This window comes from Methylobacterium sp. 001424705 (assembly GCF_059816145.1).
Genome location: NZ_JCBANU010000032.1, coordinates 1 through 51,588, shown reverse-complemented (window position 1 = coordinate 51,588; position 51,588 = coordinate 1). Strand labels below are relative to the sequence as shown.

Genomic DNA, 51,588 nt, shown 5'->3' with positions numbered 1-51,588 from the left:
CCCCCCAGCCGGAGCCAGAGCCCGCCCCGGCGGCCCCCGCCGCCGCGCCGAAGAAGCCCGTGGCCCAGGCGCCGAAGCCGGCCAAGCCGGCGGACAAGGTGGCGGCCGACAAGGCGGCTGCGGCCAAGGCCGCCAGGGCGGAGCCCAAGACCACCGATCCGAAGGCCGTCGATCCGAAGGCTGGCGCCAAGGTCGCGGCCGTGGGCGCGCCCGCAGCGGCCGCCGTCGCGGTCGAGGCGGACGACGCCACCGTGATCGCGCAGGCCAACGCCTACTTCAACGGCATGACCACGCTCACCGGCAGCTTCGTCCAGATCGGCCCGGACGGGCGCCGCATCGGCGGCAAGCTGACGCTGGCCAAGCCCGGCCGCCTGCGCTTCGACTACGACCAGCCCTCCCCTCTCGAGATCGTGGCCGACGGGACCTCGGTGGCGGTCAAGGACCGCAAGCTCGGCACCCAGGACCTCTACTTCATCTCGCAGACGCCCCTGAAATTCCTGCTGCGCGACAAGATCGACCTCGCCCGCGATCTCTCCGTCACCGACGTGGCCAACGATCCGGGCGGCCTGCGCATCGCCCTGGAGGACCGCTCGACGCTGGGCGGCACCTCGAAGATCCAGCTCTTCTTCGACCCCGAGGTGAAGACCCTCAGCCAGTGGCGGATCACCGATCCGCAGGGCTACCAGACCACGGTGCAGCTCGCGAACCTGCAGAAGGGGCGCCCCGTGGAGGGGAACCTGTTCTTCATCAATTACGGGCGCGCCGAGGACAAGGCGGCCGAGCGCCAGATCCGGGCGCAGTAGCGGGGGGATCACCCGGCCGCGCTTGTCGGGCCGGGGCCGATGCGGCTAAGCGTCGGGCTCGCATCGTACGAGCCGAGCCCATGCACGACATCCGCGCCATCCGCGACAATCCGGACGCCTTCGACGAGGCCCTGCGCCGCCGCGGGCTGGCGCCGCTCGCCGCCGAGCTGATCGCCCTGGACGACGCGCGCAAGTCCGCGGTCTCGGCCGCGCAAGGCAACCAGGAGCGCCGCAACGCGCTTGCCAAGGAGATCGGCGGCGCCAAGAAGGCCAAGGACGAGGCCCGGGCGCAGGCGCTCATGGCCGAGGTCGCCCATCTGAAGGACGAGGCTCCGGCGCTGGAAGCCGCGCAGGCGGAGGCGGCGACGACCCTCGACGCGCGCCTCGCCGCGATCCCGAACCGCCCGAACCCGGAGGTGCCCGAGGGCGCCGACGAGCACGGCAACGTCGAGTACCGGCGCTTCGCGGCGCACCGGCCCCAGCTCGCCACCGGAAAGCAGCATTTCGAGATCGGCGAGGCCTCGGGCCTGATGGATTTCGAGGCCGCGTCCCGGATGTCCGGCGCCCGCTTCGTGGTGCTCAAGGGCCAGCTCGCCCGCCTAGAGCGGGCGCTCGGGCAGTTCATGCTCGATCTGCATACCGGCGAGCACGGCTACACCGAGGTGGCGCCGCCCATCCTGGTGCGCGACGAGGCGATGTTCGGCACGGCGCAGCTGCCGAAGTTCCGGGACGACCAGTTCCAGGCGGGCGAGCACTGGCTCATCCCCACGGCGGAAGTCCCCCTCACCAACCTCGTGCGCGAGAGCATCCTGCGCGAGGAAGAGCTTCCCCTGCGCTTCACCGCCCTCACCCCGTGCTTCCGGGCCGAGGCCGGCTCGGCGGGGCGGGACACCCGCGGCATGCTGCGCCAGCACCAGTTCAACAAGGTCGAGCTCGTCTCGATCACCCATCCGGAGCAGTCGGCCGCGGAGCACGAGCGCATGCTGGGCTCGGCCGAGGCGGTCTTGAAGAAGCTCGACCTGCCCTACCGGATCATGACGCTGTGTACCGGCGACATGGGCTTCGCCTCCCAGAAGACCTACGACATCGAGGTCTGGATGCCGGGCCAGGAGACGTTCCGCGAGATCTCGTCCTGCTCGGTCTGCGGCGACTTCCAGGCGCGGCGGATGAACGCGCGCGTCCGCGCCCGGGATGGCAAGGCGGTGAATTTCGTCCACACCCTCAACGGGTCCGGCGTGGCCGTGGGCCGCGCGCTCATCGCCGTCATGGAGAACTACCAGAACCCGGATGGCAGCGTCACGGTGCCGTCGGTGCTGAAGGCCTATATGGGCGGGATCGACCGGATCGAGGGGTTCAAGAGCTGATGCGCATTCTCGTCACCAACGACGACGGCATCCACGCGCCGGGGCTCGAGACCCTGGAGGGGATCGCCCGGGCCCTCTCGGACGACGTCTGGGTGGTGGCGCCGGAGACCGACCAGTCCGGCGTCTCGCATTCCCTCTCGCTGAACGACCCCCTGCGTCTGCGCCAGGTCGCCGAGAAGCGCTTCGCCGTGAAGGGCACGCCGTCCGACTGCGTGATCATGGGCGTGCGCCACATCCTCAAGGACCACGGGCCCGACCTGGTGCTCTCGGGCGTCAATCGCGGCCAGAACGTCGCCGAGGACGTGACCTATTCGGGCACCATCGCGGCGGCCATGGAGGGGACGATCCTCAACGTGAAATCGATCGCGCTGAGCCAGGCCTACGGGGCCGGCGGGCGCGGCGCCATCAAGTGGCACTGCGCCGCCGAGCACGGCCCCGGGGTCGTCCGCAAGATCCTCGACATCGGCATCGAGCCCGGCATCGTCGTCAACGTGAACTTCCCCGATTGCGAGCCCGGGGAGGTCCTGGGCACGGCGGTGACGGCGCAGGGCTTCCGCAACCAGGCCCTGCTCCAGATCGATGCGCGCCAGGACGGGCGCGGCAATCCCTATTTCTGGCTCGCCTTCGCCAAGGCGACGTTCCAGCCCGGCCACGGCACCGACCTCAAGGCCATCGCGGAGAAGCGCATCTCGGTCACGCCGCTGCGCCTCGACCTCACCGACGAGCCGAGCCTGACGCGCTTCGCGCAGGGTTTTTCGGAGGTTTAGCAATCGTTTTGCTCAGCCCGACGCGGCCCTCCTCCCCCTTGTGGGGAGGCGTGGGAGGTGGGGGTGGCTGGGTGACCCGCGACCGACTGAGGCCAGCGGAGCGACCCCCACCCCTGCCCCCTCCCCGCACGGGGGAGGGGAACGCGTTCCATTCGAATCCGAGCCGCAACTCTGAGCAGCCGCGCCCGGGACAAGCCGTCCCCCCTGCGGCACACACCCAGAGACAATGGGCCTTCTTCGAGAGTCAGCCATGATGCACGAGGGCTCGATCGAGGATGCCGCCTTCGTCATGGCCCTGCGGGGCCGCGGCGTGCGCGACACCGACACCCTGCGGGCGATGGAGCGGGTGCCGCGCGAGCGCTTCGCCCCGGCCCGGCACCGCGACCTCGCCCGGCGCGACCTCGCCCTGCCCCTGGCCTGCGGCCAGACCATGACGGCGCCGACCACGGTGGCGGCGATGCTGAAGGCCCTGGGCCTGCGCCCGGGCGCCCGCATCCTCGAGATCGGCACCGGCTCGGGCTACGTCACCGCCCTGCTGCTGCGGCTGGGCGCCGCCCATGTCCGCAGCCTCGAGCGCTACGCCACCCTGGCGGACGAGGCCCGCGACAACCTCGTGCCGGAGGACCGGCCGCTCGCCACGATCACCGTCGGGGACGGGCTGCACCCGGCGACCCTGCGGGGGGCGGAGCCCTTCGACCGCATCCTCCTCAACGGGACGGTGCCGGCGATTCCCGGGCACTTCGGCGACCTGCTCGGCCCCGGCGGCCGCCTCGTCGCCCCGGTCGGCCGGCCCGAGGCGGCGGGCCTCGTCACCTGGACGCGGGGACCGGACGGCGCCCTGGACGTGCGCCCCGGCGCGGCCGTCCGGCTGGCGCCGCTCACCTCCGGGCGCGCCGGCGTCCTGTAGCGCGAAAGGTTCCGGCGGAGCCCCGTCCGTGCCGCGAACGTGGTGAATCGGAACGGTTGCTTAACCTGAATCGGGTTTGAATGACGTCATCAAGTTGCGTCAGGCAAACAGGTGCGTCGATGCGGGTTCGCGGGACTGGTCGAGGGTTGAGGACGCTGTCGCGTTTCGCGCTCATCGGCGTGATTGGAGGCGGTGCGGCCGCCTGTTCTTCGGATGCGTCCCGGTTGGGCGATCCCTTCGGCAATCCATTTGCCTCGAACCTGTCGAGCGAGCCCGCCGCGACGGGCAGCCTGCCCGACGGCGAGATCGCCCCGGCGCCGGTGGTGCGCACCAGCCGCATCCAGTCCCAGGCCCTCGGGGCCCCGGGCGCGGCTTCCTCGCCGGCGGCCATGTCGCCCCGCCCGATGGCGGCGGCCCCCGCCCCGGCCCGGCCCCAGACCACGCGTCTCGCCTCCACCGAGCCGGTCTCGGGCGGCATGACGGGTTCGGCGGTCTCGGGCATGAATCCCGATGCGGCCCGCATGAGCACCCGCGCGGTGCCCGCCGCGCCGGCCCCGAAGGTGATCGACCGGGCCGCCGAGAAGCGTGCCGCCGACGCCCGCCGCGAGGCGGAGGCCCGCGAGGCCGCCGAGGCCAAGGTCGAGGCCAAGCGCCAGGCCGAGGCCGCCAAGCTCGCTGAAGCCCGCAAGGTCGTGGAGGCTGCGAAGGCCTCCGAGACCCGCAAGGCCTCGGAGAAGGCGGCGGCCGCCGCCAAGCTCGCCGAGACCAAGGCGGCCGAGGCCCGCAAGGCCCATCCCCGTCCCGGTCAGGCCGTCGCCAAAGCCGAGGACAAGGCGGTCCGCAAGATCGAGATCAAGGAAGCCAAGGCCGAGGTGAAGGCCGAGGCGAAGGCGGACGCGGCCAAGGACGCGGCCAAGAAGGCCGAGGCGGCCCGCAAGACGGCCGAGGCCGAGGCGGCCAAGCTGGCCAAGGCCGACGCCGCCAAGGAGGCCGCCCGCAAGGTCGCCGAGGCGAAGGCCGCGGAGGCCGCCGCCAAGGAGGCCGCCAAGGCGCCCGTGAAGGTCGCCGCGGTCGAGGCGCCCAAGGCCGAGCCGGCCAGCACCGGGTCGGTCGCCGCCTCCGAGCAGTCCTTCCGCTGGCCCGCCAAGGGCCGGGTGATCTCGGGCTACGGCACCTCCGGCAACGAGGGCATCAACATCTCGGTGCCCGAGGGCACCGCGGTGAAGGCGGCCGAGGACGGCACCGTGGCCTATGCGGGCTCCGACGTGAAGGGCTACGGCAAGCTCGTCCTGGTGCGCCACTCCAACGGTTACGTCTCGGCCTACGCCCATAACGGCGAGCTCGACGTGCGCCCCGGCGAGAAGGTCAAGCGCGGCCAGACCATCGCGAAGTCCGGCGCCTCCGGCAACGTGACCTCGCCCCAGCTCCACTTCGAGATCCGCAAGGGCGCGACCCCGGTCGACCCGATGCCCCACCTCGCCAGCAACTGATCGTCGGGCGCTCGCGCCGAAACACGAAACGGCGGTCCCTCGGGACCGCCGTTTCGCGTTTGGGGGTCCGGTCGGCGACGGCCTCAGCGGCCGGTGCGCACCCGGGTCCAGCTCCGGGTGACGAAGCGCTGGGTGCGGTCGTCCCAGGCGGTGTTGCTGGCGAGGCGCTGCATCGTCGCCTCGTCCGGGTAGATGCCGGGATTGGCCAGGATCTCGGGCTTGACGAACTTCCGGGCCGCCGCGTTGCCGCTGGCGTAGGAGACGAAGTTGGTGTTGGCCGCCGCCACCTCGGGCCGCATCAGGTAGTCGAGGAAGCGGTGGGCCTCGGCGGGATGGGGGGCGTCCTTCGGGATCGCGAGGGCGTCGAACCACATCAGCGCGCCCTCGCGGGGGATGACATAGCCGATCTCGACCCCGTTCTTGGCCTCCTCGGCCCGCTTGCGCGCCTGCATGATGTCGCCGGAATAGCCGACCGCCAGGCAGAGGTCGCCGTTGGCCAGCCCGTTGATGTATTCCGAGGAGTGGAACTTGCGCACCGAGCCGCGGACCTTGAACAGGGCGTCGGTGACCTGGGTGATGTCGTCCCAGCGCTTGGAATCCGGCTTGAAGCCATAGAACGGCAGCAGGCTCGGGATCAGGTCCTCGGGGGAATCGAGCAGCATCACCCCGCAATCCTTGAGCTTGGCCATCAGGCCCGGATTGAGGACGAGGCCCCAGCTGTTGAGGGGCTGGTTCGCCCCCAGGCGCTCGCGCACCTGGGCGAGGTTCACGCCGATGCCGGTGGTGCCCCACATGTAGTCCACGGCGTAGGTGTTGCCGGGGTCGTAGGTGGCGAGCCGCGCGGCGATCTCGGGCCAGGCATGGACGAGGTTGGGAATCCGGGCCTTGTCGAGGGGCTGGAACACGCCCGCCCGGATCAGCCGCTGCAGGAACGGCCCGGAAGGGGCCACCACGTCGTAGCCCGAGCGCCCGGCCAGCAGCTTGGTCTCGAGGATCTCGTTGTTGTCGTAGGTGTCGTACACGACCTTGATCCCGGTCTCCCGGGTGAAGGCGTCGAGCACCTTCGGGTCGATGTAGTCCGACCAGTTGTAGATGTTGACCACGCGCTCGCCCTGCGGCGCGGGCGTCTGCGCCCGGGCCCCCGGCAGGCCGGGCGCCAGGGCGGCGAGCGCCCCGGCGACCAGCCCCCCGGACAGGAGCGCGCGGCGGGTGCCGGCTCGGCTCATGCCTGTCCTTTCGCGGCCACGACCACGATCTCGACAAGGTATTCGGGGGCGGCGAGCTTGGCCTCCACCGTGGCGCGGGCCGGCGGGTTGTCCTTCGCCACCCAGGCGTCCCAGGCGGCGTTCATCTCCGCGAAGGTGGCGATGTCGGCCAGGTAGATGGTGGCGGTGAGGATGCGGCTCTTGTCGGTGCCGGCGGCCGCCAGCAGGCGGTCGATCTCGCCCAGGATCTCCTGGGTCTGCGCGGTGACGCCGGCGCCCACCACCGTGCCGGCCACCTGGCCCGCGAGGAAGACCATGTCGCCGTAGGTGACGGCCTGGCTCATGCGGGGACCGGATTCGAAGCGCTGGATCGTCATGGCGGGGATACGTGCCTCTCGCGTGTCGGCCGCGGGATGCCGCGGGGCACCCCTGGAATGCCCCCTTGGCATCCCGGCTCGGGGCAAGCGTTGTGCCGCGTCGGGGACCCGAACGTAAAGGCCCCCCGCGCCCGGCGCGCGCGGCGAACCGGCCGCGCCGGATCGGCGTTTCCGTCCACGTGACAAAGTCCCGTCGTGCGGCGCAACTCATCCCGCGGGTGCGGCGTTCTCACCCCATGCGCCAAGGCCAAGGCTCGAAAGCCGGCCCCTGCCGCCAGTGACGTCCGACCCAGAGGGTTCGGCCAAGTTCGAGGATCAGCTCATGGGTATCATCTGGACCATCATCATCGGCTTTCTGGCCGGTGTCATCGCCAAGTTCATCATGCCGGGCAGCAACGAGCCCGGCGGCTTCATCCTGACCACGATCCTCGGCATCGTCGGCGCCTTCGTCGCCACCTTCCTCGGCCAGGCGCTGGGCTGGTACGGTCCGAACCAGGGCGCGGGCCTGATCGGCGCCGTCGTCGGCGCCATCGTCGTGCTGGCGATCTACGGCTTCATCCAGGGCCGCCGCTCGACCACCACGCTGTAAGGCCAGCGACGTCCGAAGCCCGAAACGAGATGGGGCGCCTCACCGAGGCGCCCCTTTTTCGTGTCCGGTCGCGATCCGCCCGATGCCGTGGGCACCGGGCGCGGGGCCTGTCAGGCCTCGGTGGCGGCCTTGACGGCGCAGTGGCCGGTGGCGCCGCGGATGGCGAGGCCGGCGCCGACCACGAGGGCCGCGAGGCTGAGCCACTTGTTCGGGCGCGGCTGCGCGGCGGCGGCGGCGATGCCGAGGCCGAGCACCACCGAGACGGCGCGCTCGGTGGTGGTGAGGTTCGGGGTGCCGCTGAAGATGTCGTGGATCATCGCATTGGCCATGCTGGCGTCTCCTGTGCTGCGTCGCGGGGCGAACGCGGCGGGGGAACGGGCGTTCCACCGCCGGCGTGCGGGGCGGCACGAGGTCGTCGCCGGGGCCGGTCCCAGCCACGCCCCAGCTAGCGGGCGTTGGGCAGCCGCACGGTCACCCCGGGCCTCGCCGCCGGGGCGTCCGGGCCGGCCGGCGGCGCCCCGCCCCAGCGGGTCGCCTCGATGCGCACCGAGCCCCAGCCGGTGGCGACCGTGATCGACAGCGGCAGCAGCAGCGCCCCGTCGAGGATCGGGGCGAAGCGCACCCGCATGTCGTCGTTGGCGGCCATGCGGCGGACGTTGCTCCCGCCGGAGCGGTGCCCGGAGATCGGCACCCAGCGGACCCGGCAGTCGAGGGCGGGGCCGCGATAGGCGCCCTCCGTCACCGTGGCGAGGCTGCCCCGCGACAGCACGAGGTCGGCCCGGCTCGCCCCGTCGAAGACCGGGATGCGCCGGTCGCACAAGCCGGGGTCCAGGGGAGCGGTCCCGAGGGGAATCGTCAGCATGGTCAGGGGGTCGACCACGCCGACCCTGTCCTCCGGCGCCACCGGGACCCGGTCGTCGCGCGGGGTCGGGGGCGGCGCGACGCTGGCGCTGCGCACGCGCCCGCCGGCGAGGTCGAGTTCCACCGCGATCGGCTTGCCGCCGTAGCGGCTGTCGATCCGGAAGGTGGCGGTGACCGCGCCGGCGCGATTCGTCGACCCCGCGACGGTGGCCTTGCCGGCCCCGTCGAAGAAGAAGCCGGCGAGGCCGCGCAGGCCCGCCTCGAGCTCGAGGGCGTAGCGGGCGTCCGCCCGCTCGACCGCGAGGCTCGCCTCGCCCGCCGGCAGGTTCAGGAAGCTCAGGCCGTAGGCGGCCGTGAAGCGGCGTGCGGGCGCCTCCCCCGCGGCCTGCGCGCCGGCCCCGCCGGCCACCAGCAGGGCGACCGCCACGGCAAGGGAGGGCGGGGTCAGGGTCCGGATCTGTCTGTGCCTGCGCGCGGACACGGCCATCGCCTCATCGCGCCTCGGACGGCGCCCAGCCTGTCATATCGGCGTCGGGCGCCCGTGGTATGCGCGCTTCGGCACCTCGCGCGCGGGCGCATCCCGTGCGGCCCACCCCGCCCCTCGCGTGCCGCCAGGACACGACCCCGTTGGACCGACCCGCCCGATACGCCCTCTACTTCACGCCCGCCCCCGGCTCGGCCCTGGACGCCTTCGGCGAGGCGATCCTCGGTCCCGGCCCGGCGCCCGGCCCGGAGGCGCTCCGGGCGATCCTGGCCGCCCACACCGCCGAGCCGCGCACCTACGGCTTCCACGCCACCCTGAAGGCGCCGATGCGCCTCGCCCCCGGCGCCACCGAGACCGATCTCCTCGCGGCGGCCGAGGCCCTGGCCGCGCACCGGAGCCCCCTGCCCGTCGGCCCCCTGCGGGTCGCCGCCCTCGGGGCCTTCGCCGCCCTGGTGCCGGTTGCCCCCCCGGCCGCCCTCGGCCTCCTCGCCGCCGAGTGCGTCGCGGCCCTCGATCCCCTGCGCGCGCCCCTCACGCCCGCCGAGCGGGCCCGCCGCCGCCCCGAGCGCCTCGATCCCCGCGGCCGGGCGCTGCTGGAGCGCTGGGGCTATCCGCACGTCTTCGAGGCCTTCCGCTTCCACATGACGCTCACCGGCCCCCTCGGGCCGGAGGACGGGGCGACCGCCCTGCCCCTGCTGGCCGCCGCCGCCGCGGGCCTGCCCGACCTGACGGTCGATGCGGTGAGCGTGGTCGTCCAGGACGGCGCGGGCCCGTTCCGCCTCCTGCGCCGCCTCCCCTTCCCCGCCTGACAGGATCGCCCGATGGTCTCCGATCGCCTCGGCCTCGAACCGGCCGTCCACCCGACCGCCGAGCTCTCGGCGTGCCGCCTCGGGCGCTACACCGAGGTCGGCGCGCGCACGCGCCTCAGCGAGACGCATCTCGACGATTACACGTACATCGTCGAGGACGGGCAGGCGAACCACACCACCATCGGCAAGTTCTGCTCCATCGCCTCCCACGTGCGGATCAACCCCGGCAACCACCCGATGGAGCGGGCCTCGCAATCCCACTTCACCTACCGGGCCGGCGCCTACTGGCCGGGGGAGGAGCGGGACGAGCCCGCCTTCTTCGCCCGGCGCCGGGCCCGGCCCGTCCGCATCGGCCACGACGTCTGGATCGGCCACGGCGCCGTCATCCTGGCCGGGCGCACCATCGGCACCGGGGCGGTGGTGGGCGCCGGCACGATCGTGACGCGGGATGTCGCGCCCTACACCGTCGTGGTCGGCAATCCGGGCCGGGTCGTGCGCCGCCGCTTCCCCGAGGCGATCGCCGAGCGCCTGCTGGCCCTGGCCTGGTGGGATTGGGACCACGCCCGCCTGCGCCGCGCCCTGCCGGACTTCCGCGCCCTGTCGATCGACGCGTTCCTGGAGCGCTACGAAGCAGAGGCCTGAGACTTCCGGCTCTCGATTAGCCGAACAACTGTCATGATCCTGTCGTGCCCCGCGGGTTTACCGGCGTTCATCGTGAAGCGCCGGATACCCGCATGCTGATCCTCGAAGATCTGACGCGCCGTTACGGCGACCGCCGCGCCGTGGAGCGCGTCTCCCTCGCCATCCCCCGCGGCCGCTTCGTCGGCGTGATCGGGCGCTCGGGCGCCGGCAAGTCGACCCTGCTGCGGATGATCAACCGCCTCGCCGAGCCGACGGGCGGCCGCATCCTGTTCGACGGCCTCGACGTCACGGCCCTGCGCGGGCGGGACCTGCGGCGCTGGCGGGCGCGCTGCGCCATGATCTTCCAGCAGTTCCACCTCGTCGGCCGCCTCGACGTGCTCAGCAACGTCCTGATGGGCCGGCTCTCGGAGGTGCCCCGGCACCGCGCGCTGCTCAAGCTCTGGTCCGAGCGCGAGCGCGCCCTGGCCCTGGCCGCCCTCGACGGCTTCGGCATGGGCGACTTCGCCGGGCACCGGGCCGACCAGCTCTCCGGCGGCCAGCAGCAGCGCGTCGCCATCGCGCGGGCGATGATGCAGGCCCCCGACCTGATCCTGGCCGACGAGCCCGTGGCCTCCCTCGACCCGCGCAACACCCGCATCGTCATGGACGCCCTGGCCGAGGCCAACCGGCGCCACGGCATCACGGTCCTGTGCAACCTGCACTCCCTGGATCTGGCCCGCACCTATTGCGACCGCCTCGTCGGCCTCGCCGACGGCCGCCTCGTGTTCGACGGCGCCCCCGCCGACCTCACCGAGGACGTCGCCCGCCAGCTCTACGGGCTGGAGGCGGGCGAGGTCATGGACGCGCCCGCGCGCCGAGCGCCCTACCCCGCCGCCCTCGTCGCCTGAGTCCTGAAACCCTCCATCCGGGAGTTTCCCATGCTGACCCGCCGATCCCTCGCCGGAGCCCTCGCGCTCGCCCTCCTCGCCGCGCCCGCCGCCGCCCAGGACTGGAGTGCGGCCTATCCGGAGCTGACCCTGGCGGTGATCCCGGCCGAGAACGCGTCGGGCACCACCGATCGCTACGCGCCGATGACCGCCTACCTGTCGAAGGCCCTCGGGGTGCCGGTCAAGCTGCGCATCGCCAACGACTACGCCGCCGTGATCGAGAGCCAGCGCGCCGGCAACGCCCAGCTCGCCTTCTACGGCCCCGCCTCCTTCGCCCGCGCGGTGATGACCGGCGTCAAGGTCGAGCCCATCGTCAACCAGCGCCACAACACCGGCGCCTCGGGCTACTATTCGGTGGTCTACGTGCGCGCCGACAGCCCCTACAAGACGATCGAGGACCTCAAGGGCAAGAACCTGGCCCTGGTCGACCCGAACTCCACCTCCGGCAACCAGGCGCCGCGCTTCTTCCTGAACAAGGCCGGCTACCCGGTCGACACGGTCTTCGGCAAGACCGTCTATGCCGGCAGCCACGAGAACGCGGTCCTCGCCCTGGTGCAGGGCACCGTGGACGCGGCGGCCAACCTCTACAACACCGACACCGACACCATGGTCACCCGCATGGCCGCCAAGGGCATGCTGAAGAAGCCCGACGGCACGCCGATGAGCCAGGCCGATTTCCGCGTGGTGTTCAAGTCCGACTTCCTGCCCGAGGGCCCCTTCGCCATGCTGTCGAGCCTGCCCGACGCCCTCAAGGCGAAGATCCGCGAGGCCCTGGTGGCGATGCCCACGGCCGACAAGGCGGCCTTCGACCGGCTCTCGGACGGCAAGGACCAGGGCCTCACCCCCGTGACCCTGAAGGACTACCAGCCGATCATCGAGATGCTGAAGTTCAACGACGACCAGCGCCGCAAATCTTGACCGGACCCGTCACGAGCCGTGGGCGCGGGGGCGCGCCGGGGACGACCGATGCCTGAGCGGATCGCGCCCCTGCCCCCGGACCGGGCCGCCGCCCTGGCGGGGGCCTACGACGCCGTCGTCGCCGCGACCCGGCGCCGGACCTGGGCGGGCTTCGCCGGGCTCGTCGTCCTCACCGGGCTCGCCGCCTGCGCCGCGGAGGTGCGCCCCTGGGTGCTGGCGACCCATCTCGGCCGCTTCACCGACTACATCGTCCAGATCCTGCCACCCCTGACCTGGGCGAACCTGCCGGGGGACCTGGCCGAATGGTACTGGGGCGGGCCGAAATGGCTGGGGCTCCTGGGGGAGACCCTGCTGATGGCCTATCTCGGCACCCTCCTGGGGGCGATCGGCGGCGTCCTCCTGTGCTTCTCCGCCGCCGCCAACGTGACGGGCAGCCGGACGGCCTGCATCCTGGTGCGGCGCGGGCTCGAATTCTGCCGCACCGTGCCCGAGATCGTGTTCGCGCTGCTCTTCGTCATCGCCTTCGGCCTCGGGCCGATGGTGGGCGTGCTGGCCCTGGCGATCCACAGCACGGGGGCGCTCGGCAAGCTGTTCTCGGAGGTCGTCGAGAACATCGACATGCGGCCGGTGGAGAGCCTTACCGCCGCCGGGGCCGGGCGGATCGAGACCCTGCGCTTCGCCGTGCTGCCGCAGGTGCTGTCGAACTTCGTCTCCTACGGGCTGCTGCGCTTCGAGATCAACGTGCGGGGTGCCGGCGTCATGGGCTTCGTCGGCGCCGGCGGCATCGGACAGGAGCTCCTCGTGGCGATCCGCAACTTCTACTACGCCGACGTCAGCGCCATCCTGGTCCTGATCATCCTCACCGTGATGGCGATCGACCTCGGCACCGAGCGCCTGCGCCACGGGCTGCTCGGGGGCCTGCGATGACCGGCCCCGACCCGACCCCGGCCGAGATCGCCGCCCTGCGCCGGCGCTTTCCCGACAGCTTCCGGCCGGCCTGGCGGGGGCGCCTCCTGGCGGTCCTGGCGCTGGCCGGCCTCGCCGCCCTGGCGGCCTACGCCCTGGTGCGTCTCGATGTCTCCGGCGCGCGCCTGCTGGCCGGTCTCGGCCGCCTCGGCGAGTTCAGCCTGCTGATGTGGCCGCCCGAGACCGGCGGCCGGGCCATCGCCTTCCTCCAGGCGCTGGCCGAGACCCTCGGCATCGCCTTCATCGGTACGCTGACGGCCGCGCTCGTGGCCTTTCCGGTGGCGTTCCTGGCCGCCCGCACCGTGGTGCCGAACCCCTTCGTGCACTTCACCGTCCGGCGCGGCCTCGACGTGATGCGCTCCGTCGACGTGCTGATCTGGGCCCTGATCTGGATCAACGTCGTCGGGCTCGGCCCCTTCGCCGGGGCGCTCGCCATCGCGTGCGCGGATGTCGGGGCGCTGGGCAAGCTGTTCTCCGAGGCGGTGGAGACCGCCGACGCCAAGGCCGGCGAGGGCGTCTCCGCCTCCGGCGGCACCGCGCTGCACCGCATCCGCTTCGGGCTGATCCCGGCGGTGCTGCCGGTGCTCGGCAGCCAGGTGCTGTACTTCTTCGAATCGAACACCCGCTCGGCCACCATCATCGGCATCGTCGGCGCGGGCGGCATCGGCCAGTATCTCAGCGAGCTGATCCGCGTCCTCGAACTGCGCCAGGTCGCCTTCCTGATCCTGATGATCCTGGTGACCGTGGCCCTCATCGACGCCGTCTCGGGACGCCTGCGCCGGGCCCTGATCGGCGGGGCCGCGCGCTAGGCGGTCGGTCCCGCGGCGAGATGGGGCGGATCGGGTCTGACGCGGCCCGGATCGTCCGCCCCGGGCCGGCCGGTCGCCGCATGGGGGATCGAGCCGCCGGGCGAACGTCCGAGGCATCGGCGCATCTCGCCGAGGGCGGGCGCCGTCGGGGACGTCCTGCCGGAAAGCTCCCGGGTCGGGACGTCATCGCAGGGGGCGGGCTGTCCCGCGCATCCCGGGCCTTCCCGGGTCCGTGGTGGTGCGTCTCGTCTTCGCGGCACGCAGTGGAAATCCCGCCCGGCCGCGTTCGCCGGGAGCGGGCCTGCGCGATGACTTGAGGTGGATCAAGGCGGATCGTTCGAAACCGGCCGAGGCTGAGGGCGGCTCAATCGGGAGACGAACGATGTCCCAGGCCGTTCCTTCGCCGCTCTCTGCCATCCGCGACATCCTCGTCGGGACCGCCATCGAATCCGACCGCCCGGAGGCCTCCGCCGCCATCGGCTACGGGCTGACCCTCGCGAGAGCCGCGGGCGCCCACCTGACGGTCCAGTCGGCCTCGTGGCGGCTGACCGGCGACGATGCCTGGCTCGGCGCGTTCGACCTCGACGGCGTGGCCGCCATCGACCGGCGCCTCGATGCGCTGGCTCGCTCCGTCGCGGACCGCGTGGCCGGGGATGCGGCGCAGGCGGGCGTGATCTGCACGGTCGAGACGCCGAGCCTGCCCTTCCCGGAGATCGTGGGCCGGCTCGCGAGGCAGGCGCGCCTGCACGACCTGACGGTCCTCGACGCGGGCTCCCGGACCTACGACATCGACCGCGAGATCGTCGAGAAGGCCCTGTTCATCAGCGGACGCCCCGTCATCGCCGTGCCGCCGGGCATCGAGGCCTTCTCCGCTCAGCGGATCGTCGTGGCCTGGGACGGCAGCGCGCAGGCGGCGCGGGCGGCCAACGACGCGCTGCCGTTCCTGCGCGCGGCCGAGGTGGTGGAGATCGTCTGCGTCGCCGACCCGGAGGACCTCCATGCCGCCGTGCCGGGCGCCGAGTTCGCCCCCCATCTGGCGCGCCACGGCGTGGCCGTCACGGTCGTCGACCTGCCGGTGGCGGACGGCATCGCGGAGACGCTGTGCGACCGGGCGCGGATGCTCGGGGCCGACCTGATCGTGGCCGGCGCCTACCGGCATTCCCCCATCCGGGAGTTCTTCTTCGGCGGCGTCACCCGGGCGCTCCTTCGGGGCAGCCCGGCGGCGCTGTTCCTGGCCCATTGAGATTCCTGGCCCATTGAGGAGGGCTTCCATGACGATTCCGAGACGACACGTCGGCGGTCGGACCCCGGGACGGGGGGCGCGGGCGAGCGATCCGCCCCGGCCCGGCCCGCGCCGCGCGGGGGAACCGGCATCCCCGGTCCGGCCCGCGCCGCCCGCCGCACCGGCGGTCGCCGGGGATGCCTGCCGAGATCCGTGCCGAACTCCTCGCCCGGATGATTGGATGCGCCCGATGGACGAGGACGACCGGCGCGCGCGGGACGCCGCCTGGGGCTTCGTCGAGTGAGTTCGGGACGTCGTCGGCCCGCCCGCATCCCATCCTCTGCCCGGGGACAATCGGTCCCCGGGCCGGGACATCCTGGCTCGTCCCGCGCGCCCCGGCCTTGATCCCGCCCGGCCGTCACGATCCGGGTCCTGCCGGGGGGGCGGATCGGCCGCCACGGCGTCCACCGGCAGGCCGGCGACGAGCGCCCGGTCTCGGGTTTCGGGGTTCGGGCGCCTGGCGCGCCTACTTCGCCGTGGGGAGGGTCGGCGGGCCCAGATGCTGGAGGTAGTCGATCTTGCCGAGGCCCACCCCGGCGCTGCGGAGGATGCCGTAGGCGGTGGTGACGTGGAAGAAGAAGTTCGGAAGCGCGAAGCCGGTGAGATACGCCTGCCCGCTGAAGCGGTATCCCATGCCGTTCGGGAATTTCAGCTCCACCTCGCGCTCGGCGCTCAAGGCGGCCGGATCGACGCCCTCGACGAAGGCGATCGTCCTGGCACAGCGCGCCTGGAGTTCGGCGAAGGTCGTCTCGACGTCGGGCATCGCGGGCGCCTCGATCCCGGCGAGCCGGGCCACCGCGTTCTTCGCGCTGTCGGAGGCCATCTGATACTGGGCCGGCAGGGGCTTCATGTCCGGCGCCAGCCGCCGGCCGATCAACGCGGCCTCCGGCTGTTCCGATGCCGCCTTGTCGAGCCACGCGCTCATGCTGCGCAGGGCGTTGACGAAGATCGGGACGCTGACGTCGCGGATGGGGATGCTCATTCGGGGGACGTAGGGCACCTGTCGCCCCGGATGCGGTGAGACCGCGCACATGGCGCGCGGGACCGTCACTTCCGCAGCGGCACGCCCTTCGTGGTGAAGCGCGGCGCGCCCGGATGGCGCGCAGGCTGCGGCTGGCCCCGCCCCTTGCCCGCCCCGGAGCCCGTTCCCGACGGCTGCGAGACCGGAACCAGCTGGTCCGGCCGCGGCCCGATGAGATCCGCCCGGCCCATCGCCCGCAGCGCCTCGCGCAGCAGGGGCCAGTTCTCGGGGTCGTGATAGCGTAGGAACGCCTTGTGCAGCCGGCGCTGCCGCAGCCCCTTGATCGCGTCGACCGGTTCGCTGCCGCCGCGCCGCACGCCCTGCAGGGGGTTGATCTCGGTGTGGTACATGGTCGTCGCCGTCGCCATGGGCGAGGGCAGGAAGGTCTGGACCTGATCGGCGCGGTAGTCGTTCTTCTTGAGCCAGAGGGCGAGGTTGAGCATGTCCGCGTCGGTCGTGCCCGGATGGGCCGCGATGAAGTACGGGATCAGGTAGTACTTCTTCCCGGCCTTCTGGGCGGCGGCGTCGAACATCTCCTTGAAGCGGTCGTAGGTGCCGATGCCCGGCTTCATCATCAGGTCGAGGGGGCCGCGCTCGGTGTGCTCGGGAGCGATCTTGAGACGGCCGCCGACGTGGTGGGTCACGAGCTCCTCGACGTATTCGGGGCTCCGGACCGCGAGGTCGTAGCGCACGCCGGAGGCGACCATCACCTTCTTGACGCCCTCCACCTCGCGGACCTTGCGGTAGAGCCGGATCAGGTCGTCGTGCGAGGTGTTCAGGTTCGGGCAGATGTCGGGGAAGACGCAGGACGGCAGCCGGCAGGCCGCCTCGATCTTCGGGTCCTTGCAGGCCATCCGGTACATGTTCGCCGTCGGCCCGCCGACATCCGAGATCACGCCCGTGAAGCCCGGCGTCTTGTCGCGAATGTGCTCGATCTCGCGCAGGATCGAACCCTCCGAGCGGTTCTGGATGACGCGGCCCTCGTGCTCGGTGATGGAGCAGAAGGTGCAGCCGCCGAAGCAGCCGCGCATGATCGTCACCGAGAACTTGATCATGTCCCAGGCGGGGATCTTGGCGTCGCCGTAGGACGGATGGGGCGCGCGGGCGTAGGGCAGGTCGTAGACCGCATCCATCTCGTCGCTGGAGAGCGGGATCGGCGGCGGGTTCAGCCACAGGTCGCGGTCGCCGTGGCGCTGGACGAGGGGGCGCGCGTTGCCGGGATTGGCCTCCCGGTGCAGCACCCGCGAGGCGCGGGCATAGGCCTCCTTGTCGTCCTTGACCTCGTCGTAGGCGGGGAGCCGGATCACGGTCTCGCCGGGGCGGCGGCTGGCGGCCTCGTCGGCCGAATCGAGGTCGTCGGCGGGCAACTCGGTGTAGGGCTCGGGCACCCGGCGGAACAGGGCGACGCCCCGGACGGAGTGGAGATCCTGCGGGGCCTCGCCGGCCGCGAGGCGGTTGGCCACCTCGACCACGGCGCGCTCGGCATTGCCGTAGAGGAGCAGGTCGGCCTTGGCATCCGCCAGGATCGAGCGGCGCACCTTGTCGGACCAGTAATCGTAATGGGCGATGCGGCGCAGCGAGGCCTCGATGCCGCCGAGGATGATCGGCACGTCCTTGTAGGCCTCGCGGCAGCGCTGCGTGTAGACGATGGTGCAGCGGTCCGGCCGGGCGCCGCCTTCGCCTCCGGCCGTATAGGCGTCGTCGCTGCGCAGGCGCCGGTCCGCCGTGTAGCGGTTCACCATCGAATCGAGGTTGCCGCCGGTGACGCCGAAGAACAGCGTCGGCCGGCCCAGGGCCTTGAACGGCTCCGCCGATTGCCAGTCCGGCTGCGCGATGATGCCGACCCGGAAGCCCTGCGCCTCGAGCAGCCGGCCGATGATGGCCATGCCGAAGCTCGGGTGGTCCACGTAGGCGTCCCCCGTCACCAGGACGATGTCGCAGGCGTCCCACCCGAGCCGGTCCATCTCGGCGCGGCTCATGGGCAGGAACGGCGCCGCCGTCCGGTTCAGCGGCGGCGTGCAGGCGAGGGGAGCCACGGAGCGACTCACGGGAGCTTGGAGGTCCATGGGGCCCGTGCATAGACCGCCCGGGCCGCGATCTCAACGAAGCCCGCGGCGGCCGGGTGCCGCGACCACATCGGACCGGCCGCGACGCCGTGCCCGTCCGCCTCGTCCGTCTCCTGGCCTTTCCCGTACTGCCAGCACGTCGCCCGCCCCGGCCGAATCGGAGCCCGCCTCACTCCACCACCAGCTCCACCCGGTCGGCGGCGAAGAGGCTGCGGGTGGCCTGGATGCGGGTGCCCGCGCCGTCCACGTTCACGCTCGACAGGGCGATCAGGGTGCGGCCGGGGGCGATGTCCAGGCGCTCCGCCTCCTCGGGGCTGGCCGGGCGGGCACCGATCCGGGTGGAGAGCCGGGTGTAGTCGGCCACCCCGAAGCCCGCATAGGCGCGGGTGAGCGAGCCGCTGGCGGCGTAGGCGGCGTCGAAACCGGTAAAGCGCGGCAGGGGCAGGCAGGTCCGGGCCGTCGAGATCGGGGCGCCGTCGGCCCGGTGCACGGTGAGGAGTTCGAGGATCGGCGCGCCCGGGGCGATCCCCAGGGCCTCGGCCCAGTCCGCATCCGCCGGGTTGGTGGCGGCCGCGATCAGGTCGCCCCAGGCCTCGCGCCCGGTGCGCGAGACGATCTCGGAGAAGCGGGTGCGCGGGCCGATCGGGTAGGCGATCGGGCCCTGCTCCACGAAGCTGCCCCGCCCCTGCGTGGTCCGCACCAGCCCGCCCTCGGCGAGCACGCCGAGCGCCCGGCGCACCGTGTGCCGGTTCACGCCGAAGCGCGCGGCGAGCGCCGATTCGGCCGGCAGCTGCGCCCCGGCCGCCAGGGTCCCGCCGCGGATCTCGTCCGCCAGGGCGTCCGCGATCTGCCGCCAGGCGGCGAGGCCGCCCCCGCGCTGGAGCGCCGTCACGCGGCTGTCGCCCGCCTCGGTCATGGGTGGCTCGCGTGCGTCGTCTGCATGGTGTCCTCGAAAGGCATGGTGTCCTCGAAATGCACGGCGTCCTCGAAATGCACGGCGTCCTCGAAAGCCCTTGCGCCCGATCATCCACTTGTCTACACATATAGACAGGTTTGGAGACCGACCGATGCCGAGCGCCAGCCAAACACCACCCGGGCCCGGGATGCCAGACCTTGCCCCGCGCCAACGGGCGATGGCGCGGGCCGGCCAAGCCTCCGCGGACGAGTTGCTGGCCGCCCTGGCGCGGGCCGGCGCCGCCCCCGAGGCGGAGGACCTGCGGGCGCCCGAGACGGGCCTCGTCATGGTCCGCGGGCGGATCGGCGGCGACGGCCGGCCCTTCAACGCCGGCGAGGCCACGGTGACCCGGGCGGCGGTGCGCCTGCCCGGGGGCGAGACCGGCTTCGCCTACCATCTCGGCCGCGACCGGGCCCGCGCCCGCCTCGCCGCCATCCTGGATGCCCACTGGCAGCGCCCGGAGGCGCGGCCCGCTCTCGAGGCGGCGCTGGCGGAGATCGCCGGCCGCCGGGCGGAGGCGGCGCAACGGGCCGCCCGGAAGGCGGCGGCCACCCGGGTCACCTTCTTCACCCTGGCGCGGGGCGAGGATTGATGGCCCACAGGCTCGCCCCCGGCTTCGCCGATCCCGTCCACGAAGGCCAGGCCGTCTTCCGCGCCGCGATGGAGGCCCTGAGCCGACCCGGGCGGATCCGCCCCCTGGTCACCGCCCTGGCGCCGCCCGCCCCCCTCACTCCCGAGCTCGCGGCCCTGGCCCTGGCGCTGACCGACGCCGACACGCCGGTCTGGCTCGATGCGCCGCTCCGGGCGGACCCGGCGGTCGCCGGCTTCCTGCGCTTCCACACCGGGGCGCCCCTGGTCGCGGCCCCCGGAGAGGCCGCCTTCGCGCTGATCGCCGATCCGGCCCATTGCCCGCCCTTCACGGATTTCGCGCCAGGCACCCCCGCCTACCCGGATGCCTCCGCCACGCTGATCCTGGCCGTCGACACCCTCTCCGACGAGGCAGGGCCGGGTTTCGCGGGGCAGGTTTTCGCGGGACCCGGCATCCGCGGTACGGCGCGGCTCGACGCCGGCCCCCTGCCCGCCGACTGGGCCGCGCGCTGGGCCGCGAACCATGCGGGCTTCCCGCTCGGGATCGACTGTCTGTTCGTGGCGCCGGGGCGCCTCGCCGGGCTGCCGCGCTCGGCCCGGCCCGTCGCCGCCGAAGCTTCGCCGGGTTCGGAGGCTCTGCCATGTACGTAGCGGTCAAGGGCGGCGAGGCCGCCATCGACAACGCCCACCGCCTCCTGGCCGAGGTCCGGCGCGGCGACCCGGCCGTGCCCGAGCTCACCGTGGCGCAGATCCGCGAGCAGATGCGCCTCCTCGTCGACCGGGTGATGACCGAGGGCTCCCTCTACGATCCCGATCTGGCCGCCCTCGCCCTGAAGCAGGCCCGGGGCGACGTGGTCGAAGCGGTGTTCCTGGTGCGGGCCTACCGCACCACCCTGCCGCGCTTCGGCGCCACCGAGCCGGTCGACACCGGCGCGATGACCCTGGCGCGGCGCATCTCCGCCACCTTCAAGGACCTGCCCGGCGGGCAGGTGCTCGGCCCGACCTTCGACTACACCCACCGCCTCGTGGATTTCGGCCTGGCCGACGGGGATTCGCGAGACCGCTCCCCCGATCCCGCCGCCGAGGCGGAGCCGGAGGCCGATGCCGCCGCCTGCCCGCGGGTCACCGACCTCCTGGGGCAGGCCGGCCTGCTCGAACCTTCGCCCCCGGACGCGGGCGCCCCCGTGGGCGACCTCACCCGCGAGCCGGTGGACTACCCCGTCGACCGGGCGGTGCGGCTCCAGGCGCTGGCCCGGGGCGACGAGGGCTTCCTCCTCGCCCTCGGCTACTCGACGCAGCGCGGCTACGGCCGCACCCACCCCTTCGTCGGCGAGATCCGGGTCGGGGCGGTGGACCTCGAATTCACCCCGGAGGAACTCGGCTTCCCGGTCGGCCTCGGCGCGGTCGAGCTGACCGAGTGCCAGATGATCAACCAGTTCCACGGCCACGGGGCGGTGCCGCCGCAATTCACCCGGGGCTACGGCCTGGTCTTCGGCCAGGGCGAGCGCAAGGCCATGGCCATGGCGCTGGTCGACCGCTCGCTGCGGGCCGCCGAACTCGGCGAGGCCGTGGGGGTGCCGGCCCAGGACCAGGAATTCGTCCTCGCCCATTGCGACAGCCTGCAGGCGACGGGCTTCGTCGAGCACATGAAGCTGCCGCATTACGTGGACTTCCAGGCCGAGCTCGAACTGGTGCGGCGCCTGCGCGCCGAGCACGCCGCCCGGGCGGCCGCGCCGCCCTCGCCCGAATCCGAATCCGACGAATCCCCCCTGCGGGAGGCCGCCGAATGAGCCCGCTCCATCCCGCAGCAGCCCTGTCCACGGCCTCCGCCGTGGCGACCGTCTCGGCGGGCACCGGCTACAACTTCGCCTATCTCGACGAGGGCACGAAGCGGATGATCCGCCGGGCCATCCTCAAGGCCATCGCGATCCCGGGCTACCAGGTGCCGTTCGCCGCCCGCGAGATGCCGATGCCCTACGGCTGGGGCACCGGCGGCGTGCAGGTCACCGCCGCGATCCTCGGCGCCGCCGACGTGCTCAAGGTGATCGACCAGGGCGCCGACGACACCACCAACGCGGTCTCGATCCGGCGCTTCTTCACCGCCACCGCGGGAATCGCCACGACGACGCGCACGGCCGAGGCCAGCGTGATCCAGACCCGCCACCGCATCCCGGAGGCGCCGCTCGTCGAGGGGCAGGTCCTCGTCTACCAGGTGCCGATCCCCGAGCCTCTGCGCTTCCTCGAACCGCGCGAGACCGAGACGCGCCAGCTCCACGCGCTGGCCGAGTACGGCCTCATGCACGTGAAGCTCTACGAGGACATCGCCCGCCACGGCCACATCGCCACCACCTACGCCTATCCGGTGGAGGTGGCCGGCCGCTACGTGATGGACCCCTCCCCGACCCCGAAATTCGACAACCCCAAGATGGACGACTGCCCCGCCCTCCAGCTCTTCGGCGCTGGGCGCGAGAAGCGCATCTACGCGATCCCGCCCTACACGCGGGTGCGCAGCCTCGACTTCGAGGACCACCCCTTCCGGGTCCAGAGCTTCGACCGCCCCTGCGCCCTCTGCGGCGCCGAGGGCGTCTATCTCGACGAGGTCGTCCTCGACGATGCCGGCGGGCGGATATTCGTCTGCTCGGACACCGACCATTGCGAGAGGCGCCTTGGCGAGAGCCGCCTTGGTAAGAGCTGCCTTGGCGAGACCCGCCGCGTCGACGGCCAGACCGGGGAGGCCCCGTGATGGACCCGCTCCTGAGCGTCGAGGGCCTGACCAAGCGCTACGGCCGGCGCCTCGCCTGCGACGGCATCGGCTTCACCCTCGACCCCGGCGAGGTCCTGGCGGTGGTCGGCGAATCCGGCTCCGGCAAGTCGACCCTGCTCTCGCTCGTCGCCGGCGAGGTCGCGGCCGATGCCGGATCGGTCGCCTACCGCCTGCGCGACGGCGCGACGCGCGACCTCGATACGCTGAGCGCGGTCGAGCGCCGCGCGCTCATGCGCACGGATTGGGGGTTCGTGCGCCAGGACGCGACGCAGGGCCTGCGCATGGCGGTCTCGGCCGGGGGCAATGTCGGCGAGCGCCTGATGGGCATCGGCGACCGCCATTACGGCCGCATCCGCGCCACCGCCCTCGACTGGCTCGCCCGGGTCGAGATCGCCCCCGACCGGGTCGACGACCCGCCGACGCGCTTCTCCGGCGGCATGCGCCAGCGCCTGCAGATCGCCCGCAACCTCGTCACCGCCCCCCGCCTCGTCCTCATGGACGAGCCGACCTCGGGCCTCGACGTCTCGGTCCAGGCCCGCCTCCTCGACCTGATCCGGGGCCTGGTGGCCGAGCTCGGCCTCGCGGTCATCATCGTCACCCACGACCTGGCCGTGGCGCGCCTGCTCTCGCACCGCGTCCTCGTCATGCGGGCGGGCCGGGTGATCGAGACCGGCCTGACCGACCAGGTCCTCGACGATCCGCAGGCCGCCTACACCCAGCTCCTCGTCTCCTCGGTGCTCGCCGCATGACGCCCCCCCTCCTCGCCTTCGAAGACGTGGCCAAGAGCTTCACCCTGCACCTGCGCGGCGGCGCCGTGCTGCCCGTCATCGCCGGCGCCACCCTGGCGGTCCGTCCGGGCGAGTGCGTCGTGCTCGGCGGTGCCTCCGGCGCGGGCAAGTCCTCCCTGCTGAAGATGGCCTACGGCAACTATCGCTGCGCCGCCGGGGCGATCCGGGTCCGCGACGGGGCCCGCATCGTCGACCTCGCCACGGCCGCGCCGCGCGAGATCCTGGGGCTGCGCCGCACCACGCTGTCCTACGTCTCGCAGTTCCTGCGGGTGATTCCCCGGGTCGGCGCCCGCGCCGTGGTGGAGGCCGCCGGCCTCGAGGGCGGCCTCGCCCCCGCGGCGGCCCGGACCCGGGCGGGCGACCTCCTGGCCCGCCTCGACCTGCCCGAGCGCCTCTGGGCCCTCCCGCCCGCCACCTTCTCGGGGGGCGAGCAGCAGCGGGTGAACATCGCCCGCGGCCTCATCGCCGACCGGCCCATCCTGCTCCTGGACGAGCCCACCGCCTCCCTCGACGCGCGGAACCGCGCCGTGGTGGTGGACCTCATCGCCGAGAAGCGGGCCGCCGGCACCGCCATCCTCGGCATCTTCCACGATGCGGACGTGCGCGAGGCGGTGGCGACGCGCATCGTCGACGTCTCGGCCTTCCACGGGGCGCTGGCGGCATGATTCGGGATCGGGAACAGGCAAGCATGACGGACCGGGTCCAGATCCTCGAGAACGCCCGCCTGGTCCTGCCTGACCGGGTCGAGGACGGCTGGCTCGCCGTGGCCGACGGGCGCATCGCCGAGATCGGCACCGGTCGCGCCCCCGAGCGCGGCCTCGACTGCGCCGGCGACACCCTCATCCCGGGCCTCGTCGAGCTCCACACCGACCACCTGGAGAGCCACTACGCCCCGCGCCCCGGCGTGCGCTGGCATCCCCTCGGGGCGGTGCTGGCCTACGATGCGCAGATCGCGGCGTCGGGCATCACCACGGTGTTCGACTCGCTGCGCGCCGGCACCGACCCGGACGGCAGCGGCCTCGGCACCGAGCTGGACCTGCTCGCCGCCGCCCTGGCGGAGGCCGGGGAGGCCGGCCTGTTCCGGGCCGAGCACCGCACGCACCTGCGCTGCGAGATCCCCTCCCCCGACGTGGTCGAGACCGTGCGCGCCTTCGCGGGGCGCTACCCCATCGGCCTGCTGTCGCTGATGGACCACACGCCGGGCCAGCGCCAGTTCCGTGACGTCGACAAGTACTACGTGTATGCCGGGCGCGGCGGCCGCTCCCTCGAGGAGATAAAACGCAGCACCGCCCGCAAGATGCGCGACGGCCGCGCCCTCAACGCCGTGAACCGGCCCGCCCTGGTGGCCCTCGCCCACGCGCACGGCATCCCCCTCGCCAGCCACGACGACACCACCCTGGCCGATGTCGCGCTGTCGCGGGAGGAATCGGTGGTCCTCGCCGAGTTCCCCACCACCCTGGAGGCGGCGGAGGCTTCGCACGCGGCCGGCATCACCGTGATGATGGGGGCGCCCAACCTGATCCGGGGCGGCTCGCATTCCGGCAACGTCGCGGCCCATACCCTGGCGGAGGCCGGCACCCTCAGCATCCTGTCCTCGGACTACGTGCCGGCGAGCCTGCTGATGGCGGCCTTCGGGCTGCCCGAGCGCGTCCCCGGGATCACCCTGCCGGACGCCATCGCCACCGTGACGGCGAACCCCGCTCGCGCCACCGGCCTGACCGATCGCGGCCGGCTGGCGCCGGGCCTGCGCGCCGACCTCGTCCGCGTCCGCCTCGCCCGGGGCGTGCCGGTGGTGCGCCAGGTGTGGCGCGCCGGCGAGCGGGTGGTGTGATGGCGGGCGGCTTCGCCCTCGTGGTCGGCCCGAGCGGGGCCGGCAAGGACACCCTGCTGCGGCTGGCGCGGGACGCGCTGGGCGGTGATCCCCGTTTCGTCTTCCCGCGCCGCCTCATCACCCGCGCACCCTCGGCCCACGAGGACAACGTCGCCCTCACGGAGGAGGCCTTCGCCGAAGGCGCCGCCGCCGGCGCCTTCGCCCTGCACTGGCGGGCGCACGGTCTCGGCTACGCGATTCCCGGCAACGCCGTGGAGCTGGCGCGGGCCGGACGGCTGGTGGTCTGCAACGTTTCCCGCCGGATCGTCGAGGAGGCGCGGCGGACCCTGCCACAGGTCGGCGTCGTCGCCATCACGGCGGCCCCCGAGGTGCTGGCCCGGCGCCTCGCCGCCCGCGCCCGGCCCGAGGACGGCGACCTGCGCACCCGCCTCGACCGCGTCGTCCCGATCGCGGCCGAGTGCACGATCTGGAACGATCGCGATCCGGATAGCGCCGCCGCCGTGCTGGTCGCGCACCTGCGGGAGCGGGCGGCCTGAGCCTCGGCCGATCGCGGGTCAAGGCGCTGTCCAAACGAGAAGAGCGCGGCCCCGGCGGGACCGCGCTCTTCTCGTTCTGACCGTGCGGCCGGGCGCTCGCGCACCCGGCCGGATCGGATAGCCTACGCCTCCTGGCGAGGTCCGCGGGCGCGGTCCTGCTCGGCGTTGCGCTCGGCCTTGAGCTTCTCGGTGAGGTCCTCGCCGGTCTCCTGGTCGACGACCTTCATGGACAGGCGGATCTTGCCGCGGTCGTCCTGGCCGAGGAACTTCACCTTGACCTTCTGGCCCTCCTTGACGACGTCCGTCACCTTGGCGACCCGCTGGGCGGCGAGCTCCGAGATGTGGACGAGGCCGTCCTTGGCGCCGAAGAAGTTCACGAAAGCGCCGAACTCCATCGTCTTCACGACGGTGCCGTCATAGATCATGCCCGGCTCGGCCTCAGCCACGATGGACCGGATCCAGTTGTAGGCGGCCTTGATGGCCTTGCCGTCGCTGGAGGCGATCTTCACCGTGCCGGTGTCGTCGATGTTGATCTTGGCGCCGGTCTTCTCGACGATCTCGCGGATCACCTTGCCGCCGGTGCCGATCACTTCCCGGATCTTGTCGGTGGGGATCTGCATGGTCTCGATGCGCGGCGCGTACTCGCCGAGCTCGGGACGGGCATCGGTCAGGGCCTTCGCCATCTCGCCGAGGATGTGGACGCGGCCTTCCTGCGCCTGATGCAGGGCGACCTTCATGATCTCCTCGGTGATGCCCGCGATCTTGATGTCCATCTGCAGCGAGGTGATGCCGGCTTCCGTGCCCGCCACCTTGAAGTCCATGTCGCCGAGGTGATCCTCGTCGCCGAGGATGTCGGACAGCACGGCGTAGCGCTCACCCTCGAGGATGAGGCCCATGGCGATGCCCGCCACCGGACGGCGCAGGGGCACGCCCGCATCCATCAGCGACAGCGAGGCGCCGCAGACGGAGGCCATCGAGGAGGAGCCGTTGGACTCGGTGATCTCGGACACGACGCGGATCGTATACGGGAACTCGTGGGCCGGCGGCAGCACGGGGTGCACGGCGCGCCAGGCGAGCTTGCCGTGGCCGATCTCGCGACGGCCCGGGGAGCCCATGCGGCCGGTCTCGCCCACCGAGTAGGGGGGGAAGTTGTAGTGCAGCAGGAAGGTCTCCTTGTAGGTGCCTTCCAGCGCGTCGATGAACTGCTCGTCCTCGCCGGTGCCGAGGGTGGCGACCACGAGGGCCTGGGTCTCGCCGCGGGTGAACAGCGAGGAACCGTGGGCGCGGGGCAGCACGCCGACCTGGGACTCGATCGGGCGCACGGTGCGCACGTCGCGTCCGTCGATGCGGGACCCCGTGTCGAGGATGTTCCAGCGCACGACCTTCGACTGCGCTTCCTTGAACGCGGCCTTGACCTTCTCCGCCGGGAAACGGGCCTCGCCCTCGGCGGGGCAGAGCGCGGCCACCACCTTCGCCTTCACGGCGTCGACGGCGGCGTAGCGCTCCTGCTTGACGGTGTTCTTGTAGGCGGCGCGCAGGTCGGCCTCGCACACGTCGAGGACGGCCTGCTCCACGTCGCCGTTCTCCGGCGCCTGGAAGTTGCGGGGCTCCTTGGCGGCCTTCTCGGCGAGGCGGATGATTGCCTCGATGACCGGCTGGAAGTGCTTGTGGCCGAACATCACGGCGCCGAGCATGACCTCCTCGCCGAGTTCCTTGGCCTCGGACTCGACCATCAGGACGGCGTCCTGGGTGCCGGCGACGACGAGGTCGAGGGTCGAAGCCTCGAGGTCGGCCACGTGCGGGTTCAGGGTGTACTGGCCGTTGACGTAGCCGACGCGGGCGGCGCCGATCGGGCCCATGAAGGGCACGCCCGACAGGGTCAGGGCGGCGGAGGCCGCGACCATCGCGAGGATGTCGGGGTCGTTCTCGAGGTCGTGGGTCAGGACGGTGACGACCACCTGGGTGTCGTTGCGCCAGCCCTCGACGAAGAGGGGGCGGATCGGGCGGTCGATCAGGCGGGAGACTAGGGTCTCCTTCTCGGACGGACGGCCTTCGCGCTTGAAGTACCCGCCGGGGATTCGGCCGGCGGCGTAGGCGCGCTCCTGGTAGTTCACCGTGAGGGGCAGGAAATCGATGCCGGCCTTGGGCTCCTTACCGGACACGACGGTGGCGAGCACCGAGGTCTCGCCGTAGGTCGCCATGACGGAACCGTCGGCCTGGCGGGCGACCTTGCCCGTCTCGAGGACGAGCTTGCGGTCGCCCCACATCAGCTCTTCGCGTTGGATATCGAACATATGTCTAGCCTTCCTGCGGTCGGGCGAACCCGGCGCCGTCAGGGGCAAGATGGCGGGGGGCGCCGCGCGCCGCGCCCCCCGCGATCCTGTCCCCGACGCATCCGCCTTCAAGTCGCCCGGGTCTCCGGGTGGCCGGACCCATTCCGGCAGCCCGAACTGTCAAAACGCGGTCCCGGGCCGGGCCCGGAACCGCGTGAACGCCGTGTTTAGCGGCGGATGCCGAGACGCTCGATGAGGCTGCGGTAGCGGGCCTCGTCCTTGCGCTTGACGTAGTCGAGCAGCGAGCGGCGCTGCGAGACCATCTTCAGGAGGCCGCGGCGGGAATGGTTGTCCTTGCCATGGGTCTTGAAGTGGCCGGTGAGGTTGGTGATCCGCTCGGTGAGGATCGCCACCTGGACCTCCGGAGAACCGGTGTCCTTGCCGCCGGTCGCGTATTCCTTGATGAGCGCGGTCTTGCGCTCTGCCGTGATCGACATCGCAGTGCCTTTCGGTCCGGGTTTTCGGAAACGGGCGGCCTCGTCAGGAGGGCCGCGCCACGCTCGCGGAAGGCCGGTGCCGGGATGTCGTCCAGCACGGTCAGGCCCACAAGCAGCTTGTGCCCCGGCCCCGTTCATACGGGTCGGGGCGGCGCGGACCATACACGAAACCGGCCCTGACGCCAGCCCTCCGTCCGTCGCAGGGAGAAATCGACGTCTCAGGCCGCTACGGAGACCGAGGCGCCCACGGCGCGGATGTCCGCCGCCAGGGCCTCGATCCGGGCCGGGTCCGAATCCCAGGCGAACATGAAACGGGCGCCGCCGCCGATGAAGGTGTAGAAGCGCCAGCCCCGGGCGCGCAGGGCCTCGAGGTGCTCGGGCGCGGCGCGCAGGAACACGGCGTTGGCCTCCACCGGGAACATCAGGTCGAAGGCCGCCACATCGGCCACGGCGGCGGCGAGGCTCTGCGCGCAGGCATTGGCGTGGGTCGCGTGACGCAGCCAGGCCCCGTCCTCCAGCACCCCGACCCAGGGGGCGGAGAGGAAGCGCATCTTCGAGGCGAGCTGCCCCGCCTGCTTGCAGCGGTAGCCGAAATCCTCCGCCAGGGCGGCGTCGAAGAACAGGATCGCCTCGCCCGCCGCCATGCCGTTCTTGGTGCCGCCGAAGCAAAGGAGGTCGACGCCGGCCTTCCAGGTCATGTCGGCGGGGCTGCAGCCGAGGCTGGCACAGGCATTGGCGAAGCGCGCTCCGTCCATGTGGAGGCGCAGGCCGAGATCCCGGCAGGTGGCGGCGATCGCCCGGATCTCGGCGAGGCTGTAGAGCTGCCCCGTCTCGGTGGGCTGGGTGATCGTGACCACGCGGGGCTTGGGGAAATGGATGTCCGAGCGCCCCGTGGCGACGCCCCGGATCAGGGCCGGGTCGAGCTTGCCGTCGGGGCTCGCCACCACGAGCAGCTTCGAGCCGTTGGAGAAGAATTCGGGCGCGCCGCACTCGTCCGTTTCGACATGGGCCGAGGCCGAGCAGATGACGCTGTGGTAGGATTGGCAGAGAGAGGCCAGGGCCAGGGCGTTGGCGGCGGTGCCGTTGAAGGCGAAGAAGACGTCGGCGGCGTCCGTCTCGAACAGGGTCCTGAAGGTGTCGGCCGCCCGCTTCGTCCACGGGTCTTCGCCGTAGGCCGGTACCGAGCCGCGATTGGCCGCGTCCATGGCGGCCCAGGCCTCGGGGCAGATGCCGGCGTAGTTGTCGCTCGCGAATTGCTGGGGCTCGGGGGGCATGGGTCGCTCTCGTCTGGCCAAGGTCCGCATCGGGAGTGCAGCGGCCGGCCGAACAGAGATATGGCGAAGCCCGTTTGGTTGCCGGTCCGGCCACATCCCCGCCGATTGCCGGAGGGTGCCACCTTGCCCGGGGGAGCAGGTTGGCGTCAGGGATCGCCCCGACTCTTGATGCGGCCCATGATTTACCAGAGGGGTCCGGCTCTGACAACACGGGCAGGTTGCCGCCTGGTGCGGGAACTAGATCGTGGCGTGAAATCCGGGGCGAGTGCTCGGCACCCCCTGCCTGGCCCGCGACTTGCCCCGACTGGCCCGCGATCCACCGTCATGCGAAGGTCCTGCCGATGACGGGCAACAGCCTCACCGCGCGCAAATCCGTCGCCGACATCCTGGCGGCCGACGCCGAGGGCAAGGAATCCTCGCGCCTGCCGCGCTCGCTCTCGGCGTTCGACCTCGTCGCCCTCGGCGTGGGTGCTACCATCGGGGCGGGCATCTTCGTCCTCACCGGCACGGCGGCGGCGAACTATGCCGGCCCCGGCCTGACCCTGTCCTTCGTGCTCGGCGGCATCGCCTGCGGATTCGTCGCGCTCTGCTATGCCGAGCTCGCCGCGATGGTGCCGGCCCCGGGCAGCACCTACACCTATGCCTACGCAACCCTCGGCGAGGCCTGCGCCTGGATCATCGGTTGGGATCTCGTTCTCGAATACGCGATGAGCGCTGCGACCGTGGCGGTGGGCTGGTCGGGCTACGCTCGCTCCCTCCTCGCCGATGCCGGCCTGCACCTGCCTGCGTTTCTGTCGGCGGCTCCCTTCACCCCCCTGCCCGGCGGGGGCGCCGCATGGTTCGACCTGCCGGCGGCGGCCGTGATCGGCCTGCTGACCCTGCTCCTCGTGCGTGGCAACCGTGAATCGACCCGGGTGAACGCCGTGATGGTGGCGATCAAGGTCGCGATCATCCTGTCCTTCGTCGGCGTCGGTGCCGCCCATGTGGATGTGGGCCTGTGGTCTCCCCTGGTGCCGGAGAACACCGGCCCCTTCGGCACGTTCGGCTGGAGCGGCGTGCTGCGCGGGGCCGGCGTGGTGTTCTTCGCCTTCATCGGCTTCGAGACGATCTCGACGGCGGCGGGCGAGACGCGCCGCCCCCAGCGCGACGCGCCGATCGGGCTCCTGGGGTCGCTGGCGATCAGCACGGTGCTCTACGTGGCGGTGGCGGCGGTGCTCACCGGCCTCGTCCCCTACCGGGCCCTCGACGTGCCCGACCCCATCGCCAAGGCGGTGGAGGCGATCGGCTTCGGGGCCTTCGCGGTGGCGATCAAGATCGGGGCGATCCTCGGCCTGACCACGGCGGCGCTCGCCGCCCTCTACGGGCAGGCCCGGATCTTCTACGCCATGGCGCGCGATGGTCTGTTGCCGCCGGCCTTCGCACGGGTGCATCCGCGCTTTCGCACGCCGGCCGCCAGCCAAGTCACCATCGGCGCGGTGACGGCCCTGGTGGCGGGGCTGGTTCCGATGGATCTCCTGGGCGAACTGGTGAGCATCGGCACCCTTTTCGCCTTTCTGGTGATCTGCACCGCCGTCCTGGTGCTGCGCCGGACGGATCCGGGGCGCCCCCGCCCCTTCCGGGTGCCGGGCATGCCGGTGGTGCCGATCCTCGGCATCCTGTCTTGCCTCGCACTGATGCTCGGCCTACCCGGAGACACCTGGTTGCGGCTCGCCCTGTGGCTCGTCGTGGGGCTGGCGATCTACCTCGGCTACGGTCGACGGGCGGCGCGGCTGCGCCGGCTGCGCGCGCCGGGCCTCGGGGCGGGCGCGGCGCGCTGAACCTCAGGAGTAGTGGCGCGGGCTCGGACGGCCGGAATAGCGCCGGCGCAGATAGGAGACGAGCTTCGGGAGCAGGAAGGCGACGAGGAGCTTGCGCATGGGAAAACCTCCGGTTGGGGTGGGCGGCCTGGAAGCCGCCGCGTCGGAAACCCAATGCGGGGTCGGGCCCGGGCGTTCCGGATACGGCTGAATCAATCTCTGCGATCGGCGGTCGCTGGGAGGGGCCTGCACCGCCTCAGCGCGTGATCACCGCGTGCACGCAGTAGCCGCGGAAGCGCTGCTGCACCCGCGCCTCGGCGTCCAGGGCGGAGGCCACGGCCGCGACCGCCCGCGGCAGGTCTGCGCGCGGCGTCACCGCGAAAGCCGCGAGCCATCGGTTGAGGAGGCTGCGGGCGGGCCGCGGCAGGCCCGCCTGATCGCCGAAATCCACCACGTGGAGCTGGCCGCCCGGCGCGAGGTGTCCGGCGGCCTGGGCCAGCACCCGCTCCCACGGCGGGATCATCGACAGGGCGTAGGAGATCACGATCCGGTCGAAGCGGGCCCGCCCGAAGAGGGCCTCCGGGTCGAAGGCCGTGGCGTCCCCGCGCGCGAGGCGAATGCGGGGCTGGAGCCCGGCACGTGCGATGCTGCGGGCGGCCGTGGCGAGCATTGCCGCCGAGACGTCGAGGCCGTGGCAGGCGGCCTCCGGGTAGCTTCGGGCGATGCGCACGAGGTTGCGTCCGGTGCCGCAGCCGATCTCCAGCACCGAACCGCCCGCCGGCACGGCGAGGTCCGCGATCGCCCGGTCACGCCCGAGGAGATAGAACTTGCGGCTGGCGTCGTACAAATGGCGCTGGCGCCGGTACATCCGGTCCATCGCCCGCGCGGCGTCGCTCACGCCGCCCGCCGACGGTAGAGATGGAAGCCGCCGTAGATGGCCGAGCGGTCGCGGGCCTGTCCCGCGCGGCTCTCGGCCTCGGCATAGTCCCAGGCGTCCAGGATCCCGCCCGGCACCCGGCCCGGCAGGCAGCGCTCGTCGGCGGCCGTGCGGAAGATGACCCGTGCGCCCGGCCGGGCGGTGCGGGTGATCTCGGTCCACAGGGCGGTCAGGTCGGCGTCGCTCATCCAGTCCTGCGCATCGAGGAGCACGTAGGCATCCGCACTCCGGTCGGGGCTGGCGGCCAGGAACGCCGTCATCGACTGCTGGCGGTAGCTCACGCGTCCGGCCCGGGCCCGCAGGGTCTCGAAATGGCGCGGCTGCAGGTAGGGCGGCAGGGCGGCGTCGGGACCCGGAGCGTAGCCCCGGCCGAAGGCCTGCCAGGCGAAGTAGTTGTCGGCGAGGTCGAAGTCGCAGGCGAGGCGCTCCAGGCGGTGGCGCAGGACGTCGACCATGCCGCCCGGGTGGTCCTGGGCGAGGGCGCGATACTGGGCCGGGGGAATCCCGAGGCCGTAGAGGGAGGCCGGGCGCCGGATCAGCCAGCGCACGAGGCGCTTCTCGAACAGGGGGGCCACGTGCGCCGCGAACAGGCTGCGCTGTTCGGCGCGGTCGCGGGCCTTGAGGACGGCGGAGAGGTCGCAGCCGTAGAGCCGGGCCAGCCGATGCCCGGTCCCGATGAAGCGCCCGAGCAGGCCGTGGCCGAAGACGTTCTCCGAGAAGGCGGCGATGCGCCGACGCCCGTCGAGGCGATGGGCCTCCCAGTAGGCGCGCGCGGTGGCGTCGAGGTGGGGCGCGATCCATGCATCGTAGGCGGCGATGTTGTCGGCCCTGTCGGCCCGCCCGAAGAAGCGCAGGTAGGCTGCCGAATCCGGCAGCCGCGTCAGGGCCGCGAGCTTGAGGCGCCCCAGGGCGATGTGCGCGCCGTTGAGATCGACCGCGCTGATCCGCGCCGGATCGGCGGTGAGGTAGGACAGGACGTTGCAGCTGCCCGACGCGATGGCGACGACGTGGTCCTCCGGCCCCAGCGCCAGGGCCTCCAGATCGACCGCCGGATCCTCCCAGATCTGGGGATAGACCAGCCCGCTGAAGGCCAGGGTGAACAGCCGTTCGGACATGCCGGCGCGGGACAGGGCGCGGCTGCGATGCACGGCCTGGGTCAGGCCGAGGCTGGTTTCGCGGCGGACCGCCCGTGCTGCGGGATTCATGCGGGCTCTCGGGCTGTCCATCGGGGATGATGGACGCCGCCCCTACGCCTCGCGCATGACCGGCCGGTGACAGCCCTCAGAGTTCCAGGGTCAGCGTCACCGGCGCATGGTCGGAGGGGCGGTCCCAGCCCCGGACATGGCGGGCAACCGTCATGTCGCGCACCGTGCCGGCGAGGTCGGGAGAGACCCAGGCATGGTCGAGGCGCCGGCCCTTGTCGGCCGCCGACCAGTCGGGGGAGCGGTAGCTCCACCACGTGTAGATCTTCGTCGGCTCCGGCACGAGCAGGCGGGCAGCATCGACCCAACCGGCCTCGCCCCGCAGGGTCTCGAGCCGCTCGGTCTCGATGGGGGTGTGGCTCACCACGTCGAGGAGCTGCTTGTGCGACCAGACGTCGTGCTCCAGGGGCGCCACGTTGAGGTCGCCGACCAGGATCGCGGGGCCCGTGACCCGACGGCCGCCCCAGGCGCGCAGTTCGTCGAGGAAGTCGAGCTTGTGCGCGAATTTCGGGTTGAGGCCGCGGTCGGGCACGTCGCCGCCGGCCGGCACGTAGAAATCATGCAGGACGATCCCGGCCGCCGTCCCGGCTTCGGGGCCGAGGACCGCCGAGATGTGACGCGCGTCCTGGCGCTCGCAGAACGCCATCACGTCGCGCGTGAGGAGGGGAAAGCGCGACAGGATCGCGACGCCGTTGTAGCCCTTCTGGCCGGCGAACTCGACGTGCTCGTAGCCGGAGCCCCGCAGGGCCTTCAGCGGAAACGCGTCGTCCGGGCACTTCGTCTCCTGCAGGCAGAGCACGTCCGGCTGGGCCTCGGCGAGGAAGCGCAGGACCGAATCGATGCGCAAGCGCACCGAGTTGATGTTCCAGGTGGTGACGGTGAGGCGCACGGCGTTCGGCTCGCGTGAGACTGGAAAATGTTTAAAGGATCGTGCGCGCGTCGGCGCGGCGGGCCGGCATAGACCGGATCGCCGCCGCCGTCGCCGGGGAAATGCCGCGCCTGGGGCTCCTGATCCGCGAGGGATCGCGCCCGGGGCGAGATCGAGGGATCGTCACGTGTCGCGCATCCGTTCCGCGCTCTTCAACGCCTACTGGGCCGGCTGGACCGCCCTGTTCATCGTGCCGCTGGCGGTGCTCGCCCTGCTGGGCGCGCCGGCGCGGCCCATCCGCGCCTTCACCCGCCTGTGGTCGCGGGGCATCCTGTTCGGCCTCGCCCGCATCGTCGGGCTCACCTATGTCGAGGAGGGCCGCGACCGCATCCCGGCCGAGCCCTGTCTCATCGTGGCCAATCACCAGTCGGCCTGGGAGACCCTGGCCTTCCTCGTGCTGGTGCCCAACGTCGCCATCGTGGCCAAGCGCGAGCTGGTGGCGATCCCCATCGTCGGCTGGTTCCTGCGCCGCTCGCCGATGATCATCATCGACCGGGCCAACGGCACCCAGGCCCTGCGGGTGATGATCGACGAGAGCCGCGCGGCGATCGCGCAGGGACGCTCGGTGCTGATGTTTCCGGAAGGCACCCGCGGCGGCATCGCCGAGCCGGTCCAGTTCAAGCGCGGGGTTGAGCTGCTCTATGCCAAGCTCGGCCTGCCGGTGCTGCCGGTGGCGGTGAATTCCGGCCTGTACTGGCCCCACGGGGGCGCCCGCCACAGCCCCGGCGCCGTGACGGTGAGCTACCTTCCGCCCCTGCCCCCGGGCCTGAGCGGCGCCGAGTTCATGCGCGGGACGCAAGGGGCGATCGATGCCGAGCTGAACCGCTGGCGTGATCCTGCCGCCCCCGTCGCCTCGCCCCTGCCGGCCGAGGCCCCGTAGGACCGAGAGCCTTACGGGTCGAGCCCCTCGGCCTTGCGCTTGGCGGCCCGGCGGCGCTCGACGCGGGCCACCGAGAAGATCGAGGCCTCGTAGAGCAGCAGCATCGGAATGGCGAGGGAGAGCTGCGAGATCACGTCCGGCGGCGTCAGCACGGCGGCGGCCACGAAGACCAGGACGATGGCATATCGGCGCTTCTCGCGCAGGAACGCCGTGTCGATCACGCCGATCTGACCGAGCAGGGTCAGGATCACCGGCAGCTGGAAGGCGATGCCGAAGGCGAAGATCAGCGTCATGATGAGTGAGAGGTACTCGTCCACCTTCGGCAGGAGCGCGATCGTCGCCTCGCCGGGCTGCCCGATCTGCTGCAGCGAGACCGAGAACTGGATCAGCAGCGGCATCGCCAGGAAGAACACCACCAGGGCGCCGAGGATGAAGAAGATCGGCGTGGCGACGAGGTACGGCAGGAAGGCTTGACGCTCGTTGCGATAGAGGCCCGGGGCCACGAAGGCGTAAATCTGTGTGGCGATGACCGGGAAGGCCAGGAAGCCGGCCCCGAACACGCTGAGCTTGATGTTGGTGAACACCTGCTCAAGGAAGTGCGTCGCGATCAGCTTCGCGTTCTCGACACCCACCACGGAGACGTAGGGGTAGACAAGGATGTTGTAGATGTGCCGCGAGAAGAAGAAGCACCCGAAGAACATCACCACGAAGGCGGCCAGCGACTTAATCAGCCGCGACCGCAATTCGATGAGATGGTCGAGGAGCGGGGCCCGCGAGGCTTCGATCTCGGCTTCGTCGGTCTCGTTGATCATCGGCCGGAATCAAGCTGGGGTTTGGCCGGCGTCTCGAAGCGAGGCGACGCGCTGGGAGTCGGGTCGGGGAAGGCGGCCGGGGGTTCGGCGGTCCAGGCGTGGGACGTGGCCGGAGCGGGCGTTTCCGAGGCGGAGCTCGGCGGCAGGTCGGGCAGCGCTTCTACGGGGCCGGGCACGTGTCGGACGGGCTCGGACGGCAAGGTCTCGGGTGGCATCGGCGCAGGCGGCGCCGGCATCGTCGCCTCGCGCTCGGCCAGCTGGTCGGCGACGTTGGCAAGGCCCTGGGTCGGCGAAGGGGTCGTCTTGGTCTCGGTTCGGCCGTCAACAGCGCCCTTCAGCTCGTCGCGGATGGTCTGCACCGGGTTGAAGGTCGGCCCCATCGTGCTCGCCGAGCGCTTGACCCCATCCACCTCGCGGCGGATCTCGTCGAACTCCGCCTCGCGGATCGCCTCGTTGAACTGCGACTGGAACTCGCCGGCCATGCGGCGCATCTTGCCGGTGATCTGGCCGACCGTGCGCAGGGCCTTCGGCAGATCCTTCGGGCCGATGACGATGAGGGCGACGCCGCCGATCAGCATCACCTCGCCCCAACTCATGTCAAACATGGTGTCGACTGTCCCGCGACCCTGCGCCGCCCATCCACGGCGTGCTGCCCATGGCAGGTCGCGGCGCCGTGCGCCAGACCCGCGATCGGCCGCAGCGCCCCATTCTCGCGTGGCGGATCAGACGACCTTGCGGTCGGCCGACACCGTGTTGGCGGTGGCGGGCTCCCCCTGGTGGGGCAGCGTCCGCACCGGCTCTCCCGCGCTCGGCGGCGGCACGGCCGTGGTGGTCGGCGTCTCGTCCTCGGCCATGCCCTTCTTGAAGGCCTTGATGCCCTTGGCAACGTCGCCCATCAGGTCCGAGATCTTCCCGCGGCCGAACAGCAGCATCACGATGCCGGCGACGATGATCCAGTGCCAGATACTCATGCTGCCCATGGCAACCTCCCGCGCCACAGCCCGAACACTGCGCGGCGCCGTCTCGTGTGTCGATTGATGGCGAACCTAAGGATCGGGCACCCCGAGCACAAGAAGTGCGGGTGACGCGCGCTCCGTTCCGATCGCCGCATCGCGGGCATGCAAGTTTCCGGCCCACCGCCGGGTCATAGACCAGCCGCGCGCCGTTGTCGCCTCGTCCGGCCACCGGCGCGCGGGACGTCAGGTGGCCGGGCGTCCAGGCGACCCGGACCTCAGGCGGCCATCGACAGGGCTGCCGCGAAGCGAGCCCGGGCCTCGTGCACGTCGAAGGCGTCGGGGCCGGCGGGCAGGCGGGCCAGGGCGGCCTCGGCCCGGCGCAGGGCCGCGCCGGCCAGGGCGGGGGCACCCTCGGCGACGCCCTGCATCTCGTCCGGATCGCCGTTGCAGTGCAGGCCGACATCGATTCCGGCGGCGAAGCAGGCCTCGGTCCGGGTCCGGAACGTGCCCTGGAGGGCGTGCATCGAGAGGTCGTCGGTCATCAGCAGGCCGTCGAAGCCGATGGCGCCGCGGATGATGTCGCGAATCACGATGGCCGATTGCGTCGCCGGATGGGCGGGATCGAGGGCCGTGAGCACCACATGGGCGCTCATGGCCATCGGCAGGTCGGCGAGGGCTCGGAAGGGCACGAAATCCTGGGCGCTGAGGCTGGCGAGGTCCGCCTCCACCACCGGCAGGCCCTTGTGGCTGTCGCAGCCGGCGCGGCCGTGGCCGGGGATGTGCTTCATCACCGGCAGCACGCCGCCCTGCATCAGGCCCTCGGCCACGGCCCGGCCGATCTCGGCCACGCGGTCGGGGGTGGTGTCGTAGGCGCGGTCGCCGATCACGTCGTGGGCGCCGGCCACCGGCACATCGAGGACCGGGGCGCAGTCGACGTTGATGCCGACGCTGGCGAGGTCATGGGCCATCAGCCGGGCGCCCAGATGCGCGATCGTCGCGGCCGATCCGTTGAGCCCGGCGAAGCGACGCCCCGCCGGATAGGCCGGCCAGTGCGGCGGTCCCATGCGCTGCACCCGGCCGCCTTCCTGGTCGATGAGGATCGGGGCGTCGGCGCGGCCGACCGTGTCCCGCAGGGCGTCGGTCAGCGCCCGGACCTCGTCAGGCGTGCCGATGTTGCGCTTGAACAGGATGAAACCCCAGGGCGCCACGTCCCGGAAGAAGGCGGCCTCCTCCGCCGAGAGGGTCTTGCCGGCGCAACCAAGGATCAGGGCACGGGAGGTCATGATCGGGGACGCATCCTCGGTGGATCGGCGCGGTGGATTGGGCCGGCGGGGGGGGGGCGACGCTCGGAGGGGTTCGGCGACGAATCGACACCACGCCAATCGGGGCAGGATGCGGCCGGACAACGTCGAACGGAATGGGGGGGCTCACGGGAGGGGGCGAGCGTGGTACGGTGGCCACAGGACGAGCGGCGCCTTGAAGGCGCCGCGCCCGGTCGACCGACTGGGCGCGCGCCGGCGCCCGGTTCGTCCAGCGTCCGGGAGCGGACCTCAGTTCTTGGCCACGAAGCACTGGCCGCCGGCACCCTGGAGCTGGGTGCACAGGCTGGTCGCCTCGGTCTTGCCGAGGGGCCCGACCCGGACGCGGTAGATCGTCTTGCCGTTCACCTCGGCCTGACGGATCAGGGCCGGCTGGCCGGAGAGCTGGCTGTATTTGCCCTGCATCTGGCGGAAGGCGGCCTGGGCCTCGCTCTCGCTGGTGCGGACGCCGAGCTGGACGGCGTAGCCGCCCCCGCCCGCGGAGGCTGCGGCGGATGCCGCCGCGACGGGCGGCGGGGCGGAGATGGCGGAGGTCGCCTCCGGGGCCACGGCGGCCACGCGCTGGGGCGCTTTGACGCGCGGGGCCGGGGCCGGCTCCGGCGGAGTCGCGGCGGGCGCTTCGGCCACCGGGGTCGTCGCCACCGGCGGCGGCAGCCGGGTCGCGCGCTGGCGCAGGGACGGGCTGGCGGCGCCGTCGCCGGTGGCGCCTGGCAGAGTCATGGTCGGGATCACCGACGGTGTCGTCGCTTCGGCGGAGGCCTCGCGCTGCGGCGGCGGCGGAGGCGTATCGGGCTTCACCGAGACCGTGCGGACCCGACGGGGTTCGCCGAGGGACTCGCCGAGGCCGCCCTGCTGGGCCGGCTGGGGCGCCGCTGCCGGAGCGGCGCTGCCGGGGGTCGCTCCCCCTTCGCCGGTTCCGAGGGCCGCCCGGGCGGCCTGGGCCACGTCGAGGGGCTGCTCCTCGCGGTTGACGATTCGGATCTGGCCGTCCTTGGCGGTGCGCTCGTAGATCTGCTTGTTCTGGTCCGGAATCTCGACCCCATCGGACTTCTGCGGCGCGATCTTCAGGGGCGCGGTGTCGGCCAGGATGGTGGGGACGCCGCCGCTGCCGCCGGACTGGCCGTGCAGGCCGCGCCAGGCCAGGGCGCCGGTGACGCAGAGGGCGAGAACGCTGAGGCCGGCACCTACCGACACGAGGCGGCTGCGCTTGCGCGGACGCTCCAGGGAGCGGACCCGGTCGTCTGCGTCGTTGGGGGCGAATTCGGCCGCGTTGGGATCCGGATAGGCACCCTGCAAATCGGCATAGGCGCCGTGATCGACGGAGGCGAGATACTGGTCGAAGGCGTCGGTCGGCGAGACCGGCTGCTGAGCGGCCTGGTGCACGGGGGCCGGGGCGTGAACGGGCGTGTGAGCCTCGACCTGGGCGGGGCGGCCCTGGACCGGGCCGTCGCCGAAGCTCGGCTCGATGCGGCCGCGCGCGGCGGCATCGGCGCGGGAATCGCGGGCCTGGAGCAGGGCGCGGAAGGGATCGTCCTGCCCGACGATGCGGGCGAGTTCGGCCAGGGGGTCGGCCTTGGCCGCAGCCGGGGCCTGAGCCTGGACGGGCGCGACACCCTGGACGGGCGCCTGGGCCGGCGCCGGAGGCTGCTGCAGATCTCGCGCAAAGGCGTCGAAATCGACCGTCGCCCGCGAAGCGTTCGTCGTCATGGCAGCATCCCTCTTCACGCCGAGATCACCTCACCGCATTTCGTCCGGCGCGGTGACGCCCAACACCGCGAGGCCGGAGGCGACAACGCCCCGCAACGCCTCAACGAGGGCCAATCGAGCCCGAGTGGAGTTTCGGTCGTCAGGATTAATAAACCGTAATTGCGGCAAGTCTTTGCCTTTGTTCCATAAACCGTGCAGCGACGAGGCCAGTTCGTAGAGGTAGAAGGCCACGCGATGCGGTTCATGGGCGCCGGCCGCCGCCTCGAGGACGCGCGGGTACTGCGCGATCAACCGCATGATCTCCCCTTCGCCCGGATCGGTGAGACAGGCGAGGTCGGCCTCGCCCAGCAGCCCGGCCCGCGAAAAATCCTCACCCGGCATCGCCTGCGCGGCCTGGCGGAACACCGAGACGCAGCGCGCATGGGCGTACTGCACGTAGAAGACCGGGTTCTCCTTCGACTGCTCCACCACCTTGGCGAGGTCGAAGTCGAGGGTGGCGTCGTTCTTCCGGTAGAGCATCATGAAGCGCACCGGATCGCGCCCGACCTCGTCGACGACCTCGCGCAGGGTGACGAACTCGCCGGCGCGCTTCGACATCTTCACGGGCTCGCCCGCGCGCAGCAGCCGCACGAGCTGGCACAGCTTCACGTCGAGGGTGGCGCGGCCGTCGCTGACCGCCTTCACGGCGGCCTGCATGCGCTTGACGTAGCCGCCATGGTCGGCACCGAGCACGTCGATGAGATCGGTGGCGCCCCGGGCGATCTTGGTCCGGTGATAGGCGATGTCGGAGGCGAAGTAGGTGAAAGAGCCGTCCGACTTCAGCAGCGGCCGGTCGACGTCGTCACCGAACTCCACGGTGCGGAACAGGGTCTGCTCGCGATCCTCCCAGTCCTCGGGCAGCTGCCCCTTGGGCGGCGGCAGGCGACCCTCGTAGACGAGGCCCTTCTGGCGAAGCTCCGCCAGCAGGACGGGCACCTCCTCCTTGAGGGTGGCTTCGGAGAAGAACACGTCGTGATGGATGCCGAGGCGGGCGAGGTCCTCCCGGATCAGGTCCATCATCGCCGCGATGGCGAAGGCCCGCACCGTCGGCAGCCAGTCCGCCTCCGGCTGGTCGAGGAGGGCACGGCCATGGATCTCGGCCAGCCGGGCGCCCACCGGTACGAGGTAGTCCCCCGGATAGAGCCCCTCCGGCACCGGGCCGACGGCCTCGCCCAGGGCCTCGCGGTAGCGCAGGAAGGCCGAGCGGGCGAGCACGTCGACCTGCGCGCCGGCATCGTTGATGTAGTATTCGCGCGTCACGTCACGCCCGGCCGCCACCAGGAGGTTGGCCAGGGCATCGCCGAACACCGCCCCGCGCCCGTGGCCCACATGCATCGGGCCGGTGGGATTGGCCGAGACGTACTCGATGTTGACCGGCCCCCCCGGCATGGTGCCGCGCCCGTAGGCCTCGGCCTCCGTGAGGGCGGCCCGGACGACGGCGTGGAAGGTGCCCGGGGCCAGCCGGAGGTTGATGAAGCCGGGGCCGGCGACACTGGCCTCCGTCAAGTCCGGGTCGGCGCGCAGGGCCGCGGCCAGGGTCTCGCCCAGGGCCTTGGGGTTGGTCTTCGCCTCCTTGGCCAGCACCAGCGCGGCGTTGGTGGCCAGGTCGCCGTGGCTCGCATCGCGCGGCGGCTCCACCACCACGCGGGCGAGGTCGAGCCCCTCGGGCAGCTGCCCGGATTGGATGAGGGCCTGCACGGCGCCGCGCACGCGGGCCTCGAAGGTGGCGAAGATGTTCATGGTGCCGTAAAATTCCGTGTCCGGGGCTCGGCGGGGACGTCCGTCCCGCGGGGAACGCTCCGCCCCCTCGCCCAGGCCGCGGCATAGCAAGGGCGCTCCCGGGTGTCACGGCGGGGCCGCCCGCTCCGCTTCCGGTAAGCCCCCTCTCCGAGCACGGTTACCGACCCGTTGGTGGAATCGCGCCGTTTCGCGCCATCGCCGAGACGGCGCATTCGGTCTGTCGCACGAGAGCCGCAATCGCGCCCGCGAATCGATAAAATTGCGCGGATCGGCTTCAGCGCGGAACAGGCGCCGCGGCGGCACCCTGGCGGCATAGGACGTGAGGACGCCGCCATGGACCGGACGAAGACGATTGCGCTGATCCTGCTCGCGGTGCTGGCCGCGACGACCGGTGCGTCGACGGCCCAGACCCTGGCAGCGGACGGGCCGCCTTCTGCCAGCGCTATGCCGCCGAATGCGCGATCGACGCGAACGAGCCCAACCGCATCACGCTCACCCCGGCCATCTGGAACACCGTGGTCTCGGTCAACCGTCGCGTGAACAAGTCCCTGCACGCCGTGACGGACCAGGAGCACTGGGGCGTGCCGGATCGCTGGGACCTCGCCGAGGACGGTTCGGGCGATTGCGAGGATTACCAGCTGCTCAAGCGCAAGCTCCTGGCCGAGGGCGGCCTGCCGCGCCGGGCGATGCGGATGACGGTCGTCATCGACGAGAAGGGCGAGGGGCACGCCGTGTTGACCCTGGTCACCGACCGCGGCGACTTCATCCTCGACAACAAGACCAGCGAGGTCCTGACCTGGTACCGGACGGGCTACGTCTTCATCAAACGCGAGTCGGCGGATACGGTGGCATGGGTCTCGCTAGGCGGGGTGACCTCGCCCGTCACCACCGCCAACCGCTGAGCATCGCGGCGGAGGCCGAACGGGCTCGCGGGCACCCTCCGTCCCAACGGCGTGGCGCGATCCGGAAGCATCCTCTCGTCGCACGAACCTGTAGGGAACCAACGCGCCCCGGTGCGCGTTAATGCGGGTTTAACTTTCCGATTGAGCCTGGATCGTTCCCGTGTAAACCTTGTCGCTCCACCAGCGGGATGGCAGGGCGACCGGCATGCGGCACGCGATACTGCGAAGCGTCGAGGGACTGCCGCACGGGCCGCGCGGGAGACTTCGGCGACGCCTCGCCCGCACGGTGCAGTTCGGCCTCGTCGGGACCATCCTGCTCATCGGCGGTGCCAGCACCGAGGCCCAGACCGTCGCGGCCCTGCCCGATGCCTCGGCCCTGGAGGAAGGCGCCCCCGCTCGCCCCGTCGCCGCCTGGACCGCCTTCTGCGCCCGGATGCCCGCCGAATGCACCGTCGACACGACGCAGCCGGCCGTCATCGCCCTCACGCCGCGCATCCGCGACCTGCTGAACCGCGTCAACCGGCGGGTGAACGCCCGGATCAAGCCGATCACCGACCTCGCCCATTGGGGGGTCGTCGACCGCTGGGATTATCCCGACGACGGCTTCGGCGACTGCGAGGACTACCAGCTCCTCAAGCGCCGGATGCTGGTGGAGCGCGGCCTGCCGCGCCGGGCCCTGCGCATGACCGTGGTCATCGACGAGATCGGCGAGGGCCACGCGGTCCTGATGGTCCGCACCGATCGCGGCGACCTGATCCTCGACAACAAGACCAATGCGGTCCTGTCCGGCCCGCGCACCGGCTACACCTTCATCAAACGCGAGGGGCAGGATGGTCTGGCCTGGGTCACCCTGAACGGCGGGGCGTCCCCGGTAGCCACCGCCAACCGCTGAGGGCGGCTCCCGTCGGCACGCGAAAGGCCGCCTCCGGAGGAGCGCCCTTTCTGCGTCGGTGGTTCCAGATGTTGGCCGGGACCCGTCCGGAAACCGCGGGGCCGGCGGCGGGCGCTCAGACTCCCGCAATCAGGTGCGCGAGGTCGAGGGCGACGCGGCCCGACATCAGGCTCCAGCCGCAGGCGATCATCGTGGCGATCATCACGAAGGGAATCGGGCGGCGCTCCAGCCGGCGGCCACGCACGGTGTTGCGCAGGATGATGAAGGGTGCGCCGAAGGCCAGCATCGGCAGGGCCGCCACGGCCGTGACGCCGCCGCGCTCCAGCAGGCTGAAGCTTGCGCGACGCTCCGTGAACAGCTCGAAGGCGCTGGCGAGGAGGCCCGAGAGGGCGAGACCGACGCAGAGGGTCTGCAGGGAATCGAGGGCCGAGGGGCTGAGGGTCATGACGCGAACGCTCCACCATCGAGAGGCGATGTGGCGCGCACTGTGCCGCGTCGTTTACGAAACGTTAAGGGTTTCCTGCCGTCAGGGTTAAATCCACGCACAGGCCGGTGCGGCCTGTCGGGGCCCCGCGGCAGGCAGGGGACCTCAATCCTCGAGATCGATGTCCAGGATCGCCATGGCGAAGTTGAACGAGCGGTCGCCGTCCTCGTCGTCCACCGAGACCACGCCGAGGAATTCCTCGCCGATATAGACCTCGGCCGAATCGTCCTTCTTGGGACGAGGAACGAGGCGGATGTTGGTGTTGGCGAAGGTCCGGCGGAGGTAGTCCTGCACCTTCACAATGTCGGTCTTGTTCACGCTGATCGCCTCTCGCGTTCGGGTCGTCTCCGGCTCATGGCCGGTCGCGCGCGGCGGCCCCGAGGGCCTGCCGGCGGCCGGGGCCGGGCTGGCCTCCGCTTGCCACGCCATCGGAGGATGGGCAAGCCGGGCTTCGGATCGATCCCGGCGTGCCGGGCGCGCCGTCAGATGCCCTCGGCCATGTGGATGAACTGGTCCATGGCGACGAGCTGGTCCATGGCCCGCGACGGCTCGGCGCAACCGGCGGTGCCGACCACGCGGGCGGGCACGCCGACCACGGTGGTGTTGGCCGGTACCGGGCGCAGCACCACCGAGCCTGCGGCGATGCGGGCGCAGGCCCCGACCTCGATGTTGCCCAGGATCTTGGCACCCGCGCCGATCATCACGCCGTGGCGGATCTTGGGGTGACGGTCGCTGCCCTGCTTGCCGGTGCCCCCCAGGGTGACGGCGTGGAGGATCGAGACATCGTCCTCGATCACCGCCGTGGAGCCGACCACGAGGCCGGTGGCATGGTCGAGGAAGATGCCGCGCCCGATCCGGGCCTGCGGATGGATGTCCGTCTGGAACACTTCGGAGGACCGGCTCTGGAGGTAGAGGGCAAGGTCGCGCCGCCCGGCCGTCCAGTACCAGTGGGCGAGGCGATGGGCCTGGATGGCGTGGAAGCCCTTGAAGTACAGCACCGGCTCGATGGCCCGGCTGGTGGCCGGGTCACGATCGAGCACGGCGGCGATGTCGGCGCGAAAATCCTGGCCGAGGCTCGGCTCGGCGGTGATCGCCTCGAAGAAGCCGTGGGCGATGAGCTCGGCCGGCAGCGAGGCATGTCCGAGCCGGGCCGCCACGCGGTGCGCCACGGCGCCCTCCAGCGAGGTATGGTTGAGGACGGTCGCCACGATGAACGAGGCGAGCTGCGGCTCCTCGCGCACGATCGCCTCGGCCTCGGCCCGCAGGCGCGCCCAGATCGGATCGCAGACCGCCAGCGGCTCGGCGCCTTTCGCGGCGATAGGGAAGGGGCTGGCGGACATCGGGGCCTCCTCTGGGCCGGGCGCGTCGCGTCGGGCCGAAGCGCGCCGCCACCCGACGCGCGGGTCATGCCGCGTCAGTGGGTTTCTGCTCCCGCCGCGCGGCGTTCCGGAATGGTCGTGTCTGTCGTCACGGGGTCCGGCAGAGGAAACCGGTGCCGGACCGCGCATCCCATAGCTTGGTGTGCATCGCACGCCCGATCAAGAGCGCACGCTGTCCCGGTCCGATCGGTCGGGCCCGAGCCGTCAGGCGCTGCGGCGGTGGTCGAGGGTGCCGAAGCGCGCCTCGATGGCCTCGGCCAGGCGGTCGACCATCACGTCGACCGGCACGTCGGAGGTGTCGACGACCGACGAGGCGCGGGCATAGAGCGGCTCGCGGCTGGCCAGGACGGCGCGCAGTTCCTGCATGGCCGAGGGGTGGTCGCCGGTGGTGGTGAGTTCGCCCTGGTCGCGCACGCGCTGCATGTGCTCCTCGGGCCGGGCCCGCAGCCAGATCGTGAAGAAGGCCTGGAGGAGCAGGTCGTAGGTCAGAGGCTCCGCGACGATGCCGCCGCTGGTGGCGAGCACGAGGGGACCGGGATGCTCGGTGAGGCGGCGCAGGGCCGCCTGCTCCAGGCGGCGGTAGCCCTCCTGTCCGTAGATCGCGAAGATCTCCTTCACCGAGAGCGCGTTCTCGCGCTCGATCTCGGCGTTGAGTTCGACGAAGGTCCAGCCCAGGCGATCGGCGACCCGGCGGCCGAGGGTCGACTTGCCGGCGCCCCGCAGGCCGATCACCGCGACGCGCGGCTGCGGAGCCTCGCCGCTGGCCGAGGACTGGCCCGACAGGATGCCCTTGGCCAGGGCGATCTGCTCCGGCGACGCGTTGCCGAGGAGATCGCGGATCACGTGCCAGTCCGGCAGGGTCTCCTGCCCGGCGATCAGGTCGTCCAGGCGCACGCCCATCGCGTTGGCGACCCGGCGCAGCAGGATGATCGAGACGTTGCCCTGCCCGCTCTCGAGCTGCGCGATGTAGCGCTCCGACAGACCGGAGGTCTGCGAGAGGAGCTTGCGCGACAGGCCCCGCACGGTCCGGGCATGACGAACCCGCCGGCCGAGATCAGCCAGGAAGGTCGATTCTTGTTCTACCGCGCCGGCCATGCCGTCGTCCGTTTCCTCGGTTCGCGGTCGGGCCGAAGCCCGCACGCAGGGTGCCACAACAGGAGGTCGATACCGGGACTATGCTCCCGGATATGGAAATATTATGCCCAGCTTCGGCGTTTCGAATCTGTCAAAATGCAACAACGCGGAACTTCGATGGCGGAACAGTGCCCTTGGATCGTTGCCGCGAGGGGGCCGAACCGAGCCCAAGCACGCTGCTTCGCATTGCACCATGTGAGGCGAGGCGCGGTCCGACGCAAGCGGTCAGGGGCACCAGAACGGGGGAAACCCGGAGAATCGGTTCGGTGCCGTCTCCGTCGGAGCCGTGACGGTCAGGCCGGTCTGGGACTGCCCTTGCGCGCAAACGCCGCGCGGGAGGAGCGAGGGCGGGACGGCCTACTGCGCTGCGGCCGGCAGGGCCGAAGCCTCGAGCACGGTGCCGGCCACCGGGGCCTTCTTCGCCACCCCCGGCCGGCCGACCGCGGCCAGGGCCGGCGCCGACGGACGGCGGGGCGGCAGCGGAACTTCGATCGACTCCGTGAAGACGGCCTCGACCTGGGCGCCGGCCTGGGTCATGCCCGGGACGACGCCGGGATGGGGGCTGATGGCCGCCGCGGATGCCGGGGGGGCGGCGTCGGCCGGCGCCAGGGCCGCGACCGCGACCGTGCCGAGACCGGCGAGGGATGCGGGCCTGCGGGGCGGCAGCGGCACCGCGACCGTCTCGGTGGGAACGCCATTGGCGGCGGGGCTCGGGGCGTAGGCGAGAGCGGTGTTGGCGGCGATGACGGCGGGGCTGTCGGCGCGGGCGAAGGCGTTGGAGAAGGCCTCGCCGGATTTCGGCGTCTCGAGATCTTCGGGGACGCTGGTCTCGATGCCGAGGCGCTTGGCGGCGTAGTAGTAGCCCCGATTGTAGAAGTTGTAGGCCTGGGCGATGTCGCCCTTGGCGGCCCGGTAGGCGCCGGCGAGGTAGGCGATGCCGTAGCGGAGGTTCACCCGCGGGTCGAACAGGCCCGCCGCATCCCCCTGGTAGCCGAGGCCCCGGGCGGTCGCATGCTTGATCTGCATGAGCCCGAGGGCGCTGCCGCCCTTCGCGTTCGGGTTGTAGTTGCTCTCGCGCTTGACGACCTGGTGGACGAAGCTCGACGGCACCCCGTTGGCCTTGGCCTGCTGCTCGATCAGGGCATCGATGTTGTCCCGCGCCGCCGCACCCTGGGCCAGGGCCGCGCCGGGCGGGAGCATCCCGCACGGGAGGGCGACCGCGGCGATGGCGAGGAGCAGGAAGCGCTGGTTCATCGGAGACCCGGATCGTCCTTGTTCTTGGACGGTCAAGGTCCGGGCGAATTGAGGCCGGAAAGCGGCTCCGGCGGGCCGAGCGTGACCGTTTCCCCATGTGCTGTGTCGCACATGGCACAGTCGCCGCCGCCGTGTCCGGATTGTATCCAAAGCGATTCGCCAATGTTGCCAAGGGCCTCGCAGCATCGGAAGGGCGACGGCGCGCGGACCGCCTCAGCGCCGCAAAATGAATTTGTCGATGGCTTTCGCGAACCCGTCCGCATCGTTCGTGGCCGTGACGGCCCGCGCCGCAGCCTGGACGGCTGGCGCGGCGTTGCCCATCGCAACGGAAAATCCGCTCCGGGCGAACATCGGTACGTCGTTGGCCGCGTCGCCCAGGGTCGCGATCCGGGCGTGGTCGAGGCCGAGATGCCGGCTCATGGCATCCACGAAGGTGGCCTTGCCGGAGCCGGGCGGCGTCACGTCGAGATAGTAGGCCTGCGAGCGATGGACGTCGGCTCGCCCCGTCAGCGCCGCGGCGGTCTCCGTCTCGCAGGCCTCCAGGTGCGCCGCATCGGCGCTGACGCCGACGATCTTGGCGGCTTGGTCCAGGAGCGGTTCGAGGTCCGCGACCACGTTCGGCTCGGCCTGCAGGGTCCGGCGCTCGAGGTCGGTGTAGGGCCCCTGCGGATCGGTGAGGTTCCACTGCCCGCGGGCGAACACCCAGGTGGCGAGACCGGCCTCGGCGAAGAGCCGCACGGCCTCGCGGGCGGTCTCGGCCGGGATCAGCGTCTCCGACAGGAGGGTGAGATCGGGGGCGACCAGGGTGCTGCCGTTATAGGCCCCCATCGGCAGGGTGAGGCCGAGCTCGGCCACCAGCGACCTCAGACCCACGGGCGGCCGGCTCGACGCGATGGTGAAGGCGATGCCCGCCGCCTCCAGCCGCCGCACGGCCGCGCGGGTCGCGGGCGTCAGCCGCTTGTCGGTGGTCACGAGGGTGCCGTCCACGTCCGAGATCACCAGGGCGATCGCGGCGGGCAGCGGTTCGGAGGACGGGGGCATGGAACTCGGGGGGCTCACGGTTGCGGGGCGCCCTTCCCCAATCCCAACCGGGCCACGATCGTTGCGACGATGGTCTCGGGGGCTGCATCGATGCCCACCGCCACGGCGTTCTCCTCGGGGGCCGGCGGCTCCAGGATCGCGAACTGGGTGTCGAGGAGGCCTGCCGGCATGAAGTGCCCCTGCCGGCGCGCGAGGCGCCCCTCGATCAGGGGGCGGTCGCCCGCCAGATAGACGATCCGCACCTCCTCCCGGCCGCGCACCAGCACGTCGCGATAGGCCCGGCGCAGGGCCGAGCAGACCACCACGCCGGGAGTCCGCTGCTGCAGCTGCGTGTCGATCCAGGCGCCGATCGCCGCGAGCCAGGGCGCGCGGTCGTCGTCGTCGAGGGGGTGCCCGGCCCGCATCTTGGCCACGTGCCCGGGGCTATGGAAGCTGTCGCCGTCGACGAAGGTCCAGCCGAGGCGCTCGGCGAGCCGGGACGCCACCGTGCTCTTGCCCGAGCCCGAGACGCCCATCACCACGAGGACCCTGGGCCTGCCGCCCGACGCCGGAATCTGATCTGATGACATCGTGCGCCCCGTCCTGGCAGCCGCCCCGGACGGGCCGGCCCCGGCCTCTTAGCAGGCCGCGGCGCCCGGAGGCTGTGCGGAAACATGCCGGACGAAGGCGGGTTTCCCCGGCCTCAGGAGGCCAGCGGCGTCCCCGGACAGGCGCCGGGCGACGCGGACCGCGCCGAGGCGGGATCGGGCGATACGGGGTCGGGCAGGATGGGCGCGAGCGCCCGCTCGCGCAGTCGCTGCGGGCCCAGGGTCATCGCGAAGAAGTCGTAGTACCCGCGCCGGTCGTTGGCCAGGAGGAACTGGAAGTGCATCCGGAACGGACGCCAGCGCACCTTCCGGTAGGTCTCCGTGCTGATGATCTCGCGGAACCGGGCCGAGCGCACCAGGGGGTTGGCGACCGCCCGGCCCTGAAGGTCGAGCTTCAGATGCACCACCGGGTTGAAGCCGGGGAAGTTCATCCAGTCCTGGGGCGCCTGGAAGTCGGCCCAGACGAGGCGCTGCGAGGTCACGAGACTCGCGATCTCGCCGCGCAGCCCCTTGGCCCCGCCCTGCATCGCCACCAGGGGCAGGCCGGACCCCAGGGTGACGAGGGCGAGCGTGGTCGTTCCGGTGCCGAGATGCGGATCGTGGGCGAGCACCCGGGCGGTCACCTCCACGGCGCTCAGGGCTCCCGAGGAATGACCGAGGATCAGGATCTCGTCGGGCGGGTCGCCGACCGCCAGGGCGGTGCAGCGGGCGAGGACATGCGCGGTGAAGGCCTCGAGCCGGCGCTCGTAATCCGGCCGCCGGCCCTGGCCGTGCTGCCAGTTGAAGACCCAGTCGTTCAGGAGCTGCCAGAAGAAGATCCGGTTGAGGACGGCTTCCATCGCCTTGATCCAGGCGAGGCCGATGAGGAGGCCTGCCGGCAGCGTCACCCAGAGCGGCCACCCGAGGCTGTGCCCGAAGGCCGTTCCCAGATGGGCATGCACGAAGGCGGCGATGGCCAGGGTGCACAGGGCGAGGAGCAGGACCATCACCAGCGGGTAGAGGATGACGTTGCCGTACTTCCAGTTCAGCCGGTAGAATCGCAGCATCAGGCCGGAGACGATGGTCTGGAGCGTGCCGAGGACCAGGAGGGCGACGCTGACCGGACGCCGGCGCCGGAAGTCCGCGCGGACGATGTCGTCCCAGAGGAGCACGTCGTAGGTGGTCTCGGCCCCCTGCGTGGCAGGCTGGCCGGCCACGCGCCAGCTCTGAACCAGCCCGTCGGCGCTGAGATGCGCAGCGGTTACCGTGCGTTTCGGCTCTCCGAACCGCTTGGCGTAGCGGGCCAGCTCTCGGACGAACAGCATACGGTAGCGGCTGCTGCCCTCAGGATCGTAACCCGGAATGTAAAAGACGTGCCGTCGTCGGACCGATCCCGGAACACCCTGGGCTAGCCCAGGAGGTGTGTAGTCAAACGACGCTGTCATCGAATCCGGTTCTGCCGAAACCCAGGTCAGGCAAATTCACTGCTGCCTCCCCGACGAGAACGCACATCGCGTTGCTTCTTTCAAGTATCGTCTCGGACACGATTTTTTGGGAAAGACGTGGGTAGTGGGGACGGCTGGCGGCCGACGGGTGCTCACCGCGAGACTGTGTCCCGGCCGCCACGGACAGGGACCCGGCGATGGTCTAGGCAGCCCATGAGAGAAACCGACAGGCGATCCCGCATGCGCGCACTGCCTTTGGCCCTCTGCACCGTTCTGGGCACTGCCCTGACGGTGTCGGGCTGCTCGTCGCTTCTGCCTGCGGCCGGCCCGACGACGGGGGCGGTTGTGGAGGGGGCGGACGTGTCCACGAGCGAGGGGACGTT

At 71.9% G+C, this 51,588-nt stretch carries 51 protein-coding genes, 1 pseudogene and 1 riboswitch; of the genes and pseudogenes, 25 read left to right on the top strand and 27 right to left on the bottom strand.

Annotation, left to right across the window (positions count from 1 at the left end):
* The 5 genes from AC6EUL_RS20300 to AC6EUL_RS20280 form a co-directional block, all read left to right on the top strand.
* Nucleotides 1-803: LolA family protein (locus AC6EUL_RS20300; RefSeq protein ID WP_499872302.1), on the top strand; the 803-nt coding region annotated here is incomplete at its 5' end.
* An 80-nt stretch (nt 804-883) separates the two neighbouring features.
* On the top strand, nt 884-2,167 hold the full coding sequence (serS, locus tag AC6EUL_RS20295; protein ID WP_499872300.1) for a serine--tRNA ligase: 1,284 nt from the start codon (nt 884-886) through the stop codon (nt 2,165-2,167).
* Entirely contained in the window at nt 2,167-2,934 is a 768-nt protein-coding gene (gene surE / locus AC6EUL_RS20290) for a 5'/3'-nucleotidase SurE (protein ID WP_056216447.1), read from the top strand. Before serS ends, surE begins: the two co-directional genes overlap by 1 nt.
* A 250-nt stretch (nt 2,935-3,184) precedes the next feature.
* Nucleotides 3,185-3,841 carry a protein-L-isoaspartate O-methyltransferase family protein gene (locus AC6EUL_RS20285; protein ID WP_499872296.1) on the top strand — a complete coding sequence of 219 codons (657 nt, stop codon included), beginning with the start codon at nt 3,185-3,187 and terminating at the stop codon, nt 3,839-3,841.
* A 119-nt stretch (nt 3,842-3,960) separates the two neighbouring features.
* Nucleotides 3,961-5,331, top strand: coding sequence for a M23 family metallopeptidase (locus tag AC6EUL_RS20280; RefSeq protein WP_056216446.1), 1,371 nt, complete (start codon nt 3,961-3,963; stop codon nt 5,329-5,331).
* An 83-nt stretch (nt 5,332-5,414) separates the two neighbouring features.
* On the opposite strand, the gene AC6EUL_RS20275 is transcribed toward AC6EUL_RS20280, so the two are convergent.
* Nucleotides 5,415-6,557 carry a polyamine ABC transporter substrate-binding protein gene (locus tag AC6EUL_RS20275; protein WP_056216444.1) on the bottom strand — a complete coding sequence of 381 codons (1,143 nt, stop codon included), beginning with the start codon at nt 6,555-6,557 and terminating at the stop codon, nt 5,415-5,417.
* Nucleotides 6,554-6,913 carry a RidA family protein gene (locus tag AC6EUL_RS20270; protein ID WP_056216442.1) on the bottom strand — a complete coding sequence of 120 codons (360 nt, stop codon included), beginning with the start codon at nt 6,911-6,913 and terminating at the stop codon, nt 6,554-6,556. Before AC6EUL_RS20270 ends, AC6EUL_RS20275 begins: the two co-directional genes overlap by 4 nt.
* Before the next feature lie 322 nt (nt 6,914-7,235).
* Between AC6EUL_RS20270 and AC6EUL_RS20265 the strand changes: the two genes are divergently transcribed.
* Nucleotides 7,236-7,502, top strand: a complete 267-nt coding sequence (locus AC6EUL_RS20265; RefSeq protein WP_056185315.1) for a GlsB/YeaQ/YmgE family stress response membrane protein — start codon at nt 7,236-7,238, stop codon at nt 7,500-7,502.
* Nucleotides 7,503-7,612: 110 nt separating this feature from the next.
* Here AC6EUL_RS20265 and AC6EUL_RS20260 read toward each other — a convergent pair whose 3' ends face one another.
* Both AC6EUL_RS20260 and AC6EUL_RS20255 read right to left on the bottom strand, forming a co-directional pair.
* Nucleotides 7,613-7,831: a YgaP family membrane protein gene (locus AC6EUL_RS20260; protein ID WP_056216439.1), complete on the bottom strand. Its 219-nt coding sequence runs from the start codon at nt 7,829-7,831 to the stop codon at nt 7,613-7,615.
* Nucleotides 7,832-7,947: 116 nt separating this feature from the next.
* Nucleotides 7,948-8,850, bottom strand: a complete 903-nt coding sequence (locus tag AC6EUL_RS20255; RefSeq protein WP_499872292.1) for a DUF3108 domain-containing protein — start codon at nt 8,848-8,850, stop codon at nt 7,948-7,950.
* A gap of 140 nt (nt 8,851-8,990) precedes the next feature.
* Between AC6EUL_RS20255 and AC6EUL_RS20250 the strand changes: the two genes are divergently transcribed.
* The 7 genes from AC6EUL_RS20250 to AC6EUL_RS20220 all read left to right on the top strand — a co-directional run bounded on the left by AC6EUL_RS20250 (nt 8,991) and on the right by AC6EUL_RS20220 (nt 15,160).
* Nucleotides 8,991-9,656: a DUF1045 domain-containing protein gene (locus AC6EUL_RS20250; RefSeq protein ID WP_499872289.1), complete on the top strand. Its 666-nt coding sequence runs from the start codon at nt 8,991-8,993 to the stop codon at nt 9,654-9,656.
* Between the two features lie 12 nt (nt 9,657-9,668).
* On the top strand, nt 9,669-10,298 hold the full coding sequence (locus AC6EUL_RS20245) for a DapH/DapD/GlmU-related protein (RefSeq protein ID WP_056216434.1): 630 nt from the start codon (nt 9,669-9,671) through the stop codon (nt 10,296-10,298).
* A 92-nt stretch (nt 10,299-10,390) separates the two neighbouring features.
* Nucleotides 10,391-11,185 (top strand): phosphonate ABC transporter ATP-binding protein, encoded by a 795-nt coding sequence (gene phnC, locus AC6EUL_RS20240; protein WP_056277779.1) that lies wholly within the window; start codon nt 10,391-10,393, stop codon nt 11,183-11,185.
* 30 nt (nt 11,186-11,215) lie between these two features.
* On the top strand, nt 11,216-12,142 hold the full coding sequence (gene phnD / locus AC6EUL_RS20235) for a phosphonate ABC transporter substrate-binding protein (RefSeq protein WP_056216431.1): 927 nt from the start codon (nt 11,216-11,218) through the stop codon (nt 12,140-12,142).
* 48 nt (nt 12,143-12,190) lie between these two features.
* On the top strand, nt 12,191-13,069 hold the full coding sequence (gene phnE / locus AC6EUL_RS20230) for a phosphonate ABC transporter, permease protein PhnE (RefSeq protein ID WP_499872286.1): 879 nt from the start codon (nt 12,191-12,193) through the stop codon (nt 13,067-13,069).
* The gene (gene phnE, locus AC6EUL_RS20225) at nt 13,066-13,917 is read left to right on the top strand and encodes a phosphonate ABC transporter, permease protein PhnE (RefSeq protein WP_499872283.1); all 852 of its coding nucleotides are present in this window, start codon (nt 13,066-13,068) and stop codon (nt 13,915-13,917) included. The genes phnE (AC6EUL_RS20230) and phnE (AC6EUL_RS20225) overlap by 4 nt, the downstream gene beginning before the upstream one ends.
* 382 nt (nt 13,918-14,299) lie before the next feature.
* Nucleotides 14,300-15,160 carry a universal stress protein gene (locus tag AC6EUL_RS20220; protein WP_056379666.1) on the top strand — a complete coding sequence of 287 codons (861 nt, stop codon included), beginning with the start codon at nt 14,300-14,302 and terminating at the stop codon, nt 15,158-15,160.
* 505 nt (nt 15,161-15,665) lie between these two features.
* Here AC6EUL_RS20220 and AC6EUL_RS20215 read toward each other — a convergent pair.
* The 3 genes from AC6EUL_RS20215 to phnF all read right to left on the bottom strand — a co-directional run bounded on the left by AC6EUL_RS20215 (nt 15,666) and on the right by phnF (nt 19,202).
* Nucleotides 15,666-16,181, bottom strand: a complete 516-nt coding sequence (locus tag AC6EUL_RS20215; protein WP_056277790.1) for a DUF1993 domain-containing protein — start codon at nt 16,179-16,181, stop codon at nt 15,666-15,668.
* Between the two features lie 65 nt (nt 16,182-16,246).
* Nucleotides 16,247-18,286: a YgiQ family radical SAM protein gene (locus tag AC6EUL_RS20210; protein WP_056216420.1), complete on the bottom strand. Its 2,040-nt coding sequence runs from the start codon at nt 18,284-18,286 to the stop codon at nt 16,247-16,249.
* Between the two features lie 169 nt (nt 18,287-18,455).
* The gene (gene phnF / locus AC6EUL_RS20205; protein ID WP_056277797.1) at nt 18,456-19,202 is read right to left on the bottom strand and encodes a phosphonate metabolism transcriptional regulator PhnF; all 747 of its coding nucleotides are present in this window, start codon (nt 19,200-19,202) and stop codon (nt 18,456-18,458) included.
* Between the two features lie 187 nt (nt 19,203-19,389).
* Here phnF and phnG point away from each other — a divergent pair, with 187 nt between their 5' ends.
* The 8 genes from phnG (at nt 19,390) to phnN (ending at nt 25,748) form a co-directional block, all read left to right on the top strand.
* On the top strand, nt 19,390-19,833 hold the full coding sequence (gene phnG / locus AC6EUL_RS20200; RefSeq protein ID WP_274534731.1) for a phosphonate C-P lyase system protein PhnG: 444 nt from the start codon (nt 19,390-19,392) through the stop codon (nt 19,831-19,833).
* Nucleotides 19,833-20,480 carry a phosphonate C-P lyase system protein PhnH gene (gene phnH / locus AC6EUL_RS20195; RefSeq protein WP_499872278.1) on the top strand — a complete coding sequence of 216 codons (648 nt, stop codon included), beginning with the start codon at nt 19,833-19,835 and terminating at the stop codon, nt 20,478-20,480. Before phnG ends, phnH begins: the two co-directional genes overlap by 1 nt.
* Complete coding sequence (locus tag AC6EUL_RS20190) at nt 20,471-21,619, top strand: carbon-phosphorus lyase complex subunit (RefSeq protein ID WP_499872276.1); 1,149 nt, start codon at nt 20,471-20,473, stop codon at nt 21,617-21,619. Before phnH ends, AC6EUL_RS20190 begins: the two co-directional genes overlap by 10 nt.
* Nucleotides 21,620-21,723: 104 nt before the next feature.
* Nucleotides 21,724-22,572: an alpha-D-ribose 1-methylphosphonate 5-phosphate C-P-lyase PhnJ gene (locus tag AC6EUL_RS20185; RefSeq protein WP_499872304.1), complete on the top strand. Its 849-nt coding sequence runs from the start codon at nt 21,724-21,726 to the stop codon at nt 22,570-22,572.
* Nucleotides 22,572-23,342 (top strand): phosphonate C-P lyase system protein PhnK, encoded by a 771-nt coding sequence (phnK, locus tag AC6EUL_RS20180; RefSeq protein WP_056216408.1) that lies wholly within the window; start codon nt 22,572-22,574, stop codon nt 23,340-23,342. Before AC6EUL_RS20185 ends, phnK begins: the two co-directional genes overlap by 1 nt.
* Nucleotides 23,339-24,046 carry a phosphonate C-P lyase system protein PhnL gene (phnL, locus tag AC6EUL_RS20175; protein ID WP_499872274.1) on the top strand — a complete coding sequence of 236 codons (708 nt, stop codon included), beginning with the start codon at nt 23,339-23,341 and terminating at the stop codon, nt 24,044-24,046. Before phnK ends, phnL begins: the two co-directional genes overlap by 4 nt.
* A 23-nt stretch (nt 24,047-24,069) precedes the next feature.
* The gene (locus tag AC6EUL_RS20170; protein WP_056349907.1) at nt 24,070-25,212 is read left to right on the top strand and encodes an alpha-D-ribose 1-methylphosphonate 5-triphosphate diphosphatase; all 1,143 of its coding nucleotides are present in this window, start codon (nt 24,070-24,072) and stop codon (nt 25,210-25,212) included.
* On the top strand, nt 25,212-25,748 hold the full coding sequence (phnN, locus tag AC6EUL_RS20165; RefSeq protein WP_499872272.1) for a phosphonate metabolism protein/1,5-bisphosphokinase (PRPP-forming) PhnN: 537 nt from the start codon (nt 25,212-25,214) through the stop codon (nt 25,746-25,748). Before AC6EUL_RS20170 ends, phnN begins: the two co-directional genes overlap by 1 nt.
* A gap of 122 nt (nt 25,749-25,870) precedes the next feature.
* Here phnN and pnp read toward each other — a convergent pair whose 3' ends face one another.
* The 3 genes from pnp to AC6EUL_RS20150 form a co-directional block, all read right to left on the bottom strand.
* Nucleotides 25,871-28,042 carry a polyribonucleotide nucleotidyltransferase gene (gene pnp / locus AC6EUL_RS20160; protein ID WP_056349910.1) on the bottom strand — a complete coding sequence of 724 codons (2,172 nt, stop codon included), beginning with the start codon at nt 28,040-28,042 and terminating at the stop codon, nt 25,871-25,873.
* A 206-nt stretch (nt 28,043-28,248) separates the two neighbouring features.
* Entirely contained in the window at nt 28,249-28,518 is a 270-nt protein-coding gene (gene rpsO, locus AC6EUL_RS20155) for a 30S ribosomal protein S15 (protein WP_055950756.1), read from the bottom strand.
* 218 nt (nt 28,519-28,736) lie between these two features.
* Entirely contained in the window at nt 28,737-29,792 is a 1,056-nt protein-coding gene (locus AC6EUL_RS20150) for a threonine aldolase family protein (protein ID WP_056216398.1), read from the bottom strand.
* Between the two features lie 64 nt (nt 29,793-29,856).
* A riboswitch (SAM-I-IV-variant riboswitch) is annotated at nt 29,857-29,969 on the bottom strand.
* Between the two features lie 164 nt (nt 29,970-30,133).
* Between AC6EUL_RS20150 and AC6EUL_RS20145 the strand changes: the two genes are divergently transcribed.
* Nucleotides 30,134-31,609 carry an amino acid permease gene (locus tag AC6EUL_RS20145; RefSeq protein WP_499872270.1) on the top strand — a complete coding sequence of 492 codons (1,476 nt, stop codon included), beginning with the start codon at nt 30,134-30,136 and terminating at the stop codon, nt 31,607-31,609.
* A gap of 235 nt (nt 31,610-31,844) precedes the next feature.
* On the opposite strand, the gene AC6EUL_RS20140 is transcribed toward AC6EUL_RS20145, so the two are convergent.
* The 3 genes from AC6EUL_RS20140 to AC6EUL_RS20130 all read right to left on the bottom strand — a co-directional run bounded on the left by AC6EUL_RS20140 (nt 31,845) and on the right by AC6EUL_RS20130 (nt 34,616).
* Nucleotides 31,845-32,456, bottom strand: coding sequence for a class I SAM-dependent methyltransferase (locus tag AC6EUL_RS20140; RefSeq protein ID WP_056216395.1), 612 nt, complete (start codon nt 32,454-32,456; stop codon nt 31,845-31,847).
* Nucleotides 32,457-32,482: 26 nt separating this feature from the next.
* Entirely contained in the window at nt 32,483-33,730 is a 1,248-nt protein-coding gene (locus tag AC6EUL_RS20135) for a BtaA family protein (RefSeq protein ID WP_499872269.1), read from the bottom strand.
* A 76-nt stretch (nt 33,731-33,806) separates the two neighbouring features.
* Nucleotides 33,807-34,616, bottom strand: coding sequence for an exodeoxyribonuclease III (locus tag AC6EUL_RS20130; protein ID WP_499872267.1), 810 nt, complete (start codon nt 34,614-34,616; stop codon nt 33,807-33,809).
* A gap of 166 nt (nt 34,617-34,782) precedes the next feature.
* Between AC6EUL_RS20130 and AC6EUL_RS20125 the strand changes: the two genes are divergently transcribed.
* Nucleotides 34,783-35,535, top strand: coding sequence for a lysophospholipid acyltransferase family protein (locus tag AC6EUL_RS20125; RefSeq protein WP_056379644.1), 753 nt, complete (start codon nt 34,783-34,785; stop codon nt 35,533-35,535).
* Nucleotides 35,536-35,546: 11 nt separating this feature from the next.
* On the opposite strand, the gene tatC is transcribed toward AC6EUL_RS20125, so the two are convergent.
* The 6 genes from tatC to argS form a co-directional block, all read right to left on the bottom strand.
* Nucleotides 35,547-36,347 (bottom strand): twin-arginine translocase subunit TatC, encoded by an 801-nt coding sequence (tatC, locus tag AC6EUL_RS20120; protein WP_056216387.1) that lies wholly within the window; start codon nt 36,345-36,347, stop codon nt 35,547-35,549.
* Nucleotides 36,344-36,952: a Sec-independent protein translocase protein TatB gene (tatB, locus tag AC6EUL_RS20115; RefSeq protein WP_499872263.1), complete on the bottom strand. Its 609-nt coding sequence runs from the start codon at nt 36,950-36,952 to the stop codon at nt 36,344-36,346. The genes tatC and tatB overlap by 4 nt, the downstream gene beginning before the upstream one ends.
* A 117-nt stretch (nt 36,953-37,069) precedes the next feature.
* Nucleotides 37,070-37,327, bottom strand: coding sequence for a twin-arginine translocase TatA/TatE family subunit (locus AC6EUL_RS20110; protein ID WP_055950728.1), 258 nt, complete (start codon nt 37,325-37,327; stop codon nt 37,070-37,072).
* Between the two features lie 251 nt (nt 37,328-37,578).
* The gene (gene nagZ, locus AC6EUL_RS20105; RefSeq protein ID WP_056277835.1) at nt 37,579-38,586 is read right to left on the bottom strand and encodes a beta-N-acetylhexosaminidase; all 1,008 of its coding nucleotides are present in this window, start codon (nt 38,584-38,586) and stop codon (nt 37,579-37,581) included.
* 267 nt (nt 38,587-38,853) lie between these two features.
* A complete protein-coding gene (locus tag AC6EUL_RS20100; protein WP_499872261.1) occupies nt 38,854-40,329 on the bottom strand; it encodes an SPOR domain-containing protein in 1,476 nt (491 codons plus the stop codon).
* A gap of 30 nt (nt 40,330-40,359) precedes the next feature.
* The gene (gene argS / locus AC6EUL_RS20095; RefSeq protein ID WP_499872259.1) at nt 40,360-42,108 is read right to left on the bottom strand and encodes an arginine--tRNA ligase; all 1,749 of its coding nucleotides are present in this window, start codon (nt 42,106-42,108) and stop codon (nt 40,360-40,362) included.
* 428 nt (nt 42,109-42,536) lie between these two features.
* On the opposite strand from argS, the pseudogene AC6EUL_RS20090 reads away from it, so the two are divergent.
* Nucleotides 42,537-43,010 (top strand): annotated as a pseudogene (locus AC6EUL_RS20090) (transglutaminase-like cysteine peptidase); the annotation flags it as partial.
* A gap of 205 nt (nt 43,011-43,215) precedes the next feature.
* Entirely contained in the window at nt 43,216-43,902 is a 687-nt protein-coding gene (locus AC6EUL_RS20085; protein WP_056379636.1) for a transglutaminase-like cysteine peptidase, read from the top strand.
* A gap of 115 nt (nt 43,903-44,017) precedes the next feature.
* Here AC6EUL_RS20085 and AC6EUL_RS20080 read toward each other — a convergent pair whose 3' ends face one another.
* The 8 genes from AC6EUL_RS20080 to AC6EUL_RS20045 all read right to left on the bottom strand — a co-directional run bounded on the left by AC6EUL_RS20080 (nt 44,018) and on the right by AC6EUL_RS20045 (nt 51,205).
* The gene (locus tag AC6EUL_RS20080) at nt 44,018-44,347 is read right to left on the bottom strand and encodes a DUF6949 family protein (protein ID WP_055950713.1); all 330 of its coding nucleotides are present in this window, start codon (nt 44,345-44,347) and stop codon (nt 44,018-44,020) included.
* A 144-nt stretch (nt 44,348-44,491) separates the two neighbouring features.
* Nucleotides 44,492-44,704 (bottom strand): DUF3126 family protein, encoded by a 213-nt coding sequence (locus AC6EUL_RS20075; protein WP_055950709.1) that lies wholly within the window; start codon nt 44,702-44,704, stop codon nt 44,492-44,494.
* A 164-nt stretch (nt 44,705-44,868) separates the two neighbouring features.
* Nucleotides 44,869-45,726 carry a serine O-acetyltransferase gene (gene cysE, locus AC6EUL_RS20070; RefSeq protein ID WP_055950704.1) on the bottom strand — a complete coding sequence of 286 codons (858 nt, stop codon included), beginning with the start codon at nt 45,724-45,726 and terminating at the stop codon, nt 44,869-44,871.
* A gap of 243 nt (nt 45,727-45,969) precedes the next feature.
* Entirely contained in the window at nt 45,970-46,905 is a 936-nt protein-coding gene (locus tag AC6EUL_RS20065; protein ID WP_277996197.1) for a helix-turn-helix transcriptional regulator, read from the bottom strand.
* Between the two features lie 351 nt (nt 46,906-47,256).
* Nucleotides 47,257-48,153, bottom strand: coding sequence for a transglycosylase SLT domain-containing protein (locus AC6EUL_RS20060; protein ID WP_499872256.1), 897 nt, complete (start codon nt 48,151-48,153; stop codon nt 47,257-47,259).
* Between the two features lie 213 nt (nt 48,154-48,366).
* The gene (locus AC6EUL_RS20055; RefSeq protein WP_499872254.1) at nt 48,367-49,194 is read right to left on the bottom strand and encodes a Cof-type HAD-IIB family hydrolase; all 828 of its coding nucleotides are present in this window, start codon (nt 49,192-49,194) and stop codon (nt 48,367-48,369) included.
* 14 nt (nt 49,195-49,208) lie between these two features.
* Nucleotides 49,209-49,763, bottom strand: a complete 555-nt coding sequence (locus tag AC6EUL_RS20050) for a gluconokinase (RefSeq protein ID WP_499872252.1) — start codon at nt 49,761-49,763, stop codon at nt 49,209-49,211.
* A 113-nt stretch (nt 49,764-49,876) separates the two neighbouring features.
* Nucleotides 49,877-51,205 carry an alpha/beta hydrolase gene (locus tag AC6EUL_RS20045; protein ID WP_499872250.1) on the bottom strand — a complete coding sequence of 443 codons (1,329 nt, stop codon included), beginning with the start codon at nt 51,203-51,205 and terminating at the stop codon, nt 49,877-49,879.
* Nucleotides 51,206-51,588: the final 383 nt, after the last annotated feature.

Bases quoted from the DNA above. Each gene is read 5' to 3' on its own strand.
- serS (WP_499872300.1), top strand. From the start codon at position 884: ATGCACGACATCCGCGCCATCCGCGACAATCCGGACGCCTTCGACGAG.
- surE (WP_056216447.1), top strand. From the start codon at position 2,167: ATGCGCATTCTCGTCACCAACGACGACGGCATCCACGCGCCGGGGCTC.
- AC6EUL_RS20285 (WP_499872296.1), top strand. From the start codon at position 3,185: ATGATGCACGAGGGCTCGATCGAGGATGCCGCCTTCGTCATGGCCCTG.
- AC6EUL_RS20280 (WP_056216446.1), top strand. From the start codon at position 3,961: ATGCGGGTTCGCGGGACTGGTCGAGGGTTGAGGACGCTGTCGCGTTTC.
- AC6EUL_RS20275 (WP_056216444.1), bottom strand. From the start codon at position 6,557: ATGAGCCGAGCCGGCACCCGCCGCGCGCTCCTGTCCGGGGGGCTGGTC.
- AC6EUL_RS20270 (WP_056216442.1), bottom strand. From the start codon at position 6,913: ATGACGATCCAGCGCTTCGAATCCGGTCCCCGCATGAGCCAGGCCGTC.
- AC6EUL_RS20265 (WP_056185315.1), top strand. From the start codon at position 7,236: ATGGGTATCATCTGGACCATCATCATCGGCTTTCTGGCCGGTGTCATC.
- AC6EUL_RS20260 (WP_056216439.1), bottom strand. From the start codon at position 7,831: ATGGCCAATGCGATGATCCACGACATCTTCAGCGGCACCCCGAACCTC.
- AC6EUL_RS20255 (WP_499872292.1), bottom strand. From the start codon at position 8,850: ATGGCCGTGTCCGCGCGCAGGCACAGACAGATCCGGACCCTGACCCCG.
- AC6EUL_RS20245 (WP_056216434.1), top strand. From the start codon at position 9,669: ATGGTCTCCGATCGCCTCGGCCTCGAACCGGCCGTCCACCCGACCGCC.
- phnC (WP_056277779.1), top strand. From the start codon at position 10,391: ATGCTGATCCTCGAAGATCTGACGCGCCGTTACGGCGACCGCCGCGCC.
- phnD (WP_056216431.1), top strand. From the start codon at position 11,216: ATGCTGACCCGCCGATCCCTCGCCGGAGCCCTCGCGCTCGCCCTCCTC.
- phnE (WP_499872286.1), top strand. From the start codon at position 12,191: ATGCCTGAGCGGATCGCGCCCCTGCCCCCGGACCGGGCCGCCGCCCTG.
- phnE (WP_499872283.1), top strand. From the start codon at position 13,066: ATGACCGGCCCCGACCCGACCCCGGCCGAGATCGCCGCCCTGCGCCGG.
- AC6EUL_RS20220 (WP_056379666.1), top strand. From the start codon at position 14,300: ATGTCCCAGGCCGTTCCTTCGCCGCTCTCTGCCATCCGCGACATCCTC.
- AC6EUL_RS20215 (WP_056277790.1), bottom strand. From the start codon at position 16,181: ATGAGCATCCCCATCCGCGACGTCAGCGTCCCGATCTTCGTCAACGCC.
- AC6EUL_RS20210 (WP_056216420.1), bottom strand. From the start codon at position 18,286: ATGGACCTCCAAGCTCCCGTGAGTCGCTCCGTGGCTCCCCTCGCCTGC.
- phnF (WP_056277797.1), bottom strand. From the start codon at position 19,202: ATGACCGAGGCGGGCGACAGCCGCGTGACGGCGCTCCAGCGCGGGGGC.
- phnG (WP_274534731.1), top strand. From the start codon at position 19,390: ATGCCAGACCTTGCCCCGCGCCAACGGGCGATGGCGCGGGCCGGCCAA.
- phnH (WP_499872278.1), top strand. From the start codon at position 19,833: ATGGCCCACAGGCTCGCCCCCGGCTTCGCCGATCCCGTCCACGAAGGC.
- AC6EUL_RS20190 (WP_499872276.1), top strand. From the start codon at position 20,471: ATGTACGTAGCGGTCAAGGGCGGCGAGGCCGCCATCGACAACGCCCAC.
- AC6EUL_RS20185 (WP_499872304.1), top strand. From the start codon at position 21,724: ATGATCCGCCGGGCCATCCTCAAGGCCATCGCGATCCCGGGCTACCAG.
- phnK (WP_056216408.1), top strand. From the start codon at position 22,572: ATGGACCCGCTCCTGAGCGTCGAGGGCCTGACCAAGCGCTACGGCCGG.
- phnL (WP_499872274.1), top strand. From the start codon at position 23,339: ATGACGCCCCCCCTCCTCGCCTTCGAAGACGTGGCCAAGAGCTTCACC.
- AC6EUL_RS20170 (WP_056349907.1), top strand. From the start codon at position 24,070: ATGACGGACCGGGTCCAGATCCTCGAGAACGCCCGCCTGGTCCTGCCT.
- phnN (WP_499872272.1), top strand. From the start codon at position 25,212: ATGGCGGGCGGCTTCGCCCTCGTGGTCGGCCCGAGCGGGGCCGGCAAG.
- pnp (WP_056349910.1), bottom strand. From the start codon at position 28,042: ATGTTCGATATCCAACGCGAAGAGCTGATGTGGGGCGACCGCAAGCTC.
- rpsO (WP_055950756.1), bottom strand. From the start codon at position 28,518: ATGTCGATCACGGCAGAGCGCAAGACCGCGCTCATCAAGGAATACGCG.
- AC6EUL_RS20150 (WP_056216398.1), bottom strand. From the start codon at position 29,792: ATGCCCCCCGAGCCCCAGCAATTCGCGAGCGACAACTACGCCGGCATC.
- AC6EUL_RS20145 (WP_499872270.1), top strand. From the start codon at position 30,134: ATGACGGGCAACAGCCTCACCGCGCGCAAATCCGTCGCCGACATCCTG.
- AC6EUL_RS20140 (WP_056216395.1), bottom strand. From the start codon at position 32,456: ATGTACCGGCGCCAGCGCCATTTGTACGACGCCAGCCGCAAGTTCTAT.
- AC6EUL_RS20135 (WP_499872269.1), bottom strand. From the start codon at position 33,730: ATGAATCCCGCAGCACGGGCGGTCCGCCGCGAAACCAGCCTCGGCCTG.
- tatC (WP_056216387.1), bottom strand. From the start codon at position 36,347: ATGATCAACGAGACCGACGAAGCCGAGATCGAAGCCTCGCGGGCCCCG.
- tatB (WP_499872263.1), bottom strand. From the start codon at position 36,952: ATGTTTGACATGAGTTGGGGCGAGGTGATGCTGATCGGCGGCGTCGCC.
- AC6EUL_RS20110 (WP_055950728.1), bottom strand. From the start codon at position 37,327: ATGGGCAGCATGAGTATCTGGCACTGGATCATCGTCGCCGGCATCGTG.
- nagZ (WP_056277835.1), bottom strand. From the start codon at position 38,586: ATGACCTCCCGTGCCCTGATCCTTGGTTGCGCCGGCAAGACCCTCTCG.
- AC6EUL_RS20100 (WP_499872261.1), bottom strand. From the start codon at position 40,329: ATGACGACGAACGCTTCGCGGGCGACGGTCGATTTCGACGCCTTTGCG.
- argS (WP_499872259.1), bottom strand. From the start codon at position 42,108: ATGAACATCTTCGCCACCTTCGAGGCCCGCGTGCGCGGCGCCGTGCAG.
- AC6EUL_RS20085 (WP_056379636.1), top strand. From the start codon at position 43,216: ATGCGGCACGCGATACTGCGAAGCGTCGAGGGACTGCCGCACGGGCCG.
- AC6EUL_RS20080 (WP_055950713.1), bottom strand. From the start codon at position 44,347: ATGACCCTCAGCCCCTCGGCCCTCGATTCCCTGCAGACCCTCTGCGTC.
- cysE (WP_055950704.1), bottom strand. From the start codon at position 45,726: ATGTCCGCCAGCCCCTTCCCTATCGCCGCGAAAGGCGCCGAGCCGCTG.
- AC6EUL_RS20060 (WP_499872256.1), bottom strand. From the start codon at position 48,153: ATGAACCAGCGCTTCCTGCTCCTCGCCATCGCCGCGGTCGCCCTCCCG.
- AC6EUL_RS20055 (WP_499872254.1), bottom strand. From the start codon at position 49,194: ATGCCCCCGTCCTCCGAACCGCTGCCCGCCGCGATCGCCCTGGTGATC.
- AC6EUL_RS20050 (WP_499872252.1), bottom strand. From the start codon at position 49,763: ATGTCATCAGATCAGATTCCGGCGTCGGGCGGCAGGCCCAGGGTCCTC.
- AC6EUL_RS20045 (WP_499872250.1), bottom strand. From the start codon at position 51,205: ATGACAGCGTCGTTTGACTACACACCTCCTGGGCTAGCCCAGGGTGTT.